Origin of the sequence: Streptomyces varsoviensis, assembly GCF_000718635.1 — a bacterium.
Lineage (GTDB): Bacteria > Actinomycetota > Actinomycetes > Streptomycetales > Streptomycetaceae > Streptomyces > Streptomyces varsoviensis.
The window spans coordinates 1-57,671 of sequence record NZ_JOBF01000029.1; the positions used below are offsets into that span (position 1 = coordinate 1).

Consider the following 57,671-nt stretch of genomic DNA (forward strand, 5'->3'; position numbering starts at 1 on the left):
CTTCGCCGAGATATCCCGAACGACCTCCTCCGACAACCCGCGCCGGGCCGAAGCACCGGCCACATCGGGATCGGCCCAGCCATATTCATACGTACCCAGACCCTCAAGCTCAGGGTGAGCGGTCTCCGTAGGGAGCGTCATGCGGGGTTCCTCCCGGCCGTGCTGGTGGATGCTGTGGTGGACTGCGGAGCGGGCTCTGTGCCACCGCGTGGAATGAACGTCGTGCACACCCCGTCGCCGTGGGCGATGGTGGCCAGACGCTGTACGTGGGTCCCGAGCAGGCGGGAGAAGACCTCGGTCTCCGCCTCGCAGAGCTGCGGGAACTGTTCGGCGACATGGGCGACCGGGCAGTGGTGCTGGCAGAGCTGTTCGCCGACCGGTGCGCTGCGCGCCGTAGCAGCGTACCCGTCCGCGGTCAATGCCTTGGCCAGCGCCTCCGCGCGGCCGCGAGGCTCGGCGGCCTGGACGGCCTGCCGATATGCCTCGGCCTGGGCCGCGAGGCGGGCGCGGGCGAAGGCGGCGATCGCCGCCTCGCCCATCTCGCCGCCGCCGGCGGCCTGCGCGATCCAGCGCAGGGCGTCCGCGGCAAGCTTGTCGTATGCCTGGTCGAAGGCGTCCCGGCCGCACTCGGTGAGCGCGAAGACCTTGGCGGGCCGCCCGCGCGTACGGGCGCCGTAGACGCGCTTCTCGCGGGGCTCCACGACCCCTTCGGCGACGAGGGTGTCGAGGTGGCGGCGGACCGCCGCCTGGGTCAGTTGGAGCCGCAGGGCGACCTCGGCCGCGGTGGACGGGCCGTGGTCGAGGATGGAACGCACGACGCGATTGCGCGTGCCGCGCTGCTCGTCGAGCGCGGGCGCAGCGCCGCCGGGCCCGGCGGCCGGGGTGGCCGCGGGTCCCGTCTGAGCCTCGCTCACGTTTTTCACAACGCTATTGTTGCGTAATTCCCTGGACCGGGACAAGCCCCGCCCGGACGGCGCGACGGTGGCCTCGATCACTAAGGGCTGCCTAATCGGGGCCGGTTTCCGCCCCGGGCCACCGGCGGCCGCCGCCGGTTCGTAGACTTCCCGGCATGCGAAACGAGCCCGCCGTCGAGGTCGTCGGCCTGGTCAAGCGGTACGGCGCGAAAACCGCGGTGAACGGCCTGGACCTGTCCGTGGCGCGCGGGACCCTGACGGCCGTGCTCGGCCCCAACGGGGCGGGCAAGACCACCACCATCGAGACCTGCGAGGGGTACCGCCGGCCCGACGCCGGAACGGTCCGGGTGCTGGGGCTCGACCCGGTGGCCGACTCCGCCGCGCTCCGCCCGCGCGTCGGCGTGATGCTCCAGAGCGGCGGGGTCTATCCGGGAGCGCGCGCGGAGGAGATGCTGCGCCACACCGCCTCCCTGCACGCGCACCCCGTGGACGTCGACGCGCTCGTCGAGCGGCTGGGGCTGGCGGCCTGCGGCCGCACCGCCTACCGCCGGCTGTCCGGCGGCCAGCAGCAGCGGCTCTCCCTCGCGATGGCCGTCGTGGGCCGCCCCGAACTCGTCTTCCTGGACGAGCCGACGGCGGGCCTCGACCCGCAGGCGCGCCACGCCACCTGGGACCTGGTGCGCGAGCTGCGCGCCGACGGCGTCACGGTCGTGCTCACCACGCACCACATGGACGAGGCCGAGCAGCTCGCGGACGATGTGGCGATCGTGGACGGCGGCAAGGTCATCGCCCAGGGCAGCCCGGAGCGGCTGTGCAAGGGCGGCGCGGAGAACACCCTGCGCTTCGGCGGCCGCCCCGGCCTGGACCTGGGCTCGCTGCTGAAGGCGCTCCCCGCCCAGTCGGCCGCCGTCGAGCTGACCCCCGGCACGTACCGCGTCTCCGGCGAGGTGGACCCGCAGCTCCTGGCGACGGTGACGAGCTGGTGCGCCCAGAACGGCGTCATGCCGGACCGCATCTCGGTCGAGCGGCACACCCTGGAGGACGTCTTCCTGGAACTGACCGGCAAGGAGCTGCGCGCATGACGGCATACGGCACCACCGGATACGGCGCCACCGGCCGCAAGCGCGGGGGCGGCCTTCAGGACGGCGCCCGTGAAGACACTCGTACGGAACAGACCGGCAAGGAGCCGCGCGCATGAGCGCCACGGGCACGTTCACCCCGCACCCCGGCGCCGCGCCGCTCCCCCGGATGATCCGGGCGCAGGCCGCGCTGGAGACCCGGATGCTGCTGCGCAACGGCGAGCAGCTCCTGCTGACCGTCATCATCCCGGCGCTGCTGCTGGTCCTCTTCAGCGCCGTCGACATCGTCGACACCGGCAGCGGGAAGTCCGTCGACTTCGTCGCCCCCGGTGTGCTGGCCCTCGCCGTGATGTCCACGGCCTTCACGGGACAGGCCATCGCGACCGGCTTCGAGCGGCGCTACGGGGTCCTGAAGCGGCTCGGCGCGTCGCCGCTGCCGCGCTGGGCGCTGATGACGGCCAAGACGTGTTCGGTGCTGGTGACGGAGGTCCTTCAGGTCGTGCTGGTGACGGTGATCGCCTTCGCCCTGGGCTGGTCCCCGCACGGCAACCCGCTGGCCGTACTCCTGCTGCTCGTGCTGGGGACCGCCGCGTTCTCCGGGCTCGGCCTGCTGATGGCCGGCACGCTGAAGGCGGAGGCGACGCTGGCCGCCGCCAATCTGGTCTTCCTGCTGCTGCTGGTCGGCGGCGGGGTCATCGTGCCGCTGGAGAAGTTCCCCGGCGCGGCGCGGAGCGTCCTGGAGCTGCTGCCGATCTCGGCGCTCTCCGACGGCCTGCGCGATGTGCTCCAGCACGGCGCGGGGATGCCCTGGGGCGACCTCGGCATCCTCGCCGTATGGGCCGTGCTCGGCCTGGGCGCCGCCGCCCGCTGGTTCCGCTGGGAGTGACCCCGGGGGCTCCCCCGGCGGGGCCGCAGCGCCCTTTCGAGGCCCTGGAACACCATGGCGGGCCCCAAGTGAAAAGATGCACAAGCGCCCCCTTACGATGAGCCCGTGCCGAAAACGCTGAACCCCCTCCAGCTCATCGCCGACCGCTGGCAGCCCTCCGCGCGCTTCGTGCGCGGTGCCGCGCTGGCCACCGTCGTGATGGCCGTGATCATCGTCGTCACCGGCGGCGCGGTGCGGCTGACCCAGTCCGGGCTCGGCTGCCCGACCTGGCCGACCTGCACCGAAGAGAGCCTGACGCCCACCGGCGCGATGGGCATCAACGGCATCATCGAGTTCAGCAACCGCATGCTGACGTATGTGCTGTGCGGCGTCGTCGGCGTGTTCATCATCGCCTCGCGGGCCCTCGCCCCCCGCCGCCGCGGCCTCACCCGGCTCGGCTGGGCGCAGTTCTGGCTGGTGATGGGCAACGCGGTGGTCGGCGGCATCACGGTGCTGACCGGCCTGAACCCGTACATCGTCAGCTCGCACTTCCTGCTCGCCTCCGGGCTGCTGACGGTCGCGGTGATCGGCTGGCAGCGCTCCCGCGAGGGGGACGCCGCGCCGCGCGACCTCGTGGCCCGGCCGGTCCGGCAGCTCTCCTGGGTGCTCGTCGCGGCGAGCGCCGCGCTGATCGTCATCGGCACGGTGGTCAGCGGCGCCGGCAAGCACGCCGGGGACGCCTCCAAGGACGTGCGCCGCATCCCGCTGGACTGGCGCGAGGTCACCCAGCTCCATGTGGACTTCGTCTTCATCGTGGTCGGCCTGACCGCCGCGCTGTGGTTCACGCTGCGGGCCGTGAAGTCCCCCGCCCAGCCGCGCCGCAAGGTGCTGGAGATGTTCGTGGTGCTGCTCCTCCAGGGCGTCATCGGCTACGTCCAGTACTTCGCCGACACGCCCGAGCTGCTCGTCGGGGTGCACATGTTCGGCTCCTGCCTGGTGTGGATCGCGGCGCTGCGGGTCTTCCTGTCGCTCCGCGAGCGCGCCGACGCGCCGATCGTGCCCGCGCCCTCCGACGAGCCCGGCGCACCCGTCAAGCGCATCGGCCGCGAAGCCGTTCAGCCGGCCGCGTCCAGCCGGTAGATCCGGCGCGCGGTGCCGCCCGCGACGAGCGAGGCGATCCGCCGCGCGTCCTCCCGCCCGCAGACGCCGTCGGCGACCCATTCGGCGACGAGCCGGTCCATGGCCGACAGGAACCGCCGCGCGCCCACCACGTACAGCTCGGCGAGGGCCCGCGCGCCCGTGGAGAACAGCAGCTTGCCGAACGGGGCCTCCCCCAGCGTCTCCTGGGGCCGGGGCCCCGCGTCCGCGTACACGTGCGGGAAGACGGCGGCGAGCTGCGCGGCCCGCCGGTGGTGCCGGGGCCCGGGCAGCAGCACCAGATCGGTGCCGAGGCCGGTGGTGGCGCGCAGGACGCCGGCCAGCCGCCGCGGGTCCCGGCAGTGCAGTTGTACGGGCAGGCCGGTGGCGACGGCGCTCCACAGCAGGTGGCCGACGAGCACGGGGTCCCGCGGCCACGAGCCGGTCCGGCGGGTGGCCAGCCAGCGGTCGGCGGTGCGGCGCACGCGGTCCGCGCCGGGCGGCTCGTCCTCGCAGCCGTCGACGCCCAGCGCGAGGGCCGTGGCGTGCTGGGCGGCCGCGTACAGCGCCTCCGCGGTGTTGGCGGCGAAGGAGTCGGCGGCACCCGAGGTGTCCGCGACCTGCCCGGCGAGGGCTTCCAGGCGTACGACCTCGTGAGCGCGACCCTCGGCGGCCTCGGCGAGTTCCGGCGCCGAGGTCAGCTCGCCGGGCGTGCCGGACTCCAGCAGGTAGGTGCCGATGCCCGAGCCGCGCAGCAGCGCGCGGCCGGCCCGGTACGCGCCGAGTTCGCGCCGTCTGGCGAGGTAGCGGACGGGCGTGCAGTGCGGTTCCAGGCCGAGCAGCGGCGGGCACCAGCGGCGTACGGCGAGCCCCGCCCAACTGTCGAAGTAGGTGGTGCCCGGCGGTGCGGGCCCGGCGGCGCCGGCCGCGTCGGCGAGGTGGGCCTCGAAGGTGCCGAGCCCCAGCTCCCCGTGGACCGCGCCATGGCTGTACTGATCGACGAGCGACGGCATGCCGTCCATCCCGTTACGCCCCCTCCCTGCCCGAGCGCCGGGGCGGCCGCGAGGGCCGCTCTCCGGTGGGTCTAACGGCCGGCGGACGGGTCAGTTATCGGCGCCGGGGTTGGCGGGCCCGCCGATCTGGAGGCCGGCCATGCGGCTCCACTCGTACGGGCCGGTGCGCACCTTGGCGGCGAGGTCGCCGTCGAAGTCGTCCTGGAGGCCGATGCCCGCGAGCTCGGCGGCGGAGCGGGCGCTCTCGTAGGAGGGGGCGACGAGGTTGCCCCACGCGCCGTCAGCGCCGACGAGGGCGACTCTGGTGACGCCGCGGCCGATGTGCGCGAGCTGGCCCTCGGCGCTGCCGCCGTGGTGCCCGGCGAAGGCCTTCATCTGCTTCGCGAGCCGCTTGGCGTGCCCGGCCGTCCGGCGCTGTGACCTGTCGGGCGTGGCGTCGGGCGCGGCGGCCACGGCGTCGGGCGCGGTCTCTTCGGCCTGCTGGGTGTCTGCCATGGCCAGGATGCTACCGACGGGTAAGAGCGCGTGCCACCCCCCGGGCCCTCAGCCCTGAAGGCCCGCAGACGACGACGGGCGGGACCGGCGGCCTCAGCCGCCCGTCCCGCCCGTCGGGGCCGGTCTCGTCAGCGCAGGAAGGGGTCCACCGCGACCGCCACGAAGAGCAGCGACACATAGGTGATGGACCAGTGGAAGAGCCGCATCTCCTTGAGCTTGGCGCCGGTCACCCCGGCCTTGGCGCGGGCGAGCAGCCCGTGCGCCTCCTTGAGCCACCAGCCGCCGGTCGCGACGGCGACGGCCGGGTAGAACCAGCCGGTGTAGCCCAGGGGCCACAGCGTCAGCGACACCGCGACCATCACCCAGCTGTAGAGGACGATCTGCCGGGCGACCACCGTGTTGGAGGCGATGACCGGGAGCATCGGCACGCCGACGCGCGCGTAGTCCTCCTTGACCTTCATGGACAGCGGCCAGTAGTGCGGCGGCGTCCAGAAGAACATGACGAGGAAGAGGACGACCGCGGCCCAGGAGACCGAGTTGGTCACGGCGGACCAGCCGATGAAGACCGGCATGCAGCCCGCGATGCCGCCCCACACGATGTTCTGCGACGTGCGCCGCTTGAGCACCATCGTGTAGAGGATGACGTAGAAGAGGAGCGCGCCCAGCGCCAGCGCGGCGGAGAGCCAGTTGACGAGGAAGCCGAACCACAGCGTCGAGACGACGGCGAGGGTGAGGCCGAAGACCAGGCCCTCGCGCGGCGAGATCAGGCCGGTGACCAGCGGGCGCTGGGAGGTCCGGTCCATCATCGCGTCGATGTCGCGGTCGATGTACATGTTGAGCGCGTTGGCGCCGCCGGCGGACAGGTAGCCGCCGAAGCAGGTGGCCAGCACGAGCCACAGGTTGGGCACGCCCTGTTCGGCCAGGAACATCACCGGCACCGTGGTGATGAGCAGCAGTTCGATGATCCGTGGCTTGGTGAGAGTTACGAACCCCTTGACACGGGCCCCGAACGGCCGGTGGCTAGGGCTCGTAGCGAGCACCCCCGCAGGACGGGATTCGACGGCCGTCACGCACACCCCTGGTTCAGTGACTTCAGCGGCAGGCGCCGCGATAAGACCCAGCAAGCACCGGACGTGATGGCCCGGTAAAGACTTGCGCGTACCACGCCACTCTAGACGTAGGGGGTACCTCGGCCTTCGCGGGGGTGGGCCCGTGTTGGGCGGCGTCCCGCTTCAGGGGAGACAGCGTCCCGCTTCGGCCGAGACGCGTCCTGCTCCGGCGGAGGGGGCGGGTTCCCGCCGCGGGGGAGCCGCGGGGGGACGGCCCCGCTCGGGAGGCGGGGCGAGTGCTTCGCGGGCACCCTGGAGACACGGCCGTCACCTGGGCACGGGGAATGTTCGAGCCGCACGTCCCGTTGCCGCAGACGTCGGGTCAGGCAACCGGCCGCACGTCGAAAAGGTGCACGTTCCGGCGGGGGTAGGCTCGACAACGCCCGGCTGACACACCGTCCCGCGGCACTCGACATGTGGAGAGGAGCCCTGACGCAGGGTGAGCACCAAGCCGACCACCACAGACCTCGACTGGACCGATCTGGACCAGCGGGCCGTAGATACCGTCCGCGTCCTGGCCATGGATTCCGTGCAGAAGGTCGGCAACGGCCATCCCGGTACGGCCATGAGCCTCGCGCCCGCCGCGTACCTGCTGTTCCAAAAGCTGATGCGGCATGATCCGAGCGACGCCGACTGGACCGGCCGCGACCGGTTCGTCCTCTCGGCGGGCCACACCAGCCTCACTCTCTACATCCAGTTGTACCTGGCGGGGTACGGCCTGGAGCTGGACGACCTCAAGTCGTTCCGCACGTGGGGCAGCAAGACCCCCGGCCACCCCGAGCACGGGCACACCCGCGGCGTGGAGACCACCACCGGCCCGCTGGGCCAGGGCATCGGCAACGCGGTGGGCATGGCGATGGCCGCCCGCTACGAGCGCGGCCTGTTCGACCCGGACGCCGCCGCCGGCACCTCCCCCTTCGACCACACCATCTGGTCGATCGTCTCCGACGGCGACGTCGAGGAGGGCATCTCGGCGGAGGCCAGCTCGCTGGCCGGTCACCAGAAGCTCGGCAACCTCGTCGTCATCTACGACGACAACCACATCTCGATCGAGGGCGACACCGACACGGCGCTCTCCGAGGACGTGCTCAAGCGCTACGAGGCGTACGGCTGGCACATCCAGCGCGTCGAGCAGTCCCCCAACGGCGACTTCGACGTCAAGGCCCTCTACAAGGCGCTGAAGGCGGCGCAGAACGAGACCGAGCGCCCCTCGATCATCGCGGCCCGCACGATCATCGCCTGGCCGGCCCCGAACGCGCAGAACACCGGCGCGGCGCACGGCTCGGCGCTCGGCGAGGAGGAGGTCGCCGCGACCAAGAAGGTGCTGGGCTTCGACCCGGAGCAGACCTTCCAGGTCGAGGACGAGGTCTTCGCCCACGCCCGCGAGGTCGTCGACCGCGGCCGTGAGGCGCACGCCGCCTGGAACAAGCGGTTCGAGGACTGGCGCGCCGCCAACCCGAAGCGCGCCGCCGAGTACGACCGGATCAACGCGGCCGAGCTGCCCGACGGCTGGGAGAAGGCGCTGCCGTCCTTCCCGGCCGGCAAGGACGTCGCGACCCGCAAGGCGTCCGGCGAGGTCCTGAAGGCGCTGGGCGGCGTGATCCCCGAGCTGTGGGGCGGCTCCGCCGACCTCGCCGGCTCGAACAACACCACGATCGACGCCTCGTCGTCGTTCCTCCCGGCGGGCAACCCGCTGCCGGAGGCCAGCCCGTACGGCCGTACGGTGCACTGGGGCATCCGCGAGCACGCCATGGGCGCGACCATGAACGGCATCGCGCTGCACGGCAACACCCGCATCTACGGCGGCACCTTCCTGGTGTTCTCCGACTACATGCGCCCCTCCGTGCGGCTCGCCGCCCTGATGCAGCTCCCCGTCACGTACGTGTGGACGCACGACTCCATCGGTCTCGGCGAGGACGGCCCGACCCACCAGCCGGTCGAGCACATGTCCGCGCTGCGCGCCATCCCGGGCCTGAACATGGTCCGTCCGGCCGACGCCAACGAGACGGCCATCGCCTGGCGCGAGATCATGCGCCGCCACAACGCCAAGCCCGCGCCGCACGGCCTCGCCCTCACCCGGCAGAACGTGCCGACGTACGAGGCCAACGACGACGCCGCCAAGGGCGGGTACGTCCTCTTCGAGGCCGAGGGCGGGCGGCCGCAGGTCATCCTGATCGGCACCGGCTCCGAGGTCCAGCTCGCCGTGGCGGCCCGCGAGGCGCTCCAGGCCGACGGGATTCCCACCCGGGTGGTGTCGATGCCGTCCGTCGAGTGGTTCGAGGAGCAGGATCAGGCGTACCGCGACGGCGTGCTGCTGCCGGACGTCAAGGCGCGCGTCGCGGTCGAGGCCGGCGTGGGTCTGACGTGGCACCGCTTCGTCGGCGAGGCCGGCCGGATCGTCTCGCTGGAGCACTTCGGCGCCTCCGCCGACTACAAGGTGCTCTACCGCGAGTTCGGCCTGACATCCGAGGCCGTCACCGCCGCGGCCCGCGAGTCGCTCGCCGCCGTCGGCCGCTGACGTCCCTATACGAACAGTAGGAGATGCAATTCCCATGACGGACGCACTCAAGCGCCTCTCCGACGAAGGCGTCGCGATCTGGCTGGACGACCTGTCGCGCAAGCGCATCACGTCCGGCAACCTCGCCGAGCTGATCGACCAGAGCCATGTCGTCGGTGTCACCACCAACCCGTCGATCTTCCAGAAGGCGATCTCTGCGGGCGACGGTTACGAGCAGCAGCTCGCGGATCTCGCGGCCCGCCGGGTGACCGTCGAGGAAGCCATCCGCATGATCACGACGGCCGACGTCCGCGACGCGGCCGACATCCTGCGGCCGGTCTTCGACGCGACGGACGGCCAGGACGGCCGGGTCTCCATCGAGGTGGACCCGCGGCTGGCGCACAACACCAAGGCGACGGTCGCCGAGGCCAAGCAGCTCGCCTGGCTGGTGGACCGCCCCAACACGTTCATCAAGATCCCGGCCACCAAGGCGGGCCTTCCCGCGATCACCGAGACGATCGGCCTGGGCATCAGCGTCAACGTCACGCTGATCTTCTCGCTGGAGCGCTACCGCGCGGTCATGGACGCCTACCTGGCGGGCATCGAGAAGGCCAAGGCCGCGGGCCTGGACATCTCCAAGATCCACTCGGTGGCGTCGTTCTTCGTGTCCCGCGTGGACACCGAGATCGACAAGCGCCTCGACGCCCTCGGCGACGACGCCAAGAAGCTCAAGGGCAAGGCCGCGCTGGCCAACGCCCGCCTCGCCTACCAGGCGTACGAGGAGGTCTTCTCCTCCGACCGCTGGACCGCGCTGGAGTCGGCCGGCGGCAACCGGCAGCGTCCGCTGTGGGCCTCGACCGGCGTCAAGGACCCGGCCTACAAGGACACCCTGTACGTGGTCGAGCTGGTCGCCCCGAACACGGTGAACACCATGCCGGAGGCCACCCTGGAGGCGGCCGCCGACCACGCGGAGATCACCGGTGACACGGTCCGCGGCACGTACGACGAGGCGCAGAGCCAGCTCGACGACCTCGCCGCCGCCGGGATCTCGTACGACGATGTCGTGCAGCTCCTGGAGGACGAGGGCGTCGACAAGTTCAAGGCGTCCTGGGTCGATCTGCTGAAGTCCACCGAGGCCGAGCTCAAGCGCCTGTCCCCGTCGGAGGCATGACCTTGTCCTCTGTATCCGCAAGCGGAGTGAACCCGCTGCGTGACGCACAGGACCGACGGCTCCCGCGCATCGCGGGGCCGTCGGGCCTGGTCATCTTTGGCGTCACGGGCGATTTGTCCCGTAAAAAGCTGATGCCCGCGGTGTACGACCTGGCGAACCGCGGCCTCCTGCCGCCGGGCTTCTCGCTCGTCGGCTTCGCCCGGCGCGACTGGGAGAACGAGGACTTCGCGCAGGTCGTCCACGACGCCGTCAAGGAACACGCGCGCACCCCCTTCCGCGAGGAGGTGTGGCAGCAGCTCGCCGAGGGGTTCCGGTTCGTCCCCGGCGTCTTCGACGACGACGAGGCGTTCGAGACCCTCAAGGCCACCATCGACGAGCTCGACAAGGCCCGCGGCACCGGCGGCAACTTCGCCTTCTACCTCTCCGTGCCGCCGAAGTTCTTCCCCAACGTCGTCGAGCAGCTCAAGAAGCACGGGCTCTCCGAGGGGCCCGGCGACTCCTGGCGGCGCGCGGTGATCGAGAAGCCGTTCGGCCACGACCTCAAGAGCGCGCAAGAGCTCAACCGGATCGTGCACGACGTCTTCCCGCCCAACGAGGTCTTCCGCATCGACCACTACCTGGGCAAGGAGACGGTCCAGAACATCCTGGCGCTGCGGTTCGCCAACACGATGTTCGAGCCGATCTGGAACCGGTCCTACGTCGACCACGTGCAGATCACCATGGCCGAGGACATCGGCATCGGCGGCCGGGCCGGCTACTACGACGGCATCGGCGCGGCCCGCGACGTCATCCAGAACCACCTGCTCCAGCTCCTCGCGCTCACCGCGATGGAGGAGCCCGGCTCCTTCCACCCGAAGGCCCTGGTGGCGGAGAAGCTCAAGGTGCTGGGCGCGGTCGAGCTGCCCAAGGACCTCGGCGCGCACACCGTACGCGGCCAGTACGCGCACGCCTGGCAGGGTGGCGAGGAGGTGCCCGGCTACCTCGAAGAGGAGGGCATCGACCCCAAGTCGATCACCGACACCTTCGCGGCCATCAAGCTGGAGATCAACAACCGCCGCTGGGCGGGCGTCCCGTTCTACCTGCGCACCGGCAAGCGCCTGGGGCGCCGCGTCACGGAGATCGCCGTGGTCTTCAAGCGCGCCCCGTACCTGCCCTTCGAGGCCGGTTCCACCGAGGAGCTGGGGCAGAACGCCCTGGTCATCCGGGTGCAGCCGGACGAGGGCGTCACGGTGCGGTTCGGGTCCAAGGTGCCCGGCACCTCGATGGAGGTCCGGGACGTCACCATGGACTTCGCGTACGGCGAGTCCTTCACCGAGTCCAGCCCGGAGGCGTACGAGCGGCTCATCCTCGATGTCCTGCTCGGGGACGCCAACCTCTTCCCCCGGCACCAGGAGGTCGAGCTGTCCTGGAACATCCTCGACCCGATCGAGGAGTACTGGGACAAGCACGGCAAGCCCGCGCAGTACGCCTCGGGCACCTGGGGGCCGGCGGAGGCGGACGAGATGCTCGCACGAGACGGCAGGAGCTGGCGCCGGCCATGAGAATCGATCTGACGGACACCACCTCGTCCCGCATCAACGCGGCGCTCATCGAGGCCCGGCACTCCATCGGCTCCCCCGCCGTGGGGATGGTCCTCACCCTGGTCATCGTCACCGACGAGGGCAGCGCCTACGACGCGCTCAAGGCGGCCGGCGACGCGTCGCGGGAGCACCCCTCCCGCATCGTGGCCGTCATCAAGCGGCCCGGCCGCTCCCCGCGCGACCGCAAGATGGCCCGGCTGGACGCCGAGATCCGGGTCGGCTCCGACTCCGGCACCGGCGAGACGGTCGTGCTGCGCATGCACGGCGAGCTGGCCAACCACGCCGAGTCGGTCGTCCTCCCCCTGCTGCTGCCGGACGCCCCCGTGGTGCTCTGGTGGCCCGAGGAGGCCCCGGACAACCCGTCCACGGACCCGCTCGGCAAGCTGGCCCAGCGCCGGATCACCGACGCCGCCGCCGCGGAGGACCCGGTGACCGCGCTCGGCGTGCGCGCCGAGGCGTACGCGCCGGGCGACACCGACCTCGCCTGGACCCGCATCACGCCGTGGCGCAGCATGCTGGCCGCGGCGCTGGACCAGAAGCACTCCAAGATCAGTTCGGCGGTCGTGGAGGGCGAGGCGTACAACCCGAGCAGCGAACTGCTCGCGCTGTGGCTCGCCGACCGGCTGAAGGTGCCGGTCGAGCGGAAGGTCTCGGAGGGCCCCGGGCTCACCGCCGTGCGGATGACCACCGCGGACGGCGAGATCTGCCTCGACCGGGCGGACGGCGCGCTGGCCGAACTGGCCATGCCCGGCCAGCCCGACCGGCACGTGGCGCTCAAGCGGCGGGACACCGCCGATCTGATCGCCGAGGAGCTGCGGCGGCTCGACCCGGACGACATCTACCGGGCGACGGTGACGCTGGGCGTCAAGCAGCTCGCCAGCGCGGACAAGCCGGCCGAGGGGCCGAACGGCGGCGAGGCCGCCGTCGAGGAGGCCCCGCGGAAGACGGCCGCGCCGGCGAAGAAGAGCGCGTCGGCGAAGAGCGGTCCGGCGAGCGACGCGGCGAAGAACGACTCGGCGAAGAGCGGTTCGACGAAGAAGGCGTCGTCCAAGTGAGCGCGCCGCAGATCGTCGTGCACCGGGACAAGGAGCTGATGGCGCAGGCCGCGGCGGCCCGGCTGATCACGAAGATCGTGGACGCGCAGGCCGCCAGGGGCTCCGCCTCGGTCGTCCTCACCGGCGGGCGCAACGGCAACGGGCTGCTCGCGGCCCTCGCCGCGGCGCCCGCCCGGGACGCCGTGGACTTCTCGCGGCTCGACCTGTGGTGGGGTGACGAAAGGTTCCTGCCGGAGGGGGACCCGGAGCGCAACGTCACCCAGGCGCGCGAGGCGCTGCTCGACGCGGTGGACCTCGACCCCGCCCGCGTCCACCCGATGCCGGCGTCCCACGGTCCGTACGGCAACGACCCGGACGCGGCCGCGGCGGCCTACGCGGCCGAACTGGCCGCGGCCGCCGGACCCGAGGACCACGGCCCGGTGCCCTCCTTCGACGTCCTGCTGCTGGGCGTCGGCCCCGATACGCACGTGGCATCGCTCTTCCCCGAGCAGCCGGGCGTACGGGAGAGCGAGCGCATGGTCGTCGGCGTACGCGGCGCGCCCAAGCCCCCGCCCAACCGCGTCTCCCTGACGCTCCCGGCCATCCGCTCCGCGCGGGAGGTCTGGCTGCTGGCCGCGGGCGAGGACAAGGCTCAAGCGGTCACGATCGCCCTCTCCGGCGCGGGCGAGGTCCAGGCCCCGGCCGCCGGCGCCTACGGCCGCACCCGCACCCTCTGGCTCCTCGACCGAGCCGCCGCCGCGGGCCTCCCCCGCTCCCTGTACCCGCCGGCTTCGGCGTAGCACAGGGCGGGCCGCCCTGAGGGCCCTCAATCGCCGGACGAGCTGGGAAACCAGCCGTCCGGCGATTGCACATTACGGCCAGGGCCACCCCAGCCGGCCTGGCCGGCCCTCGAAGCCGACATCCGCCCCGGGGGGGGCGGAGCCCCGATCTGTGAGCTGTACGGACGCACCGGGCCCCGGTCACCGCGAAGGTGACCGGGGCCCGGTCCGTAGCGCCGAATCCTGGTTACCGCCCGCGCAGCGACCGGTAACGCGCGACCAGCGCCTCGGTGGACGTGTCCAGACCAGGAACCTCGGCCCCCTCGCTGAGCGCGGGCTCGATCCGCTTGGCGAGGACCTTGCCCAGTTCGACGCCCCACTGGTCGAAGGAGTCGATGTTCCAGATGGCTCCCTGGACGAAGACCTTGTGCTCGTAGAGGGCGATCAACTGCCCGAGCACCGACGGGGTCAGCTCGCGCGCGAGGATCGTGCTGGTGGGCCGGTCGCCCTTGAACGTCTTGTGCGGGATCAGCTCCTCGGGCACGCCCTCCGCCGCGACCTCCTCCGGCGTCTTGCCGAAGGCGAGCGCCTGCCCCTGGGCGAACAGGTTCGCCATCAGCAGGTCGTGCTGGGCGACCAGTCCCGGCTGGAGGTCGTCGACCGGCTGGGCGAAGCCGATGAGGTCGGCGGGGATCAGCTTGGTGCCCTGGTGCAGTAGTTGGTAGTACGCGTGCTGACCGTTGGTGCCGGGGGTGCCCCAGACGACGGGCCCGGTCTGCCAGCCGACCGGCTCGCCCGCCCGGTCCACGGACTTGCCGTTGGACTCCATGTCCAGTTGCTGGAGGTAGGCCGTGAACTTCGACAGGTAGTGGCTGTACGGCAGGACGGCGTGCGACTGCGCGTCGTGGAAGTCGCCGTACCAGACGCCCAGCAGGCCCATCAGCAGCGGCACGTTCTCCTGCGGCGGCGCGCACCGGAAGTGCTCGTCGACGAGGTGGAAGCCGGCCAGCATCTCCCGGAACCGGTCCGGCCCGATGGCGATCATCAGGGAGAGGCCGATCGCCGAGTCGTACGAGTAGCGCCCGCCGACCCAGTCCCAGAACTCGAACATGTTGTCCACGTCGATGCCGAACTCCGAGACCTTCTCGGCGTTGGTCGACAGCGCCACGAAGTGCTTGGCGACGGCTTCCTGGCCGGCCCCGAGCCCGCTCAGCAGCCACTCGCGGGCCGAGGTGGCGTTGGTGATCGTCTCGATGGTGGTGAAGGTCTTCGAGGCGATGATGAACAGCGTCTCGGCCGGGTCGAGGTCGCGGACGGCCTCGTGCAGGTCCGCGCCGTCCACGTTCGACACGAAGCGGAACTGCAGGTCGCGCGCGGTGTAGGCGCGCAGCGCCTCGTAAGCCATCGCCGGGCCGAGGTCGGAGCCGCCGATGCCGATGTTGACGACGGTCCTGATCGGCTTGCCGGTGTGGCCCTTCCAGTCGCCGGAGCGCACCCGGTCGGAGAAGACCTGCATCTTGGTGAGCACCGCGTGCACGGCGGGCACCACGTTCTCCCCGTCGACCTCGATGACGGCCGCCTCGGGGGCGCGCAGCGCCGTGTGGAGGACGGCGCGGCCCTCGGTGGTGTTGATCTTCTCACCGCGGAACATCGCGTCCCGCAGCTCGCTCACCCCGGCCGCGGCCGCCAGCTCGTGCAGCAGGCGGAGCGTCTCGTCGGTGACGAGGTGCTTGGAGTAGTCCAGGTACAGGTCGCCCACCTGGAGCCCGTAGCGCTCGCCGCGCCCGGGGTCGTCCGCGAAGAGGTCCCGCAGGTGCACCTCCCCCAGTTCGTCCCGGTGCTTGGCCAGCGCGTTCCACTGAGGCATCTGGTCGAGCCTGCTGCGGCCGTCTGCGTTCATCTCGGACATCAGCCCACTTCTTCTCGTACCTGTCCCGCCGCCTTCCAACCTAATTGATCAGGCCCCGGTATGAGACGTCTGCCCGCCGTCCGCCGCCTCCCCCCTTCCCACCGCGGCTTCCCCGCCCGTTTCCACCGCGGTTTCCCCGCCCGCCGCCGCGCCGGCTCCGGTCTCGGCCGCCTCTCCGCCGCCCGTCTCCTTCGTCTCCTTCGTCTCCTTGAGGGCGGGCGAGAGCGCGGCGACCGCGAGCACGAAGAGCGCCGCCGCGAGGAGCATCGGCGTGTTGAGCCCCCACGCGGCGGCCACCGCGCCCCCGGCGAGCGCGCCGAAGGGCGCGCCCGCCACGCCGAGCGTGCGGAACGCGGCGCTGGTCCGGCCGAGCATCCCGGCGGGGCTGCGGCGCTGCATCAAGGTCACCTGCGTGACGTTCCAGAGCATGCCGACGAAGCCGAAGGCCGCCATGGCGGCGATGGTGGCCGGCAGGAAGCGGGCCGTTCCGAGCACGATCAGGCAGCCGGTCTGGAGCGCGCCGCCGAGGAGCAGGCTCCGGGCGGGGCCGAGCCGTCCCGTGATCCGCCCGGCGGCCAGGCCGCCGGCCACTCCGCCGACGCCGTAGGCCGCGATGGCCGCCGCGTATCCCGCGTTCCCGGCATCCAGCCACCCCTTGACCAGCAGCGGGAGCATGGCGATGAGCGCGCCGACGCCGACGTTGCAGAGCGTGGTGGCCGCGCAGAGCCGGCGCAGCAGCCGGTCACGCCAGAGCGCCCGTATGCCGTCGGCTATCTCGCGCCGCAGCGTGCGCCCGGCGGCCCGGGCCGGGCGCGGCGGCGGGTCCGCCCGCACCCCGGCCACCAGGACGGCCGCGAGGAGGTACGTGCCCGCGTCGGCCGCGTACGGCACGGCGAGGCCGATGCCGAGGAGGACCGGGACCAGTGGCGCGCCGACGAAGGAGCCGGCTATCTGCTGGCCGGTCATCAGCCGGGCGTTCGCCGTGCCCAGCGCCGTCTCGTCCACGACGGCGGGCAGCAGGGCCGTGGCGGCGTTGTCGAAGAGCGTCTGGAGGGCGGTGAGCGCGAAGGCGACGGCGATGAGCAGCCCGATCGTCGCCGCGCCGCAGGCCACGGCGGCGGCGAAGGCTGCCATGAGCAGCCCGCGGACGACGTCCACCGCCCACATCGCCCGGCGCTGGTCCACCCGGTCCGCGACGGCGCCGCCGACCAGGCCGAACAGCAGCCACGGCAGGAATCCGGCGGCGGTGACCAGCGAGACGAGCACCGGTGAGTCGGTCAAGGCGACGGCGAGCAGGGGCAGGGCGGCGGAGCGCAGCGCGTCCCCGACGCGGGAGATCACGGCCGCGGACCACAGTCGTTTGAAGTCCCCCGCGACACCCGGACGGGCCACCTTCTCGTCAACCTTCGCGTCAACCGCCGTCACCGTTCCCCCGTTTCGCCTGTCAGTTCCGACCTTTGACGAAACCGTAGCGGCGACCACTGACAACGGCCCGGCCGCGCGCCCTCAAGGGGTGCGCGGCCGGGCCGTGTTGGTCAGGCTTGGTGCTTTCTGTCCGCCGCCGTCGTCCGGTCCGGCTCGCTCAGATCTCGCCGCGGAGCTTGGCGAGCGCCTCGGCGAGGATCGCCTCGCCGTCCGCGTCGCTGCGCCGCTCCCGCACGTACGCGAGGTGCGTCTTGTACGGCTCGGTGCGCGGCGGGTCCGGCGGGTTGTCCCGGTCCTTGCCTGCGGGGAAGCCACAGCGCGGGCAGTCCCAAGTGTCGGGAATCTGCGCGTCGCTGGCGAAGCTCGGCTGCGTCTCGTGCCCGTTCGAGCACCAGAAGGAGATGCGGAGGCGGGGCGCGGACTCGCCTCGCTCGGCCTCCCCCATCGGCCCCGCTCCGACCCGACTCCCTCGGATCGCGTTGCCACTTGCCACGGTCGTAACTCCCTGCGTGATGGTGCCGCGAAGCGTCAATGAGCAGCTCCGCTGCGGGCGCCCCAGTCTACGTAAGGCCCAACGCGCGTCCAGTGGCCGGAGTTACCGCCCGTCCGCGAGACGCAAGGCCCATGATAGGCCGCGCATACGACGGTACGTCAGCTATCGAGCTTCATCAGCAGGCCGAGCACGATGATGCAGATGAACCACAGCACGCCGACGGCGATGGTGATCCGGTCGAGGTTGCGCTCGGCGACCGAGGAACCCCCGACGGAGGACTGCATGCCGCCGCCGAACATGTCGGAGAGGCCGCCGCCCTTCCCCTTGTGCATGAGCACCAACATCATCAGCAGCAGGCTGAAGACGATGAGGGCGATCGAGAACCCCAAGACCACGGCTGGACCAACTCTCTCGGACTGAACACTTCGGACTGGACAACTGCTGGGCAGTTCGGACGGGAAAACTGAGAACGCCGAGGGCGTTCACACGCTGCGGAGCACCGGGGACGGCGCAGGGCCGGGGCGGCGCGTATGCGCCGGTCCCGGCCCCGACAGGGTACGACGGGTGGGCCCCATCGTCATAGCAGCCGTAGCCGCCGCCCGCGGCTACTGGTCGCGGAACCTGACGATCTTGACGAACTCGTCCGCGTCCAGCGCCGCGCCGCCCACCAGGGCGCCGTCCACGTCCGGCTGCGCCATGATCGCCGCGACGTTGCCGGACTTCACGGAGCCGCCGTACTGGATGCGGACCTTGTCGGCCAGCTCCTGGCTGTAGAGCTCGGCGAGCCGCGCACGGATGGCGCCGCAGACCTCCTGCGCGTCCTCGGGGGTGGCGACCTCGCCGGTGCCGATCGCCCAGACCGGCTCGTACGCGATCACGATGGACTCGGCCTGCTCGGCCGGGACGCCCGCGAGGGCGCCGTCGAGCTGCGCGAGGGTGTGGGAGACCTGGTTGCCGGCCTTGCGGACGTCCAGGCCCTCGCCGACGCAGAGGATCGGGGTGAGGCCGTGCGCGTAGGCGGCCTTGACCTTGGCGTTGCAGACCTCTTCGTCCTCGCCGTGGTACTGGCGGCGCTCGGAGTGCCCGATCGCGACGTAGGTGCACTTGAGCTTCGCGAGCATCGCGCCGGAGATCTCGCCGGTGTACGCGCCGGAGGCGTGCGCCGACAGGTCCTGGGCGCCGTACTTGATCTTGAGCTTGTCGCCGTCGACCAGCGTCTGAACCGACCGGAGGTCGGTGAACGGCGCGAGGACGGCGACCTCGACGGTCTCGTAGTCCTTGTCGGCCAGGGCGAAGGCGAGCTTCTGGACGTGCGCGATTGCCTCAAGGTGGTTGAGGTTCATCTTCCAGTTGCCCGCCATCAGCGGGGTGCGGTCACTCACGGTGGTTCAGTCCTCCAGTGCGGCGAGGCCGGGGAGCGTCTTGCCTTCGAGGTATTCGAGGCTGGCGCCGCCGCCGGTCGAGATGTGATCGAATCCCCGGCCAGGGTTCTCGTCGAAGCCGAGCTGGCGCACGGCCGCGGCCGAGTCGCCGCCGCCGACGACGGTGAACGCCGGGCTGTCCAGCAGCGCCTGTGCGACGGCCTTGGTGCCCTCGGCGTAGTCGGGGTGCTCGAAGACGCCCATCGGCCCGTTCCAGAAGACGGTGGCCGCGTCGGCGAGCTTCGAGGCGTACAGCTTGCGGGTCTCGGGGCCGATGTCCAGCCCCTCCTGGTCGGCCGGGATGGCGTCCGCGGCGACGGTCTCCGGGTGGGCCGGGGCCTTGGTCTTGAGGTCCGGGAACTCCGCGGCGACCAGGACGTCGACGGGGAGCACGAACTCCACGCCGCGCTCCTCGGCGCGCCGGAGGTAGCCCTGGACCGCCGGGATCTGGTCCTCCTGGAGCAGCGAGATGCCGACCTCGTAGCCCTTGGCCTTGAGGAAGGTGTACGCCATGCCGCCGCCGATCAGGATGCGGTCGGCCTTCTCCAGCAGGTGGTCGATGACGCCGAGCTTGTCGGAGACCTTCGCGCCGCCCAGGACGACGGCGTAGGGCCGCCGCACCTGGTCGGTGAGCTTCTTCAGGACGCCGACCTCGGTGGCGATGAGGTAGCCGGCGGCGTGCGGCAGCCGGGCCGGGAGGTCGAAGACGGAGGCGTGCTTGCGGTGCACCGCGCCGAAGCCGTCGCCCACGTACAGGTCCGCGAGGCCCGCGAGGGCGTCGGCGAACGCGCCGCGCTCGGCGTCGTCCTTGCTCGTCTCGCCCGCGTTGAAACGGAGGTTCTCCAGCAGCGTGACCTCGCCGTTCGCCAGTGCGGCTACGGTGGCCTTCGCGCTGTCGCCCACCGTGTCGGTGGCGAACGAGACGTTCTTGCCGAGCAGTTCGCCCAGTCGCGTCGCGGCGGGCGCGAGGGAGAACTTCGGGTCCGGGGCGCCCTTCGGGCGGCCCAGGTGCGAGGCGACGATCACCTTGGCACCCGCCTCCGCGAGCGCCTTGACCGTCGGGACGACGGCGCGGATGCGCCCGTCGTCGGTGATGGTGGTGCCGTCGAGCGGCACGTTGAGGTCGGCCCGGACGAAGACCCGCTTGCCCTCGACCCCGTCCTGGATGAGTTCGTCGATCGTCTTCATGGTGACTCCGTTGTAGTCAGTCATGAGACGGGGCCCGTGCGGCGCCGCAGCGCGTCGCACGAGCCCCGTCCTTCACATCTCGGTGCCTGCGAGAGAGGCAGCGATCAGAGCCGGCCGCCGACGAAGGTGGTCAGGTCCACCAGACGGTTCGAGTAGCCCCACTCGTTGTCGTACCAGCCGATGACCTTGACGCTCTTGCCCTGGACCATGGTCAGGGAGGAGTCGAAGGTGCAGGAGGCCGGCCAGTTGACGATGTCCGAGGAGACGATCGGGTCCTCGGTGTACTCCAGGATGCCCTTGAGCTGGCCCTCGGCGGCCTTCTGGAAGGCGGCGTTGACCTCGTCCCGGGAGGCCTCCCGCTCCAGCTCGATGACCAGGTCGGTGACCGAGCCGGTGGGCACGGGCACGCGCATGGCGATGCCGTCCAGCTTGCCGGCGAGCTCCGGGATCACCAGGGCGGTGGCCTTGGCGGCGCCCGTGGTGGTCGGGATGATGTTCTCGGCGGCGGCGCGGGCGCGGCGCAGGTCCTTGTGCGGGAAGTCCAGGATGCGCTGGTCGTTCGTGTACGCGTGCACCGTGGTCATCATGCCCTTGGCGATGCCGAAGTTCTCCAGGAGAACCTTGGCCATCGGCGCCACGCAGTTGGTGGTGCAGGAGGCGTTGGAGATGACGTGGTGGTTGGCCGCGTCGTACTTGTCCTGGTTCACGCCCATCACGATCGTGATGTCCTCGTCCTTGGCGGGCGCGGAGATCAGGACCTTCTTGGCACCGGCGGCGAGGTGCTTGGAGGCGTCGGCCTTCTTGGTGAAGATGCCGGTGGACTCGATGACGATGTCGGCGCCCAGCTCGCCCCAGGGGAGCTGCGCCGGGTCACGCTCGGCCATCGTCTTGAAGGTCTGGTTGCCGACCGTGATGGTGTCGTCGGTGTGGCTGACCTCGTGCTTCAGGCGACCCAGGATGGTGTCGTACTTCAGCAGGTGAACCAGGGTGGCGTTGTCGGTCAGGTCGTTGACACCGACGATCTCGATGTCCGCGCCCTGCTCCAGCAGCGCGCGGAAGTAGTTACGACCGATACGGCCAAAGCCGTTGATGCCTACGCGGATCGTCACGAACCGATCTCCTCGTTGGTTTGCCGGTCTGGACGCCGGCGAGCTGTATGGGATGTCCCCGACCGACTCCGACCCTACCTCTAACAAGGGACGTACGTGACATTGGCAGCGCTGGCCCGCACCCCCCATTATCACGGGGTGCGGGCCGGCGCTCCCGGTCACGCTCGGTCAGCCGCGTACGGCCCGCAGCGCGCCGCCGAGGAGCTTCGCCCGCTCGGCCGCTCCCGGGACGTGCTCCAGGCCGAAGCCCAGCAGGACGGTGTCGCGGGTGGTGATGGCGGCCGAGGAGTGGAAGAGCTCCTTGGAGCGGGTCCAGTCGCCGGCGTTCGCATGGCTGCCGGGCGGCGGCCCGGGCACGGTCCAGGGGGCGAGGGCGGTCTCGAACCCCTCGGTGGGCTGTGCGGTGCCGCCGATGACGAGCTTGGTGCTGTCGACGAAGACGCCGCGCCCTCCGGTGTTGGGGTCGGTGATGTACGAGATCGCCAGCTCGACCTTCTTGCCCGCGTAGGCGCTCAGGTCGAAGGAGGCCGGCTGCCAGCCCGCGGAGGCGCCGGTGAAGCGGTTCCACGCCCCCGTCGTGCCGCGGGGCTGGCAGCTCCCGTCGCCGAGGGTCAGGTAGTGGGTGAGCCAGGGGTGCATGTTGATGTAGTAGCCCTGCCCGCATTCGGCGGGGACGTCGGCGGTGGTCCCGCCGCCCGCGTCGGGCAGCGTGGTCCAGTCGTCCTGGCCCACCGTGTGCGCCTCGACGACCGCGTTGTCGTAGCCGTTCTCGGTGTCGTAGGCGAGCTGGACGGTGAGGCTCGGCTTGTCGGCGGCGCTCGCGCCGGTCAGGTCGACGGTGCGGGCCAGCCGCATCCAGGCGCTGTCCTGGTGCTGGGCGGCGGCCATCCAGTCGCCCTCGTACGGCTGGGAGGGCGGGCGCGGGCCCTGGTAGTCCCCGGCGGCGGCACTCGTGAACTGCGGGAACTGCGCCGGGGGCAGGTTGTCCGAGGTCAGCGCGTACGAACCGGCCGCATCCAGCGGGTTGCCGGCGGCGTCCGCGAGGCTCGCGGAAAGGCCCTTGAGGGGGCCCGCCCCGGTGAACTTCGTGGGCGCCTTGAGGGACGTACGGCCGTACGCGCCCAGGTAGTACTGGCTGAAGTCGTCGGTGTCGGCCGGGCCGACGCGCGAGCTGCCGCCGGCCAGCTCTCCGCTGGTGACGAGCTTGCCGCCCTCGTTGAGGTAGTCGCGCACGGCGAGCAGGGTCGGGCCGCCGGGGCGGTTCGCGCCGGTGTACCAGAGCACGGTCTCGAAGTGGCCGAGCACCCCGAGGGCGTGCGGCGCGCCCTGTTTCGCGACGTCCCAGACGGCGGCCTCGCGGCCGTTGTCGGCGAGGGCCTTGGTGTAGGCGGCGAGGTGCCGGGCGGGGGCGGTGCCGCCCTCGTCGGCGAGGACGAGGGTGTCGGCGCGGGGCCGCTCGGCGACGGTGTAGGTGAAGGGCTTGCTGGACGTGCTCGCCCCGTCGCGGGTGCGGCCGGTGAACCACACCTGCACCTTGGAGCCGACGCCGGCGTCCTCCACCTGGGCGCGGTACTGGTCGAAGCGGATGTTGTCGTCCCCGCCGTACCGTTCGCCGCCGGTCCACGGCGTGAGCGGTTCGGTGTGCGTACGTCCGCCGTCCACGCGGTAGTTGAGCCGCTTGTCGCGCAGGCTCCTGCGGGCGGTGACGGCGACTTCCTGGCCCTCGCCGCGCGCGTAGGAGGTGGCGAAGGTGTCGGGGGTGAAGTCGGGCGCGGGGATTCCCACCGAGGAGGCCGGCCGGTCGGGGTGGAGGGAGCTCTCGGCGACGGAGAGGGCGAAGGGGATGTTCTTGGCGAACTCCCGCTGGATCAGCTTCTCGTCGTCCGGGAAGTTGAAGACGGACTGGCAGTCGGCCGGGTTCCAGGGGTCGTCCGGGTCGACGGCGGAGGCCGTCTGGCAGGTCGACATCTCCGGGGTGAACATCATGACCCCGTTGACGTTGGCCGCGTGCCCGTCGGCCTCGCCGTTGGTGGTGTAGAGCTCGGAGGAGACCTGCGGCCGGTAGCCGGGGATCGCGGAGTTCTCCGGGGTGCCGGCCAGCGAGCGGTAGATCACGTCGTCGGGGGTCGGGGTGGCGACCTGCCAGCCGACGCCGTAGAGGATCAGTTCGGCCGCGGAGTGGTAGTTGATGGCGTACTTGAAGCCGATGCGCTTCTCGAACGCGTCGAGGGCCTTCGTCTCCGGCTCGGAGGAGGGGCCCGTGCCGCGGTAGGTCTCGCTCGCCGGGCGGGGCGACGAGCCCTCGTTGTCGTAGCCCCATTTGTAGGAGAAGTTGCGGTTGAGGTCGACGCCGTCGCCGGCGGTGATCTTGCCGTCGCCGTTGTTGTCGCGCAGGTTCTTGCGCCAGAGCCGGTTGGCGGGGTCCTTGAAGGTGTAGTCGTAGCCGTCCGGGTTGGCGGAGAGCACGAACCACAGCTCGGACCGGTCCACGAGCTTGGTGATCTGCTCGGTCCTGCCGTAGTTGTCGAGGTAGTAGTGGAGCAGCCGGCGGGTCATCTCGGGCGTGATCCACTCGCGGGCGTGCTGGTTGGAGGCGTACAGCGTCGCGGGTTTCTCGCCGTCCGGGATCTTCTTCGCGCCCTTGCTGAGCTTGAGGGCGAGGATGTCCTGGCCGGTCAGCGACTTGCCGATGCTGACGACCTTGGTGATGTCCGGGTGCGCCTGACCGAGCCGGAGGATCTCCTCCTGGAGGCCGTTCTTGCCGCTGTACGGGCGGAAGACGCCGTCCCCGGCGGCCTTCAGCCGCTCCGTCGTCCGCTTCGAGATCTTCTTCTCGGTGAGGTGGACGCCCTGGCCGCGCAGGGTCGCGGCCTGGTCGCCGGTGAGGTACAGCTCGACCGGGGCGGTGCCCTTGTCCGGTATCCGGCGGCCGATCTCGTGCCCGTCCACGCCGGCCCTCAGCAGCAGCGGCATCTGCGCGTGGCTCACGTCGGCGGTCCATACGGACAGCCCGTCCCCGCCCGGCAGCGTCTGCTCCTGTGCCTGGTCCTGTGCCCGGTCCTGTGCCTGTGCGAAGGGCGCCGCGGCCAGGCCGCCGACTAACAGCGATGTCACCGCGAGAATCGCTCTCGCCTTGCGTCTCATGTGCCCCCCATGCCGTTGTCTGTCGCGTCTGTGCGCAGACGACAGATTTGCCACTCTTCATGATCATGTCAATGACTCGTCCGGCGGCGGACACGGCGCCGCCCCCGGCATCCATCCTTTTCGGACGCCGGGGGCGGCTCGCGGTCGGTTCGGGCCGGTCAGCCCAGAAACAGGTATTACGGGCCGGTCAGCCGTCACGGGCCAACCCGGTCAGCCGGCCCGGTCAGCCGACCAGGCCCTCGGCCATGTCGTCGGCCAGCTCCTCGGTGAGGTTCGACTCCGTGCCCGGGATTCCCAGGTCCTGCGCGCGCTTGTCGGCCATCGCCAGCAGCCGGCGGATACGGCCCGCCACCGCGTCCTTGGTCAGCGCCGGGTCGGCGAGCGCGCCCAGCTCCTCCAGCGACGCCTGCTTGTGCTCCATGCGCAGCCGGCCGGCCGCGGCGAGGTGCTCGGGCACCTCCTCGCCGAGGATCTCCAGGGCCCGCTGCACCCGCGCCCCCGCGGCCACGGCGGCCCGCGCCGAGCGGCGCAGATTGGCGTCGTCGAAGTTGGCGAGCCGGTTGGCGGTGGCCCGCACCTCGCGCCGCATCCGGCGCTCCTCCCAGGCCAGCACCGACTCGTGCGCCCCGAGCCGGGTCAGCAGCGCGCCGATGGCGTCCCCGTCCCGTACGACCACGCGGTCCACGCCGCGTACCTCGCGGGCCTTGGCGGCGATCTGGAGCCGGCGGGCGGCGCCGACGAGCGCGAGCGCGGCCTCCGGGCCCGGGCAGGTCACCTCCAGGGACGAGGAGCGGCCGGGCTCGGTGAGCGAGCCGTGGGCGAGGAACGCGCCGCGCCAGGCGGCCTCCGCGTCGCAGGTGGCGCCCGAGACGACCTGCGGGGGCAGTCCGCGGATCGGCCGGCCGCGGCCGTCGACCAGGCCCGTCTGCCGCGCGAGCTGGTCACCGCCCGCCACTACCCGCACCACGTATCTGCTGCCCCGGCGCAGCCCGCCGGGGGCCATCACCACCAGGTCGGACGCGTGTCCGAAGATCTCCAGGATGTCCTTGCGCAGCCGCCGCGCCGCGATCCCGGTGTCCAGCTCCGCCTCGATCACGATGCGGCCGCTCACCAGGTGCAGTCCGCCCGCGAACCGCAGGATCGCCGAGACCTCCGCTTTCCGGCAGCAGGTCCGGGTGACGGGAAGCCGGGAGATTTCGTCCTTCACCGCTGCCGTCATCGCCATGGGCCGATCCTTCCATGCATCCGAAAAATACGGTCGTACGCGGCGGCCAACAGCTCCGGGTCGTGCCTCGGGGAGCCGTCGAGCGCGGCGACCGGCGCCAGCTCGACCGTGCCGCCGAGCCGCTGCGCGGCCTCGGTGAGGCTGTCCCGGTCGGGCACGGCGGCCTCGTCGGCCAACACCACGTCCAGGGCGAGTTTAGGGGCGTGTCGGGCCAAAACCTCCAAATGACGCTGCGGGGAGAAGCCATCTGTTTCGCCGGGCTGCGGTGCCAGATTCAACGAGAGGACCCGGCGCGCCTTGGTCTCCTGGAGCGCTTCGAGCAGTTCCGGTACGAGCAGGTGCGGGATGACGGAGGAGAACCAGGAGCCGGGGCCGAGCACCACCCAGTCGGCGTCGAGAACCGCCGCGACCGCCTCCGGCACCGCCGGCGGGTCCTCCGGGACGACGTGCACCGACTGCACCTCGCCGGGGGTGAGCGCCACGGTGGCCTGCCCGCGGACGGTGGACAGCTCGTCCGGGCGGTCCGCGTCATGGCCCCGTACGAGCGCCTGGAGCTCCAGCGGCACCGCCGACATCGGCAGCACCCGGCCGTGCGCCCCGAGCAGCTTGCCGACCAGGTCCAGGGCGCTCACGTGGTCGCCGAGCTGTTCCCACAGGGCGACGATCAGCAGATTGCCGACGGCGTGCTCGTGCAGCTCGCCCTCGCTGGTGAAGCGGTGCTGGATCACGCGCGCCCAGGTCTGCCCCCAGTCGTCGTCGCCGCAGAGCGCGGCCAGCGCCTTGCGGAGGTCGCCGGGGGGCAGTACGCCGAGTTCGTCGCGCAGCCGCCCGCTGGAGCCGCCGTCGTCGGCGACGGTGACGACGGCGGTCAGGTCGCCGGTGATCCGGCGCAGCGCGGTGAGCGAGGCGGACAGCCCGTGGCCGCCGCCGAGGGCGACGACCTTGGGCTGGGCGCCGCGCGTACCCCGGCGCGCACGGCTGACCGGGACGAACTTGCGTACGCGGCCCGTGCGCGGCATGCGGACGGTCATTCGCGCCCCATGTCGCGGTGGACGACCACGGTCTCGACGCCCTCGGAGGCGAGGCGCTGGGCCAGCCGCTCGGACATGGCGACGCTGCGGTGCTTTCCGCCCGTGCAGCCCACCGCGATGGTCACGTAGCGCTTGCCCTCGCGGCGGTAGCCGGCGGCGATGAGCTGGAGCAGTTCGGCGTAGCGGTCGAGGAACTCCTTGGCGCCGGGCTGGTTGAAGACATAGCTCGACACCTCCTCGTTGAGGCCGGTGAAGGGCCGCAGCTCCGGGACCCAGTGCGGGTTCGGCAGGAAGCGGCAGTCCACGACGAGGTCGGCGTCGACCGGGAGCCCGTACTTGTAGCCGAACGACATGACGGTGGCCCGCAGCTCCGGCTCCTCCTCGCCCGCGAACTGGGCGTCCATCTTGGCGCGCAGCTCGTGGACGTTGAGGCTGGAGGTGTCGATGACCAGGTCGGCGTCGCCGCGCAGCTCGCGCAGCAGGTCGCGCTCGGCCGCGATGCCGTCGACGATGCGGCCGGGCCCCTGGAGGGGGTGCGGCCGGCGGACCGATTCGAAGCGGCGGACCAGCGCCTCGTCGGACGCCTCCAGGAAGATCACCCGCCGCTTGACGTGCTTGGCCGCCAGGGCGGCGAGCGATTCGCGGAGGTTGTCGAAGAAGCCCCGGCCGCGTACGTCCACGACCACGGCGATACGGGCCACGTTGCCCTGCGAGCGGGCGCCGAGGTCCACCATGGTGGGGATCAGGGCGGGCGGCAGGTTGTCGACGACGAACCAGCCGAGGTCCTCCAGGCACTTCGCGGCGGTGCTGCGGCCCGCCCCCGACATGCCGGAGATGATCACCAGCTCGGGGATGGCCGCCGTCTCGCCGCCCGGCTCCGCCGTCGTCGCCGTACTCACCTGTGCTCCGTCTCCGTGGTTCTCATTCATCCCTCGTGCCCCCGTTCCGACGAGGACGCGGCGGGTGCGGCCGCCTCCTCATCCTCAATGATCTCTCCTGTCGCGGTATTCACCGCAGGGGCGGCCGGAGCCGCCTTGGCGAGGGCCGCGGCGACCATCTCGGCGGTCTTGCGGCCGATACCGGGCACCTCGCAGATCTGCTCGACCGTCGCGGCGCGCAGCCGCTTGACGGAACCGAAGTGCTTGATCAGCGCCTGCTTGCGGGTGTCGCCGAGACCGGCCACCGCGTCCAGCGGCCCGGCCTTGATGGCCTTGGCGCGCTTGCTGCGCTGATAGGTGATGGCGAAACGGTGCGCCTCGTCCCGGACGCGCTGGAGGAGGTAGAGCCCCTCGCTGGTGCGCGGCAGGACGACCGGGTCGTCCTCGTCCGGCAGCCAGACCTCCTCCAGCCGCTTCGCGAGCCCGCAGACGGCGACATCGTCGATGCCCAGCTCATCCAGGGCCCGCTTGGCGGCGGCCACCTGCGGCTGCCCGCCGTCGACCACGACGAGCTGCGGCGGGTACGCGAACCGCTTGGGGCGCCCGTCGTCGTCGAGTGGCCCGGAGTCCAGCGGGTCGGACTCCAGCGGGCGGGAGGGGGCGGCGGCGGGGTCGGCGGGGCCGGCGGGGTCGGCAAGTTCGGCCGCCGGGTCCGCCGGGCCGGACGGAGCGGCCGCGCTCGTCGCGCTCCCCGGGCCGGCCGAGCCGTTCGCGTCCGTGAGGGCGGCGGAATCGGTGAGGGCGGCGGCGTCCACGGCCGCTGTCGCGTCCGGCCCGTCCGCCCACTCCCCCGTCTTCTGCTTCTCCTGGAGATAGCGGCGGAAGCGGCGCCCGATGACCTCGTGCATGGACCGGACGTCGTCCTGGCCCTCGAACGTCTTGATCTGGAACCGGCGGTACTCGCTCTTGCGGGCCAGCCCGTCCTCGAAGACGACCATGGAGGCCACCACGTCGTCGCCCTGGAGGTGCGAGATGTCGAAGCACTCGATGCGCAGCGGCGCGGAGTCCAGGCCGATCGCCTCGGCGATCTCCTCCAGGGCGCGCGAGCGGGTCGTCAGGTCGGAGGCGCGCTTGGTCTTGTGCAGGACGAGCGCCTGCTGGGCGTTCCGCTGCACCGTGGCCATCAGGTCCTTCTTGTCGCCGCGCTGCGGGATGCGCAGGCTGACGCCGGAGCCCCGGCGCTCGGCGAGCCACTGCGCGAGGGGTTCGACCGGGTCCGGGAGGGCCGGTACGAGGACCTCCTTGGGGACCGCGTCCCCCTGCTCCTCGCCGTACAACTGCTGGAGGGCGTGCTCCACGAGGCCCGCGGTGTCGACGGCCTCGACCTTGTCGGTGACCCAGCCGCGCTGCCCGCGGACCCGGCCGCCGCGCACGTGGAAGATCTGCACGGCGGCTTCCAGCTCGTCCTCGGCGACGGCGATCAGGTCGGCGTCGGTGGCGTCGGCGAGGACGACGGCGTTCTTCTCCATGGCGCGCTTGAGCGCCTCTATGTCGTCGCGGAGCCGGGCCGCCTTCTCGTACTCCATCTCCTCGGCGGCCTCGCGCATCCCCGCTTCGAGGCGGCGGATGTACGCGCCGGTGCGCCCGGCCATGAAGTCGCAGAACTCCTCGGCCAGTTCACGGTGTTCCTCGGGGGTGACCCGGCCGACGCACGGCGCGGAGCACTTGCCGATGTAGCCGAGCAGGCAGGGCCGGCCGATCTGCGCCGAGCGCTTGAACACCCCGGCGGAGCAGGTCCGTACCGGAAAGACCCGGAGCATCAGGTCGACCGTCTCGCGGATCGCCCACGCGTGCCCGTACGGCCCGAAGTAGCGCACGCCCTTCTTCTTGGGGCCGCGCATCACCTGGACCCGGGGGAACTCCTCGTTGAGGGTGACGGCGAGGGACGGGTAGCTCTTGTCGTCGCGGTACTTGACGTTGAACCGCGGGTCGAACTCCTTGATCCACGAATACTCCAACTGGAGCGCCTCGACCTCGGTGGACACGACGGTCCACTCGACGGAGGCGGCCGTGGTCACCATGGTCCGGGTACGCGGGTGCAGCCCGGCGAGATCCTGGAAGTACGAGGAGAGCCGCTGACGGAGGCTCTTCGCCTTCCCTACGTAGATCACCCGGCCGTGCTCGTCACGGAATTTGTAGACCCCGGGCGAGTCGGGGATCTGTCCCGGCTTGGGTCGGTAGCTGCTGGGGTCGGCCATGCCAGACACCCTACTTGCGGCCAGTGACACTTCCGTCGCCCAGCAGTACCGACTTCGGGCCCGGGCCCGCTCCCACCGGCTCCACGCCTTGCCCGCGACGTATTCGCCGACGGTACGGGCCGCCCTGCGCGGGCGCTCGCCCGGGACTGCGAAGCAAGGAGGCTTCGTCGCGCTCGTACGAACCGGGGCGAGAGCCGCCCCGCCCATCCGCCCCGCCCATCCGTACCGGCCCGGCCGAGCGTCCCCGCCGGGGCCAGGCCGTCCCCGAGGCCACGGGCCGCCCTAGGGGTACGCCCGGGGCCCCGGGCATCGCCCGCATCGGGCCGCCCCCGCCGGGCACAGGCCCGTCCGTGGCTCGCTCGCGGGTCGTCCGTACCGGCCCCGGCCGGGGTCGCCCAGCCGGGGCGGTGGGGCCGTCGTCAGGCGCGTCGTCGGCGCTTGGCGGCTACTACGGAGAGGCCGAGGGCGACCACGGCGGCTCCGCCCGTGGCGAGGGAGGTGGCGGTCAGGAGGCCGTCGTTGCCGTGGCCGGTCGTCGCGGCCTGGGCGACGGACGGGGCGCCGGCGGCCGCCGCGGAGTCGGCCTTGGCGTCGTAGCCGCCGGCCAGGCCCTTCTTGGCGTACTCGGAGCCGGGCAGCTTGTCGCCGTACGCCTTGTGCACCCGCGCCTGGTAGGCCGCGACGCTGATCCCCCGCGCGCCCACGGCGCGCTCGGCGTCGGCGTCCAGGGGCAGTACCCGGTCGCCGCGCTGCACGTACCAGGCGTCGATCTGCGGCTCTCGGAAGACGGTCCCGCCGCTCGCCTTCTCGGCGCCGGCCGCGACGTAGCGCGTCTCGTCGTCGCCGGTGGCGATGTTGACCACCTTGTACGAGCCGCCTTGCCGGACGGCCCACACCGACGCCTTGCGCCCGTCGGCGGAGACGGCCTTGGTGGCAAGGAAGTCGAGCTTGGCCACGGGGGCCTTCGCCTTGCCCGCCACGAACTCCGGGGCGAGCGTGTAGACGGGCACGGTCGCGCCCTCGACCCTGGCGGCCGGGGCGCCCCCGGCCGCCTTGGCCTTCGCGCCGCCGGCCGCGCTGTCGCGGGCGAAGAAGCGGGAGAGCGTGTCGAGCGTGGCGGGGGCGGTGGCCGCCCGGTGGGCCTCGGCGACCGCGGAGGCGGCCGGGGCGGCGGGCGGGGCAGGCGTCTCGGCGGCGTGGGCGGCCGGGGCGAAGCCCAGGAGCAGACCGGCGAGCGCGCCGCCGGCGGCGGCCGCGCGGACCGTGTTCTTCTTGACGTTCTTCTTGGCGCGGCCCGTGGCGCCGGTGTGCCGCGCCCCGCCCGTACCGTCCGGGGCGCCCGTACGGCCCGTGGCGCTGGTGTGGTTCGTCGCGGTCATGACCTCACGCTCCGATCCCGTAGAGCGAGTGGGTCCAGGAGAATTCTTGATTGCTGACATACCAGTCGTGCGAGGCCCAGTTGTAGCGGTTGTTGGAGGGCCACGGGTCGCCCCAGGAGACCTGGTTGTCGCGGGAGTTGTCGTAGCCGTACAGCACATGCATGTGCCCGCCGCCGGAGGACCATTCGATGCGGGTCTCGATCGGCCGGCCGGCGCTGATCTCATTCTGCACGGTCGGGTAGCGCAGCCATCCGGTCACATAATTGCCGGAGTTGATGCCCGCCCACCGCAGGGCGTTCTGCACATTGGCGAGGTTGGCCTGGTTGTTGGGGCAGGCGGTGTCCTGGCGGCGGTTGAAGGCCGCGTTGCAGAACTGGTTCTGGCTGTAGTTCCTGCCGAAGTACGCGGCGATGGTGTCGCCGGAGGCCGCCCAGCACCAGTTGCTCTTCTGCTGGGCCTGCATGGTGATGTTGAGCTTCTTGGCGCCGGGCACGGCCTGGAGGCCGGCGCGCCGACCGCTCGTGGCCTGGACCGACGCGGCGCTCGTTCCGGCGCTCTGTGCTGCGCTCTGGGTGAAGCTCGATGCGGCATCGGACGCGGCGCTCGACGCGGCGCTGCCGGTCGGCGCGGCCGTGGCGCTCGCGGCGGTCGCCGTCGTCACGGCGGTACCGGCCAGCAGCGCCGAGGCTATGAAGCCGGCTATCGGCAGCCGTCTGCCGCGTGCGCGGCTCTTCTGCGAGGGTGCGGGTGCACGGGTCATTGCGTTCCTCCCGAGCTGGGGGGGTTGGTGTGGAGGAGCGCGTCCGGACGCTGGTGAGGAGCATCCGCGTGTTGTCGGGGGCCGGTCAACAGGATTCAATGCGGGTGATGCGGAGGTGTGAACGGCGGGAACCGGATGTGAACGGACCACATCTGTCAGCCAGGAACACAACGGTCTCAGCCGATGAGACCTGCCACACTGGTTGTGAAAATTCACAGAGGGGCGGAAACCGTGCACATCACCTCACGGACGAAGCCGACCGAGGCCGACCTCGCGCAGACGCTGCGCACCGGGCCCTTCGACCTCGCCCTCCGCACCGCACTGGCCGCCCGCGGCCTCGCCCTGCACCGGGTGCAGCACCGGCTCGCGCAGCGCGGCATCAAGGTCGGGGTGACGAGCCTCAGTTACTGGCAGCAGGGCGCCCGACGCCCGACGCGCCCGGAGTCGCTGCGCGCCGTACGGGCCCTGGAAGAGATCCTGGAGCTCCCCGCGCGGGCTCTGACCCGGCTGCTGGAGCCGGCCGTACGCGCCGTCGACCACGAGCGGCCCCCGGGCCGTACGTACCGCTCGCTGATGGACGAGCCGCGCCCCCTGGAGCGGCTTCTCAGCGAACTCGAAGCCCCCTCGGACGGCGGCCTGCACACCCTCTGCCACATGGAACGGGTCCGCATAGGGGGCGGGCGCGAGCTGCTGGGCCGGGACTCGCACCACGTGGTGCGCGCGCACCGGGACGGCGTGGACCGCTATGTGGCCATTCATCACGGCGACCCCGGCTGCGACCCCGGCAAGGTGGCGGTGCGGGCGGCGGAGAACTGCCGGCTGGGGCGCGTGCGGTGGCACGCGGAGACCGGCGTGGTCGTCTGCGAGCTGCTTTTCGACACCCGGCTGCGGACCGGTGACACCTATGTCTTCGCCTATGGCTTCGAGGATGGTACGGGCGGCCCGAGCACCGAGTACGTGCGCGGGTTCGGCTTCGGGGGCGCCCAGTACGTTCTCCAGGTGCGGTTCGACGCGGCGGCCCTGCCGGTGCGCTGCCGCCGCTTCGCCCAGGCCACGGCGGGCGCGCCGCGCGGCAGGCTGCAGGACCTGACGCTCGCCGGGCGCCACCGCGGGGTGCATCTGGTCGAGCAGAGCGTACGGCCGGGGATTCTGGGCATCGGCTGGGACTGGAACTGAGGGCGGTACGGGCGGCACCTATAGGGTGCGTCGGCGCCGCCCCACGCGTCCGTACGTCCCCGGGTGGGGCGAAAAAATTCGTACGGCCCCGGGTAGGGCAAAAACTCTTAGGCCCCCCGGGTGAGCCAAAAACTCGTACGCCCCCGGGTGGGCCAAAAAGGGGCGGCCGAGGCGGTCAGAAGCGCTTGACGAGGCTGACCGCGCGGTCGCCGACGGTGAAGCCGAGGCTCTGGTACAGGCCGAGGGCGCCGGAGGGGTTCTCCGCGTCGACGTCGAGCACGGCCTTGTCCAGCCCCTCGGCCCGCAGCAAGCGCAGCACGTGGGCGAGCAGGGTGCGCGCCAGCCCCTCCCCCCGCGCCTCCCGCCGTACGCCGACGGCCGTGACGTAACCGAACGGGAAGCCGCGCAGCGGCCACTCGTCCTTGGCCACGTCGACGAGGCAGAAGCCGACGACGCGCTCGTCGTCGGGAGCACTGGGCGCATCGGGAGCACTGGGCGCATCGGGCGTGCGGGGCTCGTCCTCGGCGCCCGGGATGTCCGGGGTGGCAGAGGTGACGGCGAGTACGGACAGGTCCGCGCGAGACGCTTCGAGGCGGTCGGAGGCGGCCCATTCGGCGGCCGTCGCCGGCTGGGAGCCCCAGTGGTCCCGGAAGGCGTCGTTGTACGCGTCACGGGCCCGCTCCTGCCACATCGGCCCGTACGGCACCAGTCGCACCCCGGGCGCGGCGGGCGCCTCGGCGACGGGGTCGGCGAGGTCGCGTTCCAGCTCCAGCCACCACCGGGCACGGTCGTAGCCGCGCGCTTCGAGGAGCTTGATCGTGTCGGTGGCCGCCTCGTTCGCGCCGGTGGCGAGCCAGCCGGGCAGGGTGGCGTCGCAGGCCGCGAAGTGCTGTAGCCCGCGGGCCTCCTGCCAGGACAGCAGCGCGCTGCCGATGCCCTCGCCGCGGCGGTCCGGGGCCACCGTGCCGTCGAGCTCGACCCATACGATCGTCTCGGGGCTCTTCGGGGCCGCGGCCGACCCGTAGGCGACCGCGCGTCCGGCGGCGTCCACGGCGATCACGGTGTCGTGCTCGGGCGCGAAGTTCTCCCCCTTGAACTCCTCCTCCAGTTCGTCCCTCGTCACCAGCCAGCGCGGATGGTCGACCGCGCCGGCGGCCCGCTTCAGGTCGAGGATCGGGCCGATGTCGTCGGCGGTGGCGGGCCGCCAGGTGAGGCCGTCACCGGCCGTGGGCAGCGCGATGGACGACGGAGCGGTCACCCGGTCGCGCAGCGGACGGAGCTCGGGGTCATGCTGGGGCGTCCCGCTCATGGGGGTTCCTCTCTGCTGCGGCAGGGCGGCCGGCAGGCGGTGGCCACGTCCCGGGACCCGGGTGCGCTCTTGACCCGCCCTGTGCTGACAGGGCGTCAGCCCATGCGGAACGTTCGGTCCACGCCGCGTTCAGTCCACGCCGTATTCGGTCCGCACCGACTGCCGATCCGAGCGTAGCGAGTCACAACGATGACAAAAACTGATTATTGGGGTGCTGATGGGCGCGTACGGAACCGGCCTCGCCCCCGCCTCCCGGCCACGCCCTCCGCCACAAACCGATCCGTTCCGGTCCATGTCGAACCGACTCCGATCCGCTCAGGCGTCCGGCCCCGCCACGAGCTTCCCGCCCTCCGTCTTGACCGGTACGGCAGGCAGCGGCGCGTCCGCCGGGCCGCGCAGGACCTTCCCGGTCTCGGCGTCGAACTGGCTGCCGTGGCACGGGCAGTTGATCTTTCCGTCCTCGATCTTGTCGACGACGCAGCCGGCGTGCGTGCAGACCGCGCTGAACGCCTTGTACTGGCCCTTGGCCGGCTGCGCCACGACCACCCGCTTCTCGCGGTAGATCTTCGCGCCGCCCACCGGCACCGCGGACGCCGCGCCGAGGTCGACCGGCGCCGTGGGCGTGGCCGGCGCCTTCGCCCCGGTCTTGCCCGAGCACGCCGCTACCCCGAACCCGGCGGCCCCGGCCAGGGCGGCTCCCCGCAGCACGGTTCGGCGGGCGGGCGGCTGGCTGCTCATGAGTGCTCCACGGGGCGGCTGAGGCGGTTCGCTGGCTCCCCGACGATACCGTCACAGATCATTCCGCTTCGGTCGGCCCACCCCGAAGAAACCCGTCCGGCCAGGAAAAAGAGGCGATGGGCCGACCCGCTCGCGCCCTAGGTGTGATGGGATGCGCCGGGGCCCGCGGCAGCGGGGCGGGCGGTCCGGCCCGCCCCACCGCGCCACGCGCCCGCGGCGCCGGGAGAACCCGGCTCAGGGATCAGGAAAGGAACGCCCTCGTGATCGTCGTCGCCGGAGAAGCCCTCATCGACCTCGTGCCCGGCGGCAGCGCCCCGGCGAACGGCGCGCTGCCCGCGCTGCTCCCCCAACGCGGCGGCGGCCCGTACAACACCGCGGTGGCGCTCGGCCGGCTCGGCTCGCCGACCGCCTTCTGCTCACGGGTCTCGACGGACGCCTTCGGCGAAGCGCTGCTCACCGAGTTGCGGGCGGCGGGCGTGGACGTGGCGCCCGTACAGCGCGGCCCGGAGCCTACGACGCTCGCCGTGGCCAGCATCGGCGCCGACGGCTCCGCGGGCTACGGCTTCTATGTCGAGGGCACCGCGGACCGGCTGTTCGAGCTGCCCGCGGCGCTCCCGGAGGGGACCCGCGCCCTGTCGCTGGGCACCTGCTCCCTGGTCCTGGAGCCGGGTGCGAGCGCGTACGAGGCGCTGCTGCGGCGCGAGGCGGCGCGCGGCGTCTGCACCGCGCTCGACCCCAACATCCGGGCCGGGCTGATCCCGGACGCCGCCGCCTACCGCGCCCGCTTCCGCTCCTGGCTGCCGCACGTGACGCTGCTCAAGCTGTCGGTCGAGGACGCCGAATGGCTGGCGGACGGCACGGACCTCGACGCCGCGCTGGCCGACTGGCTGGCGGCCGGCCCGGCCGCCGCCGTCCTGACCAGGGGCGGCGACGGGCTGAGCGTACGGACCCGGGACGGCGCCGAGCACACGGTGCCCGGTGAGCGCGTCGACGTCGTGGACACGATCGGCGCGGGCGACACCGTGAACGCCGCACTCCTCCACCGGCTCGCCGAGCACAAGGCTCTCTCCCCCGCCGAGATCGCCTCCCTGGACGCCGGGCAGTGGCGCGACATCCTCGGGTTCGCCGCCCGGGCGGCGGCCATCACGTGCTCCCGCGCCGGAGCCCAGCCCCCATACGCCTCCGAACTCGCCTGAGACCGCCGCCCCGCGCTCCCGACCGGGAGCGCGGGGCGTCTTGGAGGGCGTACGTTCCCGTCTTGGCGTGCCCTGGGGCGTACGGGAGCGGCGGGCGCGGGTATGCGTACGGGAAGCAGCGCGCTGACGGGACGGCGCGCGCCCGGGTAAACGCGCCGTCCCTCCGGGGCAAGGGATACGGGACGGCGCGTACGGACGAGAAGGGACGGCGGCTGCCATGTCCGATGTCGTGTCCGACGGCGGGTCTGATGGCGTGCCCGGGGGCGGGCCTGATGGCCTGTCCGATCCGCGAGCGGTACCACCGGTAGTCCGGTCCCACCGTGAACTCGCCGCCCGCGGGCTGCCCCTGCCGCCCCGGCCGACGCCCGCGGCGGCGCTGCCGATCACCTCCAGCGGCGCGACGTACGAGATGGCGCAGCGGCTCGCGTGGCTGGACGACGACCAGTTCGCCGTCGGCCGCTGGGACGGCTCGATGAGCGTCTTCCGCTTCACCGAGTCGGCGGTCGCCGGACCGCGCATCAACGTCGCGGTCAACAGCCCCGCCTTCCAGGGCGTGCAGATGCTCGCCCCGCTGCCCGGCCGGGCGATCGCGAGCTCGAACGACGACCGCTCCATCGCCCTGTGGCACTCGCCGCGCGGCGACTGGAGCGACCTGTGCCCGGCCGGGACCTTCCCCTACGATCCGGCGCTCGGCGTCGCCACCAGCGGGCAGGGGGTCCGCGCCGGTTCGCCGGGCACCTTGGTGGTCGGGCACTCCAGCGGACATGTCTCCTTGTGGGACTACGACCCGGCGCGACGCCGGCTGAGGTTCGCGCGCAGCGTGGACGTACGGAATCCGCATCCCGTCAACCCCTGGGGACTGCACGACGTGCAGGCGACGGAGGTGCTGTCCGACGCCGGCGGCACCGCCTATGTGGTGACCGGCTCCGAGGACGGCTATGTCTGCGTCCTCCAGGTGCCGTCCGGCCGGATCATGTCGCAGACGGTCTTCAACCCCGCGGCCCAGCGCGGCATCAACAGCCTCTCCGTGCGCGGCGACGCACTGCTGGTGGCGAACTGCTCGGTGGGGCCCCAGGACCACAACCTCTGGTACTTCACGGTCTCCCAGCAGACCTGGCGGCCCGTCCTTCGGGCCAGAGCCAACCTCCTGGTCGACCCCCAGCGCCCCCAGGCCTTCAATTTCAGCACCACCTGGGGCGCGTACGCGGACGGCCCGTGCTGGTTCGCGTCGACGGAGGAGGGCGCCCTGTGGATGGGCACCGCCACCTCCGACGCGCTGAACGTCATCGGCTACCAAGAGGTGACGAGCCCCTTGGGCTCAGCCCTCGGCTATCGGGGCGGACCCGGACGGCTGGCCATGGTCGCGTACGACCTGTACGAGTTCACGACCGGCGCGGCCTGACGCACCGGCTCGGCCTGACCCGTACGAGCCTCACCGGCCGGCCGCGCAGTCCCGCGGCCCCGCTCGGTGCGGCCCCCGGCAACGTGCTCGGATCCGCGCCCGGCCGGGGCCCCGCACCCCACCGCCGTCAGACGCCCCGCGCCTTCGTGGCCTTCTTCGCAGCGGTCTTCTTGGCGGCGGCCTTCTTCGCGGTCGCCGTCTTGGCAGTCCCCGTCTTGGCAGACGCTGTCTTGGCATTCGCCGTCTTGGCGGTCGCCTTCTTCGCGGTGGCCGTCACCGATTTCCTCGCCACCGCCGTGCCGGAGGCCGCGGCCACCGTCTTCTTCTTCGCCGGGGCCTTCTTGGCCGCCTTCCGGGTCGCGGGCACCGCCGCGTCGCTCACCCGGTCGCCCAGCACATCGCGCAGGAACTTGCCGGTGTGGCTGGCCGGGACCGCCGCGACATCCTCGGGCGTGCCCTCGGCGATGACCAGTCCGCCGCCGCTGCCGCCCTCCGGGCCCATGTCGACGATCCAGTCCGCCGTCTTGATCACATCGAGGTTGTGCTCGATGACGATCACGGTGTTGCCCTTGTCGACCAGCCCGGACAGCACCTTGATCAGCTTGCTGATGTCCTCGAAGTGCAGACCGGTGGTGGGCTCGTCCAGGACGTAGACCGTACGGCCGGTCGAGCGCTTCTGGAGCTCGCTGGCGAGCTTGACGCGCTGCGCCTCGCCGCCCGACAGCGTCGGGGCGGGCTGCCCCAGCCGCACATAGCCGAGGCCGACCTCATGGAGCGTGCGCAGGTGGCGCGAGATCGTCGGCACCGACTCGAAGAAGTCGAGCGCCTCCTCGATGGGCATGTCCAGCACCTCGGCGATGGACTTGCCCTTGTAGTGCACCTCCAGGGTTTCCCGGTTGTAGCGCGCGCCGTGGCAGACCTCGCACGGCACATACACGTCCGGCAGGAAGTTCATCTCGATCTTGATGGTGCCGTCGCCGGAGCAGTTCTCGCAGCGGCCGCCCTTGACGTTGAAGGAGAAGCGCCCCGGCAGATAGCCGCGGACCTTGGCCTCCATCGTCTCGGCGAAGAGCCTGCGCACATGGTCGAAGACGCCCGTGTACGTGGCCGGGTTGGAGCGCGGCGTACGGCCGATGGGCGACTGGTCGACGTGCACGACCTTGTCGACGAGGTCGTCGCCGTCCACCCGGGTGTGCCGGCCCGGCACGGTCTTGGCGCCGTTCAGCTCGCGGGCCAGGTGGGTGTAGAGGATGTCGTTGACCAGCGTCGACTTTCCGGAGCCGGAGACTCCGGTGACGGCGGTCAGCAGCCCGAGGGGGAAGGACACATCGATGTCGCGCAGGTTGTTCTCGCGCGCGCCGTGCACCGTGAGCTGCCGCTCCACGTCCAGTGGCCGCCGGATCTCCGGGGTGGCGATGGACCGCTTGCCGACCAGGTACTGGCCGGTGAGGGAGTCCTTGTTGCGCAGCAGCTCCTTCAGCGAGCCGCTGTGCACGACCTTGCCGCCGTGCTCGCCAGCGCCCGGGCCGATGTCGACCACCCAGTCGGCGACCTTGATGGTGTCCTCGTCGTGCTCGACGACGATCAGGGTGTTGCCCATGTCGCGCAGGCGCACCAGGGTCTCGATGAGCCGGTGGTTGTCGCGCTGGTGCAGCCCGATGGACGGCTCGTCCAGCACGTACAGGACGCCGACGAGGCCGGAGCCGATCTGCGTGGCGAGCCGGATGCGCTGCGCCTCGCCGCCGGAGAGGGTGCCCGCCGCCCGGTTCAGCGACAGATAGTCGAGGCCGACGTCGACGAGGAACCGCAGCCGCTCGTTGACCTCCTTGAGCACGCGCTCGGCGATCTTCTTCTCGCGGGCGTTGAGCTTCATGTCGCGCAGGAAGTCCGCGCACTCGCTGATCGACATCGCGGAGACGTCCGCGATCGACTTCTCCTGCACCGTGACGGCGAGGACGATCGGCTTGAGGCGCGTCCCCTCGCAGGTGGGGCACGGCACCTCGCGCATATAGCCCTCGAAGCGCTCGCGGCTGGAGTCGCTCTCCGCCTCGGAGTGCCGCCGCTTCACGAACGGCACCGCGCCCTCGAAGGCCGTCGTGTAGGCGCGCTCCCGCCCGTAGCGGTTGCGGTAGCGGACCTCGATCTGCGTCTTGTGGCCGTTGAGCAGGGCCTTCTTGGCGCGCTGGGGCAGGCCGGCCCAGGGGATGTCCATCCGGAAGCCGAGCTCCGCGGCGAGCGCGCCGACCAGCCGGTTGAAGTAGTCCTTGGTGTGCCCGTGCGACCAGGGACTGATGGCACCCTCTTCGAGGGTCTTGTCCTCGTCCGGGATGATCAGCTCGGGGTCGACCTCCATGCGGGTGCCGATGCCGGTGCAGTCCGGGCAGGCGCCGAAGGGCGAGTTGAACGAGAAGGAGCGCGGCTCCAGCTCCTCGAAGGACAGGTCGTCATACGGGCAGTAGAGGTGTTCGGAGTACATCCGCTCACGCTCGGGGTCGTCCTCGGCGAGGTCCACGAAGTCGAGGATCACCATGCCGCCGGAGAGTCCGAGCGCGGTCTCGACGGAGTCGGTGAGCCGCCGCTTGGCGCTGTCCTTCACGGTCAGGCGGTCGACGACCACCTCGATGGTGTGCTTCTCCTGCTTCTTGAGCTTGGGCGGCTCGGCGAGCTGGATCGTCTGGCCGTCCACCCGGGCGCGGCTGTAGCCCTTGGTCTGGAGGTCGGAGAAGAGGTCGACGAACTCGCCCTTGCGCTCGCGCACCAGCGGGGACAGCACCTGGAAGCGGCTGCCCTCGGGCAGCTCCAGCACCTTGTCCACGATGGCCTGCGGCGACTGCCGGGAGATCGGGCGGCCGCACTCGGGGCAGTGCGGCTTGCCGATGCGGGCGAAGAGGAGCCGGAGGTAGTCGTAGACCTCCGTGATCGTGCCGACCGTGGAGCGCGGGTTGCGCGAGGTCGACTTCTGATCGATGGACACCGCCGGGGAGAGCCCCTCGATGAAGTCCACGTCGGGCTTGTCCATCTGGCCCAGGAACTGGCGGGCGTAGGAGGAGAGCGACTCGACGTAGCGACGCTGCCCCTCGGCGAAGATCGTGTCGAACGCGAGGGAGGACTTGCCCGACCCCGAGAGCCCGGTGAAGACGATGAGGGAGTCACGGGGGAGGTCGAGCGAGACGTTCTTGAGGTTGTGCTCGCGAGCGCCACGGACGATGAGACGGTCGGCCACGCCGGTAGGCACCTTTCTTGAGAGCTGCGGGGTGCGCCGCACCCCGGACCCAGGGTATGGGGGGCGTCGCTCGGATGTCGTATCTCGTGCCTTCCCCGAGCCTATAGCACGCACATTCGATTCACGGCCGGAGCCGAGCAGCTTCACCCGAATGGGTGGCCGCCGCTAGGGTGCCGATCATGAGCGATTTCGCATCCGACATTGCCGCCGTACGGGCCGCCACCGACCGCCTCCTCGCCGGGGCCGGCGCCCTGGACGACGCCGGAGCCGCCGCCCCGTCGCTGCTCCCCGGCTGGACCCGCGGCCACGTGTTCGCGCACATCGCCCGGAACGCCGACGCCATCACCAACCTCCTCACCTGGGCCCGTACGGACGTCAAGACGCCGATGTACGCCAGCCCCGAGGCCCGCGACGCGGACATCGAGCGCGACTCCGCCCGCCCGCTCGCCGCGCACCTCGACGATCTGCGCGCCAGCGCCGACCGCTTCGACGCGGCCGCCGAGGCCCTGCCCGAGGAGCGCCGCGAGTACGTAGTGGAGATGCGCAACGGCGTCACGGACCAGGCGGCCCGGCTGCCGTACCGCAGGCTCGTGGAGGTGGAGCTGCACCATGTGGACCTCGGGATCGGCTACGGGCTGGACGACCTGCCGGCCGCGTTCGTCACGCGCGAGATCGCGTTCATGGCCGGCGTGAAGCTCGCGGGCCGCGCCGAGGTGCCCGCGCTGCGGCTGACCGCCTCCGACGGGAGCAGTTGGCGCACGGGCCGCGAGGACGGCGACGTCACCACCGTCACGGGCTCCCCCACCGACCTGCTCGGCTGGCTCGTCGGCCGCGCGGACGGGGCCGGCCTGGAGGTCCGGGGCGCTTCCTCCGGCGCCCTGCTGCCCGCCCTCCCGCCGCTATAGGGTTGTGACATGACGTACAGCGGAGCGGTGAAGGTCGGCGGACCGGCGGACGTACACGAACTGACCGAGCTGATGATCTCGAAGGTCGCGGTCGGTCCGATGGACAACAACGCGTATCTCCTGCGCTGCCGCGCGACGGGCGAGCAGTTGCTGATCGACGCCGCCGCGGAGCCGCACACCCTGCTGAACCTGATCGGCGACAGCGGCATCGCCTCCGTGGTCACCACCCACCGGCACGGCGACCACTGGGGAGCCCTGCGCGAGGTGGTGGACGCCACCGGCGCCCGCACCTACGCCGGGCGCTACGACGCCGAGGGCATCCCCGTGCCGACGGACGTGCCCGTCGAGGACGGCGACACGATCCGGGTGGGCCAGGTCGAACTCGCCGCCCGCCATCTCGTGGGCCACACGCCGGGCAGTATCGCCCTGGTCTACGACGACCCGCACGGCCACCCGCACCTGTTCACGGGCGACTGCCTCTTCCCCGGCGGCATCGGCAATACCTGGGGAGACCCCGAAGCCTTCGGCCGGCTGCTCGACGATGTCGAGAACAAGCTGATGGCCGCGCTCCCCGACGAGACCTGGGTCTACCCCGGCCACGGCGGCGACACCACGCTCGGCGCCGAGCGCCCGCACCTCACGGAGTGGCGCGAGCGAGGCTGGTGACCATCGGGCGCGGCGGCGGGAGGGCCCGGGGCCGTCCCGCCGCCGCGCCCGTCGGCCGGCCCCTCCCGGGTCAGACTCCGAGGCTGTCCTTGCGGTCCGCCGCCTCCGCCTCGGCCTGCTTCTTCGAGGCCCGCAGGCTGGTGATGGTGGTGACGATCAGGACCGCGCAGATGACGCCGAGCGAGACGGGGATGCTGATCTCCGGGACGCTCACGCCGGATTCGTGCAGCGCGTGCAGGACCAGCTTCACGCCGATGAAGCCGAGGATGATCGACAGGCCGTACGAGAGGTGGACCAGCTTCTTCAGCAGGCCGCCGATCAGGAAGTAGAGCTGCCGCAGCCCCATCAGGGCGAACGCGTTGGCGGTGAAGACGATGTACGGGTCCTGGGTGAGGCCGAAGATCGCCGGGATGGAGTCGAGCGCGAAGAGCACGTCGGTGGTGCCGATCGCCAGCATCACCACCAGCATCGGCGTCATCAGCCGCTTGCCGTTCTCGGTGATGAACAGCTTGGTCCCGTGGTACACGCTGGTGGAGGGCACACGCCGCTCGACCGCCTTGAGCAGCCGGTTCTCCTCGAACTCCTCGTCCTCCTCGCCGCTGCGCGCGTCCTGGATCAGCTTCCAGGCCGTCCAGATCAGGAACGCGCCGAAGAGGTAGAAGACCCAGGAGAAGTTGGCGATGATCGCGGCGCCCGCGCCGATGAAGACCGCCCGCAGGACGAGCGCGATGAGCACGCCGACCATCAGGACCCGCTGCTGGTAGATCGGCGGGACCGCGAACTTGGCCATGATCAGGACGAAGACGAAGAGGTTGTCGACGCTCAGCGACTTCTCCGTGATGTACCCGGCGAAGAACTCGCCCGAGGCCTGGCCGCCGCCGAACACGAAGAGGCCGAGCCCGAAGAGCGCCGCGAGCGCGACCCAGACGATCGTCCAGACCCCGGCCTCCTTGATGGAGACCGCGTGCGGCTTGCGGCCGCCGATGAAGAAGTCGACGGCGATCAGGGCGCACAGGCCGACGATCGTCAGCGCCCAGACATTCAGGGAAACATCCACTGCTGCTCCTCCGGCAGGGTCGTACGGCACTCACAGCGTCGTCGCTGCCGGAGGCCCTGGTCGCCTGACACGCCAGCCATGACCTCCACGCCCCAAAGAGTACAGGAAGACCCAAGAGAAGGTAAAGGAATTTACAAATAAGCAGGTCAGCGCCGATGGTCTGGCAAAGACCGGCCCACCTCCCGCAACACCTGACCCAGCACTTCACTCCCCTGCGGCACGCTCGGCGGCTCGTACGTCCAGGCGTGCCCGACCCAGGGGTCGGCGAGGTGGTCGTCGGGGACCGGCGTGAGCCGCAGCAGCGACCGCCACAGCGGATCGAGGACCGGCCCGTACTCCCGGGCGTCCTGCCGGTCGGCCACCATCATCAGATGGACGCCCACCGACGGCCCCTCGTCCGCGAGGTAGCGCAGTTGGTTGACGGCCCGGTCGTCGAAGCCGTGCGGAAAGTCGTTGACGATCAGGAGCTGGTCGGCGATGTCGAGGTCGGGCGGCAGGGAGTCCACGGCGCCGCTGCGGACCGCCATCTGCACCAGGTCGACGCGGTGCGTGAGCCGCGCGAGCGTCTCCGACACCCCGCGAGCGCCCGCCGCCGGGGGCTCGCGGAGGGCGCCCGAGCGCAGCAGCGGGGCGAGCGAGGCGCCCGCCGCCCCGGCCGGATCGATCACCCGCACCGCGAAGTCGCCGGCCGGATGGACCGCGAGCAGCCGCGCGGCGTGCGCCACCGCGGTGTCCATGGCGATCCGGCGCACCTCGGCCGAGGCCATCAGCGCCGCCTCCGGGGCGCCCGTACGGCCGCTGTCGATCCACAGCCCGCGCTCCAGCGGCAGCCGCATCAGCATGGGGATGCGCAGGTCGTCGCGTTCCGGCAGCCGCAGGTCGCCGAGGCGCACGGCCATCGGGGTCTCGAACGGCACCTGGTAGCCCTGCCAGACGGGGCTGTCCCACCGGGCGTAGGCGGGCGGCAGCGCGTGCTCGACGACATCGGACTCGTCGGCGAGCCGGCCGAGGTCGCGGTCGAGGACGGCACGGGCCTGTGCCACGAGGCGCATCTGCTTGCCGCGCGCCGCCTCGCGGGCGGCGTCGGCGGCCGGGCCGACCCGGGTGCGCGGGTCGGAGAGGACACCGTCGAGCTCCCGCTCCATCCGGGACTCCGCGAAGTCCACCGCGCCGCGGTACGCGGCGACCGTACGGGCCAGGTCCTCGAACATGCCCCAGACCTGGTTGTAGAGCCGCTCGTCCATCGTCCAGCCGCTGGCATCCCCCGCTACGGGCGCGGCGGGCCGTTCCTCCGCGCCGGGCCGTCCCTCAGCTCCGGGAGGCCGCGGGGCGGCGGCCGGGGGCGTGGCGGAAGGGCCCGCCGGCGAGTCCCGCGGCGGCTGCGCGGTGCGGCGCCGCGGATGCCGGTAGTCGATGGGGCCGGGCGCGGCCGGCGCGGGGGGCTCGTTCTTGCCGCCGGGGCGGCGCGCCCGCTCGCCCTTGTCCTCGCCCCGGCCCCGCACGGACCGCGGCGGCGGGGCGATCGTACGGGCCGCCGCCTGGTCCACCGCCGCCTCGATGGCGGCGGCCAGCTCGGCGGCGCCCGGCAGCCCCTGGTCGTGGAGCATCGCGGCCAGCCCGCCCGCGTACCCCTGGCCCACGGCCCGTACCTTCCACGCGCCCTGCCTGCGGTAGAGCTCCAGCGCGACGACGGCGGACTCGGAGTCCAGGTCGGTGATGGTGTAGCCGACGACCTCGGCGCCGTCGAGGCCGGTTATGGCGACGAACGGCGCGGCCATCGCGCCGAAGCGCGCCGGGCCGCCCGCGCCGGAGGGCAGCGCGAGGAGCACGCTGACGCGGTGGGCGGCGGCGGGGAGCGCGTCCAGGTCCACGGCCAGCCGGTGGTCGGCAGCGGCCTGCTGGGAGACTTCGAGGCCCGGGAGGCGCGGCGCGGCGGGGTGCGCCACCCAGGCGGCGTCCGGCGCCCGCCCCCGCTCGTCGCCGAGCACGGCCCCGGCCATGACCGGGTCGCCCGCCGAGACCCGGATCTCCAAACGGGTCTGAGGCAGTGGATGGTTCTGGCCCCGGACCAGTTCGGCCGTCATCGGTGCGCCCCCTCGTCAGATCGTCCGCCGCCGCGCCCGTCGCGCACGGCCGTCCCCCGGGGCCCGGCGGTTCGTCTCCGCCGGGCCCCGCCGGAACCCTCGCCCCGGCCCGTACCCCGCGTCTACAGGCTGGGCAGGATCGCCGGCAGCAGGTCCTGGAAGGTGCGGCCGTTGGCCGGGACGCCGATCGCCGTCATCTGCCAGCCGTCGCCGGACCGGTGCACCTTCGCCATGATCTGCGCGGTGTACGGGCCGCCGCCGTCGAGGGTGTAGCGGGCCAGCTCCTGTCCGTTGGTCTCGTCCACCAGCCGGCAGAACGCGTTCCGCACCTCGGCGAAGGTCTGGCCGGTGAAGGAGTTCACCGTGAACACGATCTGGTCGATGTACCCCGGCACCCGCTCCAGGTCGACGAGTATCGCCTCGTCGTCCCCGCCCTGTCCGGCGCCGCCGACGAGGTTGTCGCCGGTGTGCTGGACCGAGCCGTCATCGCTGACGAGGTGGTGGAAGTACACCTTGTCGACCAGTTCCCCCTCGGCGAACAGCACCGCCGAGGCGTCCAGGTCGATCTCCTTCGTGCGCGAGCCGAACAGACCGCGACGGGGGGCCGCCTGCCAGCCCAGCCCCATCCGCACCGCGGTGAGGGTGCCCCCGTCGGCCTTCTTCAGACTGATGCCCTGGCCCTTGGCCAAGTTGACCGTCACGCGCTGTCCCTTCTCGATGTCGCGGGTTTCCCCGTGGCCGCGCGATGGGCGCGGCCCGCTGCGAAAACCCTATGCACCGGCGATCGGGATGCCACCGGTCGGGAAGGGTTTGTGGCGTTCTTGCAACACGTCACGGCCAACACGTCACGGCGGTCACGGCGCGGTCCGTCAGGCGATGCCGGCCTCCCTCATCTGCCGCAGCTCCTTCTTCAGCTCGCCCACCTCGTCGCGCAGCCGGGCCGCGACCTCGAACTGCAGCTCGGCGGCGGCGGCGCGCATCCGCTCCGTCATGTCCTCGATGAGCTCGGCCAGCTCCGCGGCGGGCCGGTCCGTGAGCCGGCCGTCCTTGCCCGCGGCGCCCTTGCCCGCCTTGCCCGCCTTGCCTGGGGTGCCGGTCTCCGCCGTGGGCACCGGGGCCTTGCCCTTGCTCTTGTCGCCCTGCCGGTAGCCGGTGCCCAGCAGCTCCTGGGTGTCGATCTCCTCGCGCGCGATGGTCGCGACGATGTCGCCGATCTTCTTCCGCAGCGGCTGCGGATCGATCCCCTGCTCCTTGTTGTACGCGATCTGCTTCTCCCGGCGGCGGTTGGTCTCCTCGATCGCCTTCTCCATCGCCGGGGTGACCTTGTCCGCGTACATATGGACCTGGCCGGAGACGTTGCGGGCCGCGCGCCCGATGGTCTGGATCAGGGAGGTCCCCGAGCGCAGGAACCCTTCCTTGTCGGCGTCGAGGATCGCGACCAGGGAGACCTCGGGGAGGTCGAGGCCCTCGCGCAGCAGGTTGATGCCGACCAGCACGTCGTACTCGCCGGCGCGCAGCTCGCGCAGCAGCTCGACGCGGCGCAGGGTGTCCACGTCGCTGTGCAGATAGCGCACCTGGATGCCCAGCTCCAGGAAATAGTCGGTGAGGTCCTCGGCCATCTTCTTGGTGAGGGTGGTCACCAGGACGCGCTCGTCCTTCTCCGTGCGCGTGCGGATCTCGTGCACCAGGTCGTCGATCTGCCCGTCCGTCGGCTTGACGACGACCTCGGGGTCGACGAGGCCGGTGGGGCGGATGATCTGCTCGACGAAGCCGTCGCCGCGCGCGAGCTCGTACTTGCCGGGGGTGGCGGAGAGGTAGACGGTCTGGCCGATCCGCTCGACGAACTCCTCCCACTTGAGCGGGCGGTTGTCCATCGCGGACGGCAGCCGGAAGCCGTGCTCCACGAGGGTGCGCTTCCGGGAGGCGTCGCCCTCGTACATCGCGCCGATCTGCGGGACCGTGACGTGCGACTCGTCGATGACGAGGACGAAGTCCTCGGGGAAGTAGTCGAGGAGGGTGTTGGGCGGCGAGCCGGGCTCGCGGTCGTCCATGTGCAGCGAGTAGTTCTCGATGCCGGAGCAGGAGCCGATCTGGCGCATCATCTCGATGTCGTACGTCGTACGCATCCGCAGCCGCTGGGCCTCCAGCAGCTTGCCCTGCTTCTCCATCGTGGCGAGGGTCTCCGCCAGCTCGGCCTCGATGCCCGCGACGGCCTTCTCCATGCGCTCCGGACCGGCGATGTAGTGGCTGGCCGGGAAGACGTACAGCTCCTGGTCGTCGGAGATCACCTCGCCGGTGAGCGGGTGGAGCGTGGAGAGCGCCTCGATCTCGTCCCCGAACATCTCGATCCGGACGGCGAGCTCCTCATAGACCGGGAAGATCTCGATGGTGTCGCCCCGGACCCGGAAGGTGCCGCGGGTGAAGGCCAGGTCGTTGCGGGTGTACTGGATCTCCACGAACCGGCGCAGCAACTGGTCGCGGTCGATCTCCTCGCCGACCTTGAGCCGCACCATGCGGTCCACGTACTCCTGCGGGGTGCCCAGGCCGTAGATGCAGGAGACGGAGGCCACCACGACCACGTCGCGGCGGGTGAGCAGCGAGTTCGTCGCGGAGTGGCGCAGCCGCTCGACCTCCTCGTTGATGGAGGAGTCCTTCTCGATGTAGGTGTCCGACTGCGGTACGTACGCCTCGGGCTGGTAGTAGTCGTAGTACGAGACGAAGTACTCGACGGCGTTGTTGGGCAGCAGCTCCCGGAACTCGTTGGCGAGCTGGGCGGCGAGGGTCTTGTTCGGCGCCATGACCAGGGTGGGCCGCTGCAACTTCTCGATCATCCAGGCGGTGGTCGCCGACTTGCCGGTACCGGTCGCACCGAGTAGCACTACATTTTTCTCACCTGCGCGAATGCGCCGCTCCAGCTCGGCGATGGCCGTCGGCTGGTCACCGCTGGGCTGGTAGGGGCTGACGACCTCGAAGGGCGCCACGGTGCGTTCGATCTTGGATACGGGCCGCATGGAACCACGGTACGACCCCCCACTGACAATGGCCCTGCCGTCGGGGTCCGAGGCCGGTCCGGCGGCCCGAGGAGGGGCGAGATATCCCCGAAGCGCAGCGATGCCCGCGCGCGCTCGCCGGATATCCCGTACTTATCTTCTTGTACGCCACATCCGGGACGCTCACCCCGGCCCGGACCGGACGCCGCGAGGAGACCGTATGCAACTGCGCCCCGCCGTCGCCGTCGCCAGCGCGCTTCTGGGCGTGTCCGCGCTGCTCACCGGACCCGCCCACGCCCACTCCACCGCCGCCGCCACCCCATCGCACGCCCCCCTCGTCATCGGCCACCGCGGCTCGCCCGTCAGCGCGCCCGAGAACACCCTCGCCTCCGTCGACGCCGCCGCCCGCCTCGGCATCACCTGGGTCGAGAACGACGTCCAGCGGACCAAGGACGGCGCGCTGGTCGTCCTGCACGACACCACCCTCAGCCGGACGACCGATGTGGAACAGCGCTATCCGAACCGCTCGCCGTGGCGGGTGGCGGACTTCACACTCGCCGAGATCGAGCGGCTCGACGCGGGAAGCTGGTACGGCCGCCGGTTCGCCGGGCAGCGCGTGCCGACCCTCGGCCGCTACCTCGACCGCGTCGAGCGGAACCGCCAGAACCTCCTCATGGAGGTCAAGGCGCCGGAGCTCTACCCCGGCATCGAGCGCCGCATCACCTCCGAGCTGCGCCGCCGGGGCTGGCTCGACCGCCCGCACGTCGCCCGCCGGCTGGTCCTCCAGAGCTTCAACGCCGCCTCACTGCGGACCCTCCACCGGCTCCGCCCCGACCTCACCCTCGGCTTCCTCGGCGCCCCCAAGACCGGCGAGCTCCGCTCGTACGCCGCGTACGCCGATCAGATCAATCCGAACCACAAATCCGTCACCCCGTCCTACCTCCGCGCCGTCCACGCGCTCCGCGGCCCGCACGGCCGCGCCCTGCGGCTCTCGGCGTGGACCGTCGACGACGTCGGCACCGCGCGGTCCCTGGCCCGGATGGGCGTGGACGGAATCATCACCAACAAGCCCGCGGAGATCCGCAGGGCCCTGAACGACGGGGCGCGCCGCCTGCCAGGGGGCGCCGCCGATTCGCGCGCCCGCGTGCCGTCAGCGGCCTGATCCCGCGCGCCGAAACGTGGCGCTGAAACGTAACGCCGCAGCGTGACGCCATGGCGCGACCGCCGGACGCCGCGACGCCCGCCGCCCACGTCCCGTACGGACGGGCGTCGGCCGTCGCGGCCCCGGAGGCCCCCGAGCCGTCGCGGTCCCGCACGGTCCCTGGCACACCCGACGCCCCGACGCCCCTGATGGCTCTGATGGCTCTGATGGCCCCGCACGGTCCCCGACGGCCCCTGAGCACCGCTCGCCCGGCCGATTGTCAGTGGCAGCCCCTAGCGTTCCCCGCAGTAGAGATCGGCCGCCCGTGGCCGACCTGGGAGAGGGGTATGCCGTGACGCAGGCGTCGGGCGACAGGACGTATCTGGAGCTGTCACAGGAGGGCGGCGGGGCGCACAAGTTCTATGAGGTGACCGTGGACGGTCTCACCGTCTCCGTGCGGTACGGACGGATCGGCGCCGCCGGCCAGTCGCAGACGTCCTCCTTCCCGACCGCCGAGAAGGCGCGGGCCGCCGCGGCGAAGAAGATCGGCGAGAAGGTCCGCAAGGGGTACGCGCCGGCCGTGCAAGGCGGGCGCGCCGCCCGCGCCGTGACACGCCGTCAGGTCGCCTCCGCCCCGTCGACGGCGCGCGCAGTGGCCCCCGTGCTGTGGCGGTTCCGTACGGGCTCCGCCGCGTTCGGCATCCACATCGGCGAGGACCGCTGCTGGGTGGGCAACCAGGCCGGCGACGTCTACACGCTCGCCCACGACGGTGAGGTGCTGTCCCGCTACCGGCTGCCGGACGGCGTCAAGTGCCTGGTGGCGGACGACTTCTGGATCTACGCGGGCTGCGACGACGGCACGGTCTACGACCTGTCCTCCAAGCTGCCCTTCGCCGCCTACCAGATCGCGGCGGACGTCGACATCTTCTGGCTCGACGTCCACGAGGGCGTGCTCAACGTGGCGGACCGGAACGGCGGTCTGACGGTCATCGACCACGAGGACGAGTACCAGTGGTCGCGCAAGAGCACCGGCGTGCACGCCTGGATGGTGCGCCGTGACGAACGCGCCGTCTACCACGGCCACGATCACGGCGTGACGGCCTACGCCCCCGACGGCGGCGGCGAGTTGTGGCACACGAACACCAACGGCGCGGTGCTGTTCGGCTGGCAGGAGGACGACGCCGTCTACGCGGGCACCGGGCGCCACGTCGTGCAGCGCCTGTCGAAGGCGACGGGCCGGACGGAGGCGGCCTACCAGTGCGACACCGCGGTCTACTCCTGCGCCACCGCCCCCGGCGGGCGCTACGTCTTCGCGGGCGACTCCGCGTCCTCCGTGTACTGCTTCGCGGCGGACGGCACCCGGCTGTGGAAGCTGGGCACCGGCGGCGGTTCGGCGCTGTCGATGCAGTACCTCGACGAGAAGCTCTACATGGTCACCACGGACGGCTCGCTGGTGTGCGTCGACGCGACGGAGGCCGCGATCGCCGCCGCGCGGACCGGCACCGTCCCGGTCCCCGTGGACGTCAAGTCGGCCGAGGCGCTGCCCACGTACGCGCCGACGACCACGCTCGCGACCGTGACGGCCGCCCGGGCGTCGGGCGTCGTCGTCGAGTGCGTCGAGGAGGGCGGCCGGCTCCGGGTGCATGTCGTCTCGGAAGGCTACGAGCCCTTGTGGAACGTGCAGTTCCCGCGCCGGATACGCGAGCCCGGCGTCCGCTATGTGGTCGACGCGCTCTCGCCCGCCCCGGCCGGCTTCTACCGCGTCCGCGGCGAGATCAAGCGCCTGCTGTGAACCCGCTCCACGCGGGACGGCGCGGGTCGTCGGCCCGTACGACCACATGGGCGGCGTCCTCGGGCCGCACCTCGTCCGCGTAGCGCGCGAACGCGGGTACGGTCCAGGCCGCCGCGGCCTCCGTGTGGCGCGCCAGCGCGGCGGGCGACATCCGCAGGTGCACGGCGAGGTCGAAGGGGAACCAGTGCCCGAGGAGGAACGGGCCGTGCACGATCACGACGCCTCCGGGCGGCACCGTCAGATACGGGCTCCGGGTCGCCCGGTCCGCCACGGGGTCCCACAGATCGGGCAGCACCCGTCCGCTGCCGCCGGGCTCCAGCGGGGCGAACACCTCGCGGTGCAGGGCTCCGGAGTCGAGCCACAGGTCGTAGTACGCGTCGGCGTCCTGATGCCCGTATTCGAAGCGCAGCGACGCGGCCCGCAGGAATCCGCCGGTCCCGATGACGGCCACCGGCCGTCCCCGCGCCCGCAGTTCCTCGGCCAGGTCCTGGGCCAGTTCGGCGGGCCGGGCGGCGGGGGCCCCGTCGACGGCGACCCGCAGCCAGGGGCTGCCGTCCTCGGCCTTCGCCTCCGCGATCCGCTCCCCGAGCGCCTGTGTCAATCGCGTCCACGAGATCGCTTCCCACTGCACGCACCCATGATGCACGCTCGGCCCCGGTCAGCGCGGCGAGGCAGCCGGAGGCGGGGAGGGAGCCGGAGGCGGGGAGGGAGCCGGAGGTATCGAGGGAGCCGGGGGGATCGAGTCGTCGCGCTGCCGCAGCGCCGTCAGCGCGTCCACCGGGTCCTCGGCGGCGGGGCCGGCCGGCCACCAGTCCGGTTCGGGGCCGGGGTCCGCCTCGTAGGGGTACCAGCGGCCGTCGTGACCGTAGCGGAGCTGGAGGCCGCGGGCGTCGTCGGTGAGGTGGTTGTGGCGGGGGCGCAGCGGTGGCAGTCCGGCGGCGGCCAGGGCGGGGCGGGCCCGGTCGAAGGGGCCGGCCGGCGGGTTCCAGGCGGTTTCGAGGAGCGTCAGGCCCTCCAGTCCGCCCTGCCGCCAGGCGGCCACCGCGCGGGCCATGTCCGTCGGGGTGCGGCCGGTCCCGGCGGCCAGGCGCCGGTAGAGGGTGCGGGTGGTGGCGGTCAGCCCGGAGGTGGGCCGGGTGGCGGCGAGCCGCACGGCGTCCTGCCAGGGGGTGAGGCCGGGCCGCGGGTCGCCGCCCGTGGTGAGGAACGCGTGGGCTCGGGCGGCGGCGTCGGTCGCCAGCAGGTCGAGCGCCGCCGCGTCCACGGGCAGCGGGCCGGCGGACGGGAGCGCCGGGGGTATGCCGGGGCGCGGAGGGACGGGAAGCGGCTCCGGCAGGGCCGCCGGGGCGGGCCGGGGCGGGGCGCAGAGCGCGGCTTTGGCGTCGACGCCCGACCGTACGGCCGGTGACTCACGGGAGGCGTGGGCCGCGTTGCGGCGGGCGAGGTCGTCGAGGAGCGCGCGTTCGTCGCGGCCCCGCATCAGGAGGAGGACGAGCGGGTCCGCGTCCAGCAGTCGGGCGGCCTCGTAGCAGAGGGCGGCCGCGTGTTTGCACGGGTGCCCCCGGTCGGGGCAGGAGCACCGGGGCGACAGTTCCCCGGGGCCCGGCAGCAGCGGCACCCCGGCCTCGGCGGCGGCGTCGGCGAGCGCGTGCGGCATGTCCTTGTCGAGGAGGGCCGCGATGTGCGACGGCTGGGCGGCCACCGCGCTCAGGAAGCGGTCCCAGTCGTCGTCGGAGAAGACGTCCAGCTCGATGCCGGTGCGGTACGGGCGCGAGCGGCTGCCGTCGACGCGGGCCCCGATGCGGCCGGGTGTGACGGTGATGTCGTGGACGTGGCCGCCGCGCGCGTAGGTGCGGCCCCGGGAGAGCCGGCCGGCGTCGAGCGACGCGCTCTCCAGGGCCTCGATCCAGGCGTTGCCCCACCGGGACTCGGCGAAGGTCATCGCGGCCTCCTCAGGGTCACCAGCTCGGCGAGTTCGGCGTCGCTCAGCTCGGTGAGCGCCGCCTCGCCGCCGCTGAGCACCGCGTCGGCCAGGGCGCGCTTCGCCTCCAGCAGCTCGGCGACGCGGTCCTCGACCGTGCCCTCGGTGACGAGGCGGTGGACCTGCACGGGCTGGGTCTGGCCGATGCGGTACGCGCGATCGGTCGCCTGGTCCTCGACGGCCGGGTTCCACCAGCGGTCGTAGTGCACGACGTGGCTCGCGCGGGTGAGGTTGAGGCCCGTGCCGGCCGCCTTCAGCGACAGCAGGAAGACGGGGACCTCGCCGGACTGGAAGCGGTCGACGAGCTGCTCGCGCCGGCCGACGGGGGTGCCGCCGTGCAGCAGTTGGGAGGGCACGCCGCGCGCCGTCAGGTGGGCGGAGAGCAGCCGGGCCATCTCCACGTACTGCGTGAAGACCAGGACCGACCCGCCCTCGGCGAGGATGGTGTCCAGCAGTTCGTCGAGCAGTTCCAGCTTTCCCGAACGGCCGGCCAGCCGCGCGCCGCCCTCCTTCAGGTACTGGGCGGGGTGGTTGCAGACCTGCTTCAGGGCGGTGAGCAGCTTCATCACCAGGCCGCGCCGCGCCATGCCCTGGGCCCCCTCGATGTTCACGAGGGTCTCCCGGACCACGGCCTCGTAGAGGGCGGCCTGTTCGGGCAGCAGCGCCACCGGCTGGTCGGTCTCCGTCTTGGGCGGCAGTTCGGGGGCGATGCCCGGGTCGGACTTCTTCCGGCGCAGCAGGAAGGGCGCGACGATGCGGGACAGGCGCTCGACGGCCTCCTGGGACTGCTCGTCGTCCTCGCCGCCCTCGATGGCTCGCGCGTGGCGGGCCCGGAAGTTCTTGAGTGAGCCCAGCAGCCCGGGGGTGGTCCAGTCCAGGAGCGCCCACAGTTCGGAGAGGTTGTTCTCCACGGGGGTGCCGGTGAGGGCGATCCGGGCGGCGGAGGGGATCGTGCGCAGCGCCACGGCGGTGGAGGCGTACGGGTTCTTCACGTGCTGCGCCTCATCCGCCACCACCAGGCCCCAGGGGTGCGCGGCCAGCTCCTCGGCGCTGGAGCGCATCGTGCCGTACGTGGTGAGCACGAAGCCGTCTCCCGCGCCGTCCAGGGAACGTCCGGCGCCGTGGAAGCGGCGTACGGGGACGCCGGGGGCGAAGCGCTCGATCTCGCGCTGCCAGTTGCCCAGCAGGGACGCCGGGCAGACCACCAGGGTGGGGCGGGCGGACGCGCGGTGCAGGTGGAGGGCGATGACGGTGACCGTTTTGCCGAGCCCCATGTCGTCGGCGAGGCAGCCGCCGAGGCCGAGGGAGGTCAGCCGGTCGAGCCACCCGAGGCCGCGTAGCTGGTACTCGCGGAGGGTGGCGTGCAGTCTGGGCGGCTGGACGGCGGGTTTGGCCTCGGCGGTGAGCCGGTCGCGCAGTACGGCGAGGGCCCCGGTGGGCACGGCCGCGATCTGTTCGCCGTCGACCTCGGCGGTGCCCGTGAGGGTCATGGCCAGCGCTTCGGCGGGGTCAAGCCGCCCCAGGTCGCGTCGGCGGGCCTTGCGTACGAGGGCGGGGTCGACGAGCACCCACTGGTCGCGCAGGCGCACGACGGGCCGGTGCGCCTCGGCGAGCGCGTCCATTTCCCGCTCGGTGAGCGGGGAGCCGCCGATCGCGAGCTGCCAGCGGAATTCGAGGATCTGCTCCGCGTCGAAGAAGCTCGGCTCGTCGGAGGCGGTGCCCGGGGCGATCCGTACGACGGCGCGGGCGGTCAGGTCGCGGGCCAGCTCCCGGGGCCAGTGGACGGCGACCCCGGCCGCCGACAGCCGCGGGGCGGCCATGCCGAGCAGTTCGTTCAGCTCGTCCTCGTCGAGCGTCAGGATGTCGGGGACGGGCCGCTCCAGGAGGCGGCCGAGGGGTGGCCATACGCGGGCGGCGCGCCGGAGCGAGAGAACCGTGTCGACGCGGGCGCGCGCCCCGAAATGCGCCCCTGCGCGCCCCTCCCACAGTGCGGCCGCGTCCGCGAGCAGGGTGGGGTCGGTGAGGCTGTGGACCTGGACGACGGCGGCCGCGAACGCCCCGTCCTCCTCGTAGAGGTCGTCCGCGCGCAGGTCCAGGCGGAGCGAGAGCCGCACCCCGCCGTCCGTCCCGGCGGCGGCTTCCGCAGCCCACTCGCGCAGCGCGGGCAGCCGGTGCACGGCGCGAGCGGCGTACGGCGCGCCGGCCGCGTACGGCGCGGCGGGCGTCCTCGGCAGCGTGTCCGCGACCGCGTCCAGCAGCGCCCGTACGAGGCCGTCGGGGTCCGGGAGCCGGGGTGGGCCGGAGCCGGGCAGCGGCACGGCGTACGCCTCGGCGGGCATGGCCGCGGCGATCGCCCCCAGGTGTGCGACGTCCTCGGCGTCCAGCGGCCCCGCGCGCCAGGTGTCCGCGCCGGCGTCGGTCAGGCCGGGCAGCAGTCTGCCGCGCGCCACCAGGTGCAGTCCGTGGAGGACCGCGGCCCCCCAGGCGGCGGTCGCGGGGTGGGCCGCGGGATCGTGGCGGGCGCGGGCCAGCAGGGGGACGGCCTGGGCCAGGGGGAGCACGAGCGCGGGCACCGTGCGCCGCTGTACGCCGTCTCCGCTCCGGCGCACGACGGTCAGCTCAGTGCGCTCCCCCTCCGCCTCGGGGCGCTCGCCCTCGGGCAGAGGGTCGTCGCCGTCCGGATGCCAGAAGGCGAAGCCGCCCTCGCGCGGCGGTTCGCCCGGCAGGAAGATCGCGGCGCGGCGGGCCAGCGGGCCCGCGGCACCAGCCCGGCGCTCCGCCGGCTCGGGCCTCTCTCCGAGAGCGCTCCCCGAACCGGCCGCGCCGGCCTGATCGGGCGGCGAATCCGCCGATGGGCCACGAGGGTCGGCGGCGGCCGCAAGCCGCCCCGTCACCAGCCTCAACCGCCTCACCGCCTCGCCGTCCGCCGTGCTCTCCGAGCCCGTTTCCCGTGTTGTCCGAGCGGTTCCCGAGTCTACGGAGGGGCACTGACAATTCGGCCGGCTCAGCCCCGCAGCAGCCGCTCCGCGAGGGCCAGCGGCTCGGCGGCCCTGCGGGCGGCGGGCAGCGGCGCGGGGGCCTTCGAGCGGTGCGCGGCGGCCCGCTCGACGACCGTCGTACCCGTCTCCGCCTCCAGTACGGGCGCGTATCCGGCCGCCCGCAGCGTCCGCAGGACGGTCTCCGGGGGTTCGGCGGCGACCAGGACCGTCGCGGCGATGGCCCGCAGGCCCAGAGCGCGCAGCTCGCGATGGGCGGCGAGCTCCCGCACCAGCGCCTCGTCGTCGGAGCGGAGGCAGCACGCGGTGCGCACGACCCGTACCAGGCCGTGCGTACGGGCGGTGTCGCCGATCAGGTAGGTCAGGGGCTGCGGCAGCGATCCCGAGGCGGACGCGGCGGTCAGGTCGACGAGCAGCGCGTCCGGCGTGTGCCCGGCGTCCAGGGCGCGCCGCACGGACGCGGCACTGAACCTCCAGGTCACGGCGTGCCCCTCGGATTCACGGTCGGCACAGGCGCCGAGGAGGTCCGCGAGGGCGGCCGACGGCGCGCCGGGGGCGACGGCGGTCAGGTCGGCCTGGAAGTGGGCCTTTTCGAGCGGGGGCGGCAGGAGGCGGTCCAGTTCGGCGCGGAGCGCGTCGGGGCCGGCGAGCAGCGCCCGGCCGAGCGGGGTGAGCGTCCCGTGGGCGACGACGCCGAGGAACGCCGCCTCGTCCAGGGTGTGCGCCGAGCGCTCCGCCGCCATCGGCCGGCCGGTGACGGCGAGCGGCCGGTACCAGTCCGCGACATGGAGGAGCCCGTCCAGGGCCCGCGACGGCTCCTCCGGCAGCGGGGGCGCCGGGACGGCCGCTCCGGTCCCTTCGGGGAGCGCGGCGAGGGCTTCCAGCAGCGCCCTGCGCAGGGGCGCCGCGTACCGGTCGTCGTGGCCGCGTACGAGCGTGGCCGGCGGCTCCCCCGGCGCTCCCAGGGTGGGGATCGCGCGCAGCTCCGCCCAGGCCGTCAGCACGGGCGCCAGCCGCTCCCCCGCGGGCCGGGTCAGCCAGTCGTCGTACGCGGCGGTGGGCAGCGCCGTCGTGCCGTCGCGGTTCCGGCTGAGGGCGATCAGCCCGGCGGCCTCGGCCGTG

Annotated in this window: 44 protein-coding genes (1 of these 44 running past the window's edge); 15 read left to right on the forward strand and 29 right to left on the reverse strand. The window is 72.3% G+C overall.

Going from position 1 to position 57,671, the window contains the following annotated elements; genetic code table 11:
- Positions 1-137 precede the first annotated feature (137 nt).
- Positions 138-923: a helix-turn-helix transcriptional regulator gene (locus IF55_RS30900; RefSeq protein WP_030887959.1), complete on the reverse strand. Its 786-nt coding sequence runs from the start codon at positions 921-923 to the stop codon at positions 138-140.
- A gap of 146 nt (positions 924-1,069) precedes the next feature.
- On the opposite strand from IF55_RS30900, the gene IF55_RS30905 reads away from it, so the two are divergent.
- The 3 genes from IF55_RS30905 to IF55_RS30915 all read left to right on the forward strand — a co-directional run bounded on the left by IF55_RS30905 (position 1,070) and on the right by IF55_RS30915 (position 3,998).
- Entirely contained in the window at positions 1,070-1,996 is a 927-nt protein-coding gene (locus IF55_RS30905; RefSeq protein WP_030887962.1) for an ABC transporter ATP-binding protein, read from the forward strand.
- A 112-nt stretch (positions 1,997-2,108) separates the two neighbouring features.
- The gene (locus IF55_RS30910; RefSeq protein WP_030887964.1) at positions 2,109-2,879 is read left to right on the forward strand and encodes an ABC transporter permease; all 771 of its coding nucleotides are present in this window, start codon (positions 2,109-2,111) and stop codon (positions 2,877-2,879) included.
- Between the two features lie 105 nt (positions 2,880-2,984).
- Entirely contained in the window at positions 2,985-3,998 is a 1,014-nt protein-coding gene (locus IF55_RS30915) for a COX15/CtaA family protein (RefSeq protein ID WP_037966414.1), read from the forward strand.
- On the opposite strand, the gene IF55_RS30920 is transcribed toward IF55_RS30915, so the two are convergent.
- The 3 genes from IF55_RS30920 to IF55_RS30930 form a co-directional block, all read right to left on the reverse strand.
- Positions 3,974-5,017: an amidohydrolase gene (locus IF55_RS30920; RefSeq protein WP_030887970.1), complete on the reverse strand. Its 1,044-nt coding sequence runs from the start codon at positions 5,015-5,017 to the stop codon at positions 3,974-3,976. The genes IF55_RS30915 and IF55_RS30920 overlap by 25 nt on opposite strands.
- Before the next feature lie 81 nt (positions 5,018-5,098).
- Positions 5,099-5,503: a hypothetical protein gene (locus tag IF55_RS30925; RefSeq protein ID WP_030887972.1), complete on the reverse strand. Its 405-nt coding sequence runs from the start codon at positions 5,501-5,503 to the stop codon at positions 5,099-5,101.
- A 128-nt stretch (positions 5,504-5,631) separates the two neighbouring features.
- Complete coding sequence (locus IF55_RS30930) at positions 5,632-6,573, reverse strand: heme o synthase (RefSeq protein WP_030887975.1); 942 nt, start codon at positions 6,571-6,573, stop codon at positions 5,632-5,634.
- 478 nt (positions 6,574-7,051) lie between these two features.
- Here IF55_RS30930 and tkt point away from each other — a divergent pair, with 478 nt between their 5' ends.
- The 5 genes from tkt to pgl are packed head-to-tail and all read left to right on the forward strand — an operon-like array spanning position 7,052 to position 13,694.
- Positions 7,052-9,130, forward strand: coding sequence for a transketolase (tkt, locus tag IF55_RS30935; RefSeq protein ID WP_030887978.1), 2,079 nt, complete (start codon positions 7,052-7,054; stop codon positions 9,128-9,130).
- A gap of 34 nt (positions 9,131-9,164) precedes the next feature.
- Positions 9,165-10,280, forward strand: a complete 1,116-nt coding sequence (gene tal / locus IF55_RS30940) for a transaldolase (RefSeq protein WP_030887981.1) — start codon at positions 9,165-9,167, stop codon at positions 10,278-10,280.
- A complete protein-coding gene (gene zwf, locus IF55_RS30945; RefSeq protein WP_048832843.1) occupies positions 10,277-11,821 on the forward strand; it encodes a glucose-6-phosphate dehydrogenase in 1,545 nt (514 codons plus the stop codon). The genes tal and zwf overlap by 4 nt, the downstream gene beginning before the upstream one ends.
- A complete protein-coding gene (gene opcA, locus IF55_RS30950) occupies positions 11,818-12,915 on the forward strand; it encodes a glucose-6-phosphate dehydrogenase assembly protein OpcA (RefSeq protein WP_030887985.1) in 1,098 nt (365 codons plus the stop codon). The genes zwf and opcA overlap by 4 nt, the downstream gene beginning before the upstream one ends.
- On the forward strand, positions 12,912-13,694 hold the full coding sequence (gene pgl, locus IF55_RS30955) for a 6-phosphogluconolactonase (protein ID WP_030887987.1): 783 nt from the start codon (positions 12,912-12,914) through the stop codon (positions 13,692-13,694). Before opcA ends, pgl begins: the two co-directional genes overlap by 4 nt.
- 226 nt (positions 13,695-13,920) lie before the next feature.
- Here the strand turns inward: pgl and pgi are convergent, their stop codons facing one another.
- The 14 genes from pgi to IF55_RS31025 all read right to left on the reverse strand — a co-directional run bounded on the left by pgi (position 13,921) and on the right by IF55_RS31025 (position 31,893).
- Complete coding sequence (pgi, locus tag IF55_RS30960) at positions 13,921-15,573, reverse strand: glucose-6-phosphate isomerase (protein ID WP_030887989.1); 1,653 nt, start codon at positions 15,571-15,573, stop codon at positions 13,921-13,923.
- Positions 15,574-15,630: 57 nt separating this feature from the next.
- Complete coding sequence (locus IF55_RS30965) at positions 15,631-17,007, reverse strand: MFS transporter (RefSeq protein ID WP_063764072.1); 1,377 nt, start codon at positions 17,005-17,007, stop codon at positions 15,631-15,633.
- Positions 17,008-17,164: 157 nt separating this feature from the next.
- Positions 17,165-17,500: an RNA polymerase-binding protein RbpA gene (locus IF55_RS30970; protein ID WP_076971064.1), complete on the reverse strand. Its 336-nt coding sequence runs from the start codon at positions 17,498-17,500 to the stop codon at positions 17,165-17,167.
- Between the two features lie 158 nt (positions 17,501-17,658).
- Positions 17,659-17,895, reverse strand: coding sequence for a preprotein translocase subunit SecG (gene secG / locus IF55_RS30975; protein WP_030887994.1), 237 nt, complete (start codon positions 17,893-17,895; stop codon positions 17,659-17,661).
- Between the two features lie 210 nt (positions 17,896-18,105).
- Complete coding sequence (gene tpiA / locus IF55_RS30980) at positions 18,106-18,882, reverse strand: triose-phosphate isomerase (protein WP_030888000.1); 777 nt, start codon at positions 18,880-18,882, stop codon at positions 18,106-18,108.
- Positions 18,883-18,888: 6 nt separating this feature from the next.
- Positions 18,889-20,109: a phosphoglycerate kinase gene (locus tag IF55_RS30985; protein WP_030888002.1), complete on the reverse strand. Its 1,221-nt coding sequence runs from the start codon at positions 20,107-20,109 to the stop codon at positions 18,889-18,891.
- A gap of 104 nt (positions 20,110-20,213) precedes the next feature.
- A complete protein-coding gene (gene gap / locus IF55_RS30990) occupies positions 20,214-21,218 on the reverse strand; it encodes a type I glyceraldehyde-3-phosphate dehydrogenase (RefSeq protein ID WP_030888005.1) in 1,005 nt (334 codons plus the stop codon).
- A gap of 168 nt (positions 21,219-21,386) precedes the next feature.
- Positions 21,387-24,362, reverse strand: a complete 2,976-nt coding sequence (locus IF55_RS30995; RefSeq protein ID WP_030888007.1) for a M14 family metallopeptidase — start codon at positions 24,360-24,362, stop codon at positions 21,387-21,389.
- A gap of 223 nt (positions 24,363-24,585) precedes the next feature.
- Entirely contained in the window at positions 24,586-25,587 is a 1,002-nt protein-coding gene (whiA, locus tag IF55_RS31000) for a DNA-binding protein WhiA (protein ID WP_030888009.1), read from the reverse strand.
- Complete coding sequence (locus IF55_RS31005; RefSeq protein ID WP_030888011.1) at positions 25,578-26,618, reverse strand: gluconeogenesis factor YvcK family protein; 1,041 nt, start codon at positions 26,616-26,618, stop codon at positions 25,578-25,580. The genes whiA and IF55_RS31005 overlap by 10 nt, the downstream gene beginning before the upstream one ends.
- Complete coding sequence (gene rapZ / locus IF55_RS31010; protein ID WP_078645562.1) at positions 26,615-27,547, reverse strand: RNase adapter RapZ; 933 nt, start codon at positions 27,545-27,547, stop codon at positions 26,615-26,617. Before rapZ ends, IF55_RS31005 begins: the two co-directional genes overlap by 4 nt.
- Positions 27,544-29,754 (reverse strand): excinuclease ABC subunit UvrC, encoded by a 2,211-nt coding sequence (gene uvrC / locus IF55_RS31015; protein WP_030888018.1) that lies wholly within the window; start codon positions 29,752-29,754, stop codon positions 27,544-27,546. The genes rapZ and uvrC overlap by 4 nt, the downstream gene beginning before the upstream one ends.
- 419 nt (positions 29,755-30,173) lie before the next feature.
- Positions 30,174-31,133 carry a hypothetical protein gene (locus tag IF55_RS31020; protein WP_245661540.1) on the reverse strand — a complete coding sequence of 320 codons (960 nt, stop codon included), beginning with the start codon at positions 31,131-31,133 and terminating at the stop codon, positions 30,174-30,176.
- Between the two features lie 4 nt (positions 31,134-31,137).
- Entirely contained in the window at positions 31,138-31,893 is a 756-nt protein-coding gene (locus IF55_RS31025) for a papain-like cysteine protease family protein (RefSeq protein ID WP_030888024.1), read from the reverse strand.
- Positions 31,894-32,124: 231 nt separating this feature from the next.
- On the opposite strand from IF55_RS31025, the gene IF55_RS31030 reads away from it, so the two are divergent.
- A complete protein-coding gene (locus IF55_RS31030) occupies positions 32,125-33,069 on the forward strand; it encodes a hypothetical protein (protein WP_245661541.1) in 945 nt (314 codons plus the stop codon).
- Positions 33,070-33,244: 175 nt separating this feature from the next.
- Here the strand turns inward: IF55_RS31030 and IF55_RS31035 are convergent, their stop codons facing one another.
- Positions 33,245-34,378, reverse strand: a complete 1,134-nt coding sequence (locus IF55_RS31035) for a GNAT family N-acetyltransferase (RefSeq protein WP_078645564.1) — start codon at positions 34,376-34,378, stop codon at positions 33,245-33,247.
- A 315-nt stretch (positions 34,379-34,693) separates the two neighbouring features.
- Positions 34,694-35,116, reverse strand: a complete 423-nt coding sequence (locus IF55_RS31040; RefSeq protein WP_030888033.1) for a Rieske (2Fe-2S) protein — start codon at positions 35,114-35,116, stop codon at positions 34,694-34,696.
- A 260-nt stretch (positions 35,117-35,376) separates the two neighbouring features.
- Between IF55_RS31040 and IF55_RS31045 the strand changes: the two genes are divergently transcribed.
- Both IF55_RS31045 and IF55_RS31050 read left to right on the forward strand, forming a co-directional pair.
- The gene (locus tag IF55_RS31045; RefSeq protein ID WP_030888037.1) at positions 35,377-36,312 is read left to right on the forward strand and encodes a carbohydrate kinase family protein; all 936 of its coding nucleotides are present in this window, start codon (positions 35,377-35,379) and stop codon (positions 36,310-36,312) included.
- 217 nt (positions 36,313-36,529) lie between these two features.
- On the forward strand, positions 36,530-37,714 hold the full coding sequence (locus IF55_RS31050) for a WD40 repeat domain-containing protein (protein ID WP_030888039.1): 1,185 nt from the start codon (positions 36,530-36,532) through the stop codon (positions 37,712-37,714).
- 127 nt (positions 37,715-37,841) lie between these two features.
- Here IF55_RS31050 and uvrA read toward each other — a convergent pair whose 3' ends face one another.
- Positions 37,842-40,937, reverse strand: coding sequence for an excinuclease ABC subunit UvrA (gene uvrA, locus IF55_RS31055; RefSeq protein ID WP_030888042.1), 3,096 nt, complete (start codon positions 40,935-40,937; stop codon positions 37,842-37,844).
- Between the two features lie 179 nt (positions 40,938-41,116).
- Here uvrA and IF55_RS31060 point away from each other — a divergent pair, with 179 nt between their 5' ends.
- Complete coding sequence (locus IF55_RS31060) at positions 41,117-41,842, forward strand: maleylpyruvate isomerase family mycothiol-dependent enzyme (RefSeq protein WP_030888045.1); 726 nt, start codon at positions 41,117-41,119, stop codon at positions 41,840-41,842.
- 9 nt (positions 41,843-41,851) lie between these two features.
- Positions 41,852-42,508: an MBL fold metallo-hydrolase gene (locus tag IF55_RS31065; protein ID WP_030888048.1), complete on the forward strand. Its 657-nt coding sequence runs from the start codon at positions 41,852-41,854 to the stop codon at positions 42,506-42,508.
- Between the two features lie 70 nt (positions 42,509-42,578).
- Here the strand turns inward: IF55_RS31065 and IF55_RS31070 are convergent, their stop codons facing one another.
- The 4 genes from IF55_RS31070 to uvrB form a co-directional block, all read right to left on the reverse strand.
- Positions 42,579-43,565, reverse strand: a complete 987-nt coding sequence (locus IF55_RS31070; protein ID WP_030888050.1) for a TerC family protein — start codon at positions 43,563-43,565, stop codon at positions 42,579-42,581.
- A 146-nt stretch (positions 43,566-43,711) separates the two neighbouring features.
- Positions 43,712-45,649, reverse strand: a complete 1,938-nt coding sequence (locus tag IF55_RS31075; protein WP_030888053.1) for a TerD family protein — start codon at positions 45,647-45,649, stop codon at positions 43,712-43,714.
- Between the two features lie 122 nt (positions 45,650-45,771).
- Positions 45,772-46,350, reverse strand: a complete 579-nt coding sequence (locus IF55_RS31080) for a TerD family protein (RefSeq protein WP_030888057.1) — start codon at positions 46,348-46,350, stop codon at positions 45,772-45,774.
- Between the two features lie 168 nt (positions 46,351-46,518).
- Positions 46,519-48,660, reverse strand: a complete 2,142-nt coding sequence (gene uvrB, locus IF55_RS31085; protein WP_030888060.1) for an excinuclease ABC subunit UvrB — start codon at positions 48,658-48,660, stop codon at positions 46,519-46,521.
- 199 nt (positions 48,661-48,859) lie between these two features.
- Here uvrB and IF55_RS31090 point away from each other — a divergent pair, with 199 nt between their 5' ends.
- Together IF55_RS31090 and IF55_RS31095 are read left to right on the forward strand one after the other, a co-directional pair.
- Entirely contained in the window at positions 48,860-49,801 is a 942-nt protein-coding gene (locus IF55_RS31090; protein WP_048832849.1) for a glycerophosphodiester phosphodiesterase, read from the forward strand.
- Between the two features lie 331 nt (positions 49,802-50,132).
- Positions 50,133-51,572, forward strand: a complete 1,440-nt coding sequence (locus IF55_RS31095) for a WGR domain-containing protein (RefSeq protein WP_030888066.1) — start codon at positions 50,133-50,135, stop codon at positions 51,570-51,572.
- On the opposite strand, the gene IF55_RS31100 is transcribed toward IF55_RS31095, so the two are convergent.
- The 4 genes from IF55_RS31100 to IF55_RS31115 all read right to left on the reverse strand — a co-directional run.
- On the reverse strand, positions 51,556-52,203 hold the full coding sequence (locus IF55_RS31100; protein ID WP_030888070.1) for a nucleoside/nucleotide kinase family protein: 648 nt from the start codon (positions 52,201-52,203) through the stop codon (positions 51,556-51,558). The genes IF55_RS31095 and IF55_RS31100 overlap by 17 nt on opposite strands.
- 27 nt (positions 52,204-52,230) lie before the next feature.
- Positions 52,231-53,514 carry an SWIM zinc finger family protein gene (locus IF55_RS31105; protein WP_063764073.1) on the reverse strand — a complete coding sequence of 428 codons (1,284 nt, stop codon included), beginning with the start codon at positions 53,512-53,514 and terminating at the stop codon, positions 52,231-52,233.
- A complete protein-coding gene (locus IF55_RS31110) occupies positions 53,511-56,447 on the reverse strand; it encodes a DEAD/DEAH box helicase (protein WP_078645567.1) in 2,937 nt (978 codons plus the stop codon). Before IF55_RS31110 ends, IF55_RS31105 begins: the two co-directional genes overlap by 4 nt.
- Positions 56,448-56,557: 110 nt before the next feature.
- Positions 56,558-57,671, reverse strand: partial view of a helicase-associated domain-containing protein gene (locus tag IF55_RS31115; RefSeq protein ID WP_030888079.1) — the 3' portion only. The gene runs 755 nt beyond the window's last position; the window shows 1,114 of its 1,869 coding nt (coding positions 756-1,869); its start codon lies off the right edge, out of view; its stop codon occupies positions 56,558-56,560.

Excerpts from the sequence above, each read along its gene's own strand:
- IF55_RS30905 (WP_030887962.1), top strand. The coding sequence starts at position 1,070 with ATGCGAAACGAGCCCGCCGTCGAGGTCGTCGGCCTGGTCAAGCGGTAC.
- IF55_RS30910 (WP_030887964.1), top strand. The coding sequence starts at position 2,109 with ATGAGCGCCACGGGCACGTTCACCCCGCACCCCGGCGCCGCGCCGCTC.
- IF55_RS30920 (WP_030887970.1), bottom strand. The coding sequence starts at position 5,017 with ATGGACGGCATGCCGTCGCTCGTCGATCAGTACAGCCATGGCGCGGTC.
- IF55_RS30925 (WP_030887972.1), bottom strand. The coding sequence starts at position 5,503 with ATGGCAGACACCCAGCAGGCCGAAGAGACCGCGCCCGACGCCGTGGCC.
- tal (WP_030887981.1), top strand. The coding sequence starts at position 9,165 with ATGACGGACGCACTCAAGCGCCTCTCCGACGAAGGCGTCGCGATCTGG.
- zwf (WP_048832843.1), top strand. The coding sequence starts at position 10,277 with ATGACCTTGTCCTCTGTATCCGCAAGCGGAGTGAACCCGCTGCGTGAC.
- opcA (WP_030887985.1), top strand. The coding sequence starts at position 11,818 with ATGAGAATCGATCTGACGGACACCACCTCGTCCCGCATCAACGCGGCG.
- pgi (WP_030887989.1), bottom strand. The coding sequence starts at position 15,573 with ATGAACGCAGACGGCCGCAGCAGGCTCGACCAGATGCCTCAGTGGAAC.
- IF55_RS30985 (WP_030888002.1), bottom strand. The coding sequence starts at position 20,109 with ATGAAGACGATCGACGAACTCATCCAGGACGGGGTCGAGGGCAAGCGG.
- IF55_RS30995 (WP_030888007.1), bottom strand. The coding sequence starts at position 24,362 with ATGAGACGCAAGGCGAGAGCGATTCTCGCGGTGACATCGCTGTTAGTC.
- whiA (WP_030888009.1), bottom strand. The coding sequence starts at position 25,587 with ATGGCGATGACGGCAGCGGTGAAGGACGAAATCTCCCGGCTTCCCGTC.
- IF55_RS31005 (WP_030888011.1), bottom strand. The coding sequence starts at position 26,618 with ATGACCGTCCGCATGCCGCGCACGGGCCGCGTACGCAAGTTCGTCCCG.
- rapZ (WP_078645562.1), bottom strand. The coding sequence starts at position 27,547 with ATGAATGAGAACCACGGAGACGGAGCACAGGTGAGTACGGCGACGACG.
- uvrC (WP_030888018.1), bottom strand. The coding sequence starts at position 29,754 with ATGGCCGACCCCAGCAGCTACCGACCCAAGCCGGGACAGATCCCCGAC.
- IF55_RS31020 (WP_245661540.1), bottom strand. The coding sequence starts at position 31,133 with ATGACCGCGACGAACCACACCAGCGCCACGGGCCGTACGGGCGCCCCG.
- IF55_RS31025 (WP_030888024.1), bottom strand. The coding sequence starts at position 31,893 with ATGACCCGTGCACCCGCACCCTCGCAGAAGAGCCGCGCACGCGGCAGA.
- IF55_RS31035 (WP_078645564.1), bottom strand. The coding sequence starts at position 34,378 with ATGAGCGGGACGCCCCAGCATGACCCCGAGCTCCGTCCGCTGCGCGAC.
- IF55_RS31040 (WP_030888033.1), bottom strand. The coding sequence starts at position 35,116 with ATGAGCAGCCAGCCGCCCGCCCGCCGAACCGTGCTGCGGGGAGCCGCC.
- IF55_RS31050 (WP_030888039.1), top strand. The coding sequence starts at position 36,530 with ATGTCCGATGTCGTGTCCGACGGCGGGTCTGATGGCGTGCCCGGGGGC.
- IF55_RS31060 (WP_030888045.1), top strand. The coding sequence starts at position 41,117 with ATGAGCGATTTCGCATCCGACATTGCCGCCGTACGGGCCGCCACCGAC.
- IF55_RS31065 (WP_030888048.1), top strand. The coding sequence starts at position 41,852 with ATGACGTACAGCGGAGCGGTGAAGGTCGGCGGACCGGCGGACGTACAC.
- IF55_RS31075 (WP_030888053.1), bottom strand. The coding sequence starts at position 45,649 with ATGACGGCCGAACTGGTCCGGGGCCAGAACCATCCACTGCCTCAGACC.
- uvrB (WP_030888060.1), bottom strand. The coding sequence starts at position 48,660 with ATGCGGCCCGTATCCAAGATCGAACGCACCGTGGCGCCCTTCGAGGTC.
- IF55_RS31090 (WP_048832849.1), top strand. The coding sequence starts at position 48,860 with ATGCAACTGCGCCCCGCCGTCGCCGTCGCCAGCGCGCTTCTGGGCGTG.
- IF55_RS31105 (WP_063764073.1), bottom strand. The coding sequence starts at position 53,514 with ATGACCTTCGCCGAGTCCCGGTGGGGCAACGCCTGGATCGAGGCCCTG.